Origin of the sequence: Exiguobacterium sp. s56 (assembly GCF_018618255.1) — a bacterium.
Taxonomy (GTDB): Bacteria; Bacillota; Bacilli; order Exiguobacteriales; family Exiguobacteriaceae; genus Exiguobacterium; species Exiguobacterium chiriqhucha.
On the sequence record NZ_JACSLR010000004.1, the window covers coordinates 167868 to 218793 of the forward strand.

Below are 50926 nucleotides of genomic sequence, written 5' to 3' on the forward strand. Positions count from 1 at the left end.
TATACGCGCATCGGTCGGGTCGAGGACTTCTCCACGCTTGCACCGCTACTCGGGAGCGGGACGGTCGAGCTGACGTTTCAAAACTGACACAACAGTGTGACCGCTTTCAAAATTTCATTGACTTCTCTATCGCTTGAGGTGTATGCTAAAAATCCTGCCCAAAAAAGAGAGGCCGGGAACTGGCATCAGTTCATTTCGAGTCAGAGAGGACCATGATCCCATGAACCAACAACAATTAGTCGAGCGTGCCCGCCAAGTGAAAGAGAACGCCTACTCGCCGTATTCGAACTTCCGCGTCGGAGCAGCGCTTCTCATGAAGGACGGTACGGTCATCGACGGTGTCAACGTCGAGAACGTCTCATTCGGTGCGACGAACTGTGCCGAGCGCACGGCCATCTTCACAGCGGTCGCGCAAGGCTATAAAAAAGGTGACTTCGAAGCCGTCGCGGTGTCAGGCGACACGGTCGACTTCTTGCCGCCATGCAGTATCTGCCGCCAAGTGCTCGTCGAGTTCGGCGACCCGGACTTCAAAGTGCTGCTCACGAACGGCAACGCCGACGTGAAAGAAGTGACGCTTGAAGAGCTCGTCCCGCTTGCGTTCACAGAACTCGAGATGTAACAGAAATGTCCCCACATCCATCGATGCGGGGACATTTTTTGTAGCTAACGATTACCGCCAAAAATTAAACAAGAGTCTGGGAACCGCGAGCGCGAGTTCAAATAAAAAATCAGCGGCCAAGACCGTATGATCTGATGAGTTGGATGGTTTCGGTCTGACGATTTGACCACGAACCGGATTCTTTCTCCCTTTTAGCCGAATCCGAAGCGAGGTGGCGGATGCCAGGTCGGGACTGTCCATCACTTGGAAGTGGAGGTGCGGTTCAGACGAATCCCCCGAGTTGCCGCAACGACCGATCAATTGGCGTGTCTTGACACGGTCCCCGACGTTGACGGCGATTGAACCGGCCTCAAGGTTTGCGAGGAGACTGTACTCGCCGTCGGCGTGCTCCAGTATGACGTGATTGCCGAAGGGGTGACTCGAATCTGGAACGTCCGGCAGATCATCGACAACGTTAACAACCGTCCCGTCCAACGGTGTGATAACGCGTTCCCCGAACGCATAAAACGAGTGGTTCCCGGACTTTGTCTTGTTGTATGACCAGTTGTTGTTCACTTTTATGAAGTCGTAGGCGTATCGTTGCGCGCGTTCCGGATAGTGCCGATTCTCACCAGGGTGTGTACCGCCTGATACGACGAGCCAGTCATCCGTGAACGGGAGGTGGTATGTATGTTTCGTGAAGCGACGGTCGCCCCTCGAATCGGGTTGATGTGGCGTCATGAGTAGGTCCTCGATGAGGTCGTCCTGATTGAACGTGACACTGAGTACGCGTTCCTTCCGGTCATCCATCCAGACGAGATGACGGCTTCCGTTCAATTTCATGTCATTCACGACCCGATAGCGGCGAACACCTTCATTGAATGAAGTGGCGAGCCGGTAGAACGTGTCGAGCGAGGTCTGCTGTTTGAATGAGTCGGTCGTCTGGTTATAGATTGAATCGAATTGACCATCGAGAAATGATTTAGGAAATGTTCGGACATCGAGTTGCATGTAGGTTCCACCTTTGCTGGTTGTTCCTATTGTATACGGCGTAAAGAACATAAAGTTTCGAGCAAACAAAAAGCTGAGCCCACGTGGACTCAGCATGTGTCATTCATTCGGTTCCCACGGATTGAAAAAGTTGTATGGGGGATGAACCCCTTCTAATGTCCGGAACTCATAGTCGCGTTCTTTCGCGTAGCGGATGATTGTATCGAGCGCTTGCGGTGTCATCGAGTGATCGTGTGCCAAGATGATCGAGGCGATATTCATCTCGAAATTTGCCTCGAGCCGATTGAACACACGCTGCTCGATTGGCGCGTTGTCTTTCTTATAGATGTGATCGAGACTGCCGACGTTCCAGTCCCAAATCTCGAAACCGGCCTCGTCCATCGCTTGCCAATGCGCAGGCGTCATCCCTGCGTCGCTACCGTAAATCGTGCGGGCCATGTTCGTATGGATGCCTGTCAGTTCATATATGAGACGTTGTACGTCCTTCATTTGACGCACGGCCGTCATCGGCGACGCATAAAACTCCTCGCGCACGTGTGTCATCCCATGCAAGGCGATGAGATGGCCTTCGGCGACGATGCGTCGGATGAGGTGCTCATTGCCCTTGATATTCTTCCCAAGAATGAAGAAGGTCGCCTTCACCCGATGCTTCTTCAAGACATCGAGCAGCGCGCCCGTCTTCCGGTTCGGTCCGTCATCGAGCGTCAAATAGATGAGACTGCGGTCGTTATAAGCTTTCGGTTTCGGAATCGCTGCCTGAGACAGGGAGCTGATCAACAAAAAAATCGACATGAGCAAAATGACACGTTTCATCATCCAAACAAAACTCCCTCGAGGCAAAAAACGGGTGACATGGCATCGGTATGAAGCATAGAATACCACAAACAGGAGTCAAAAATGAAGCTAAAAATGCCCCTGACGTGGAAGGTCAGGGGCATCGTATCGTTAGCGTGAAATCGTCTCGCCGTCTTCAGGAACGATGAGGCGATCGGCGAAGCCGTGTGATGCCGCATAGGCACGTAAGTCAGGACGCGATAGTTTCCAATGGTTGACCGCTTCCATATGGACCGCGATAATCGTCGCCGACGGGGCAGCCTCGTGAACATGGCGGACGTCCTCTTCGTTCATGACGAGCGACCCGCCTTCGACGAAATGGTTGTCCCCGGCGTTGACGACGATGACTGCTGGTTGATGCGCTTGAATCGTCTTGGCGACTTCGTCATACCAGACCGTGTCCCCGGCGACATAGAGCGTCTGTTCCGAAGGATGGGTGAAGACGACACCGCACACGAGACCGGCCATTTCTAAAATCGGACCGCGACCGTGCTCACCTGCTGTCTTCGTGAGGCTGATTCCTTCGAACGCTGTCGTGTTGCTCAACACGGTCACGTTCGTGAAGCCGTCGCCTTCGATGACAGTCAAATCGTCCTCGTTTTGCACGAAGAGCGGGATCGCTTTCGGCAGAACTTGTTTCGCGACCTCGTCGTAGTGGTCGAGATGCAGGTGGGTCAAAATGACGGCATCGACGCCTGTCAGAATGTCGTCGATCGCGATTGGCAGGTCGGCCAATGGATTAGCGTCTTGCCGTTCCGAGTTCGGGAACGGGGGATAGGCGCCCTTCTCCCCGAGGAACGGGTCGATGAGGAACGTCTTTCCGGCGTATTCAACGCGGAGTGTGGCATTACGGATCAGTTGCACGTGCATAGAAAAATCTCTCCTTTTAGCTATAATGTATGTACAGTTTAACAAGCAGCCGTCGTTTCATACATAACACGAATCAAGTGTTTGGACGGATTGGCTTGAATCGTGAAAGGAGTCACCCATGCTCGATCCAACTGACCGCCTCATCATCGAGGCGCTACAGGCGAACAGCCGGATAACGATGAAAGAACTCGGGGCACACGTGCACTTGACCGGGCAGGCGACGGCGACGCGCGTCAAGAAGCTCGAAGACCTCGGCATCATCGAAGGGTATACGATTCGCGTGAACGAGGACAAGCTCGGGCTACCGGTCCACGCGATGATCACCATCTTTACGTCGAGCACGTTCCACGACCCGTACCTCATGTTCCTCGAGGAGCACCGGCCGTATGTCCGCAATAACTACAAGGTGAGCGGGGACGGCTGCTACGTCTTAGAGTGCCGATTCCCGTCGAACCAAGAGTTGAACGCCTTTTTGGACGGGCTCAGCAAGTACGTCAATTATAAGTTGTCGATTGTCATTAACTGACGAAGGACCTGTGAATCGTTTGATTCACAGGTCCTTTTTAATGTCTTCGTCCGGCGCGGATGATGAAGCGGTATTCTTCACTCTTGAAATACGTTTCTGTGAACTCAAACCGACTGCCATCCATAAGAAACGAATAGAGTTCGACTTTGAGTACGGGCGTTCGTTCACTCACTCCGAGCATCTCGGCAATCTCTTTTGTCGGGAGCACCGGGATGAACTCTTGGACGCTGTCCGCAATCTTGAACTGTTTGACTTCTTCGATATAGGCGTACTTCGATTGCGACATCACTTCGTACGTCAAGTCGGGGAACAGCTTTAGCGGCAAGTATGTGTCCTCGACGATGAGCGGTTCGCCGTCTGCGAATCGTTGGCGCCTCACGTAGAAGACGAGCTCGCCATCTTCGAGTTCGAGTGCCTCTCGCACTTTCTCACTCGGTGGCTGCAACGTGAAGGTGAGTACTTTGTTCGTCACTTCTTTCCCTTCTCGTTTCATGTCTTCCGTGAAGCTTTTTAATTCGTACATGTTGTGTTCAATCTTTTCGGACTGGACGTATGTGCCGCTGCCCTGTCGTTTCCATAAGAGACCTTCCTCTTGGAGCAATTTGACCGCCTGCCGGACAGTCACTCGACTGACGCTGAACTCTTCGACGAGTTGAGCCTCGGTCGGAATCGCCTCACCGGGCGCCCACGTGCCGGACTCGATAAACGTGCGCATTTTGTGGGCGACTTGTTGGTAGAGCGGTGATTTTGCTTTCATGACTGACCCTCCGATTTCGACCTGAATTCATACTTCTAGTATACACAAAGTAAAACGTTTTCAAAAATATTGTTGACGTTTAAAATAATATGTATTAAATTTGTATTGTAATCAATAAGATATGTATTCGAAAGGGGAACGCACACATGAAACAAGGACAACGCCTCGTCGTCGTCGGTGGCGGCAGCACGTACACAATCGGTATGATTATGAGCTTGATCGAAGAGAAGGCTCACTTCCCACTACGTTCAATCACGTTTTACGATACGGATGGTGAGCGCCAGGAGCGTGTCGCCAAAGCGACTGAAATCATCTTGCGTGAGCATTACCCAGAGCTCGAGCTGTTCGAGTATACGACGGACAAAGAATACGCCTTCCGCGACAAGGACTTCTTCTTCGTTCAAATTCGAACGGGCGGCCTGGAGATGCGCGAGAAAGATGAACAGATTCCGCTCCGTCACGGCGTGGTTGGACAAGAGACGTGTGGACCGGGTGGGATGTCGTACGGGATGCGGTCGATTGGGGACATGATTGATCTCGTCGCAGACATCCGCCAAGGCTCACCGGACGGTTGGATCTTAAATTATACGAACCCGGCCGCAATCGTCGCCGAGGCGTTGAAGCGTGCCTACCCGAATGACAAAAAGATTTTGAATATCTGTGATATGCCGGCCGCAATCATGGTGAGCTACGCGAAGATTCTCGGCAAAGAGATTTGGGATCTCGTGCCGGAATACTTCGGCCTCAACCACTTCGGTTGGTTCACAGGCATCTATGACAAAGAAGGCAATGAGTTGACGGAAGACATCAAGCGCGCCATCTTAGAGGACGGGTTCATCCCTGAAGACTCAGAGATCGCAAACGACCCATCTTGGATCAAGACGTTCAAGCAAGTCGAGAAGATGCTCACCGATTTCCCGGAATATTTGCCAAACACGTATCTTCAGTATTATTTGTATCCGTCCGACATGGCGGAGAAGGAAGACGTGGAGAACACGCGGGCCCGTCAAGTCATCAACGGCCGCCAGCAACGGGTCTTCTCGATGTGTGATCAAATCATCGCTGACGACTCACTTGAGAACGTGCATCTTGAAGTCGACATCCACGGTTGCTACATGATTCGTGTCGCAGCGTCACTCGCCTACAACAATGGCGACATCTTCATCGTCATGGTGAAGAACGACGGCATCATCGCTAACTTGCCGGATGATGCGATGGTCGAAGTGCCGGCGATGCTCACGAACCGTGGACCGAAGCCGTTCGCTGTCGGACACATTCCTCGCTTCTACAAAGGGATGATTGAAGGACAGCTCGCCTACGAACAGCTCGTCGTCGACGCCTATTTCGAGAACAGCTATGAAAAGGCACTCCAGGCACTCACGCTCAACCGGACCGTCGTCGATGCGCCGGTCGCCCGTCAAATCCTTGACGATTTGATTAACGAGAACGAAAACTATTGGCCGGCCCTCAAACAACGGGAGACGGTCGCACGCTAAAGACGAAGGGGAGTTATTCCCCTTTGTTCGTTTTGTGAATTGATAACGCTTACACATGAGGAGTGAATCAAATGAGTCAATGGTTCGGGGTATTTCAAAAATTCGGGAAGGCGCTCATGGTACCAGTCGCGCTCTTGCCGGCGGCCGGTATTTTACTTGGTCTCGGCGCGGCGCTAACAGGTCCGCTTGCATAAAGTTGGACGTTTTTACAGAACGGGACGGTCGAAGCGATCAGTGCCGGGATGCTTCAAATCGGGTTGAGTATCTTCGCCAACTTGCCAATCATCTTTGCGATTGGCGTCGCGGTTGGTCTGTCCGGCGGGTCGGGAATTGCGGCACTTGCCGCACTCGTCGGCTACGTCATCATGAACACGACGATTTCGATTGCCCTTGGGATCACACCGGAAATGGCGGCTGAGAGCGGGGAGTACGGCATGTTGCTCGGTATCCCGTCACTTGAGACGGGTGTGCTCGGTGGGATCGCGGTCGGCTTGCTTGCGGTCTGGGTGTATAAAAAATTCCACACGTTCAACCCGCCAGAGATGCTCGGCTTTTTCGCCGGAGATCGTTCGGTCGGTATCGTCATGGTATTCTTCTCCATCTTGCTCGGTTTCTTTATGATGCTCATTTGGCCGCCGATTCAGACCGGCCTCACAGCGATGGCGAACGTCATCGCGAGTGATGCGACGAATCCGGCTTACGTCGGGTTATACGGAATGCTCGAACGGTTATTGATTCCGACCGGATTACATCACATCTGGTACGCACCGTTCTTATGGACGTCACTTGGCGGCACGGCGACGGTTGGCGGTTCGATTGTGAGCGGGGACCAATATATTTTCCTCGCTCAAATCGCAGAAGGTGTCGACGTGACGGCCGGGCGCTTTATGGCCGGCAAGTTCCCGATCGTCATGTTCGGTCTTCTTGGAGCGGCGTTCGCCATGTACCGTCAGGCCGACCCGGACAAGCGTCCCGTCGTGCGTGGCCTCTTGCTCGCAGCGGCAGGGACGGCGTTCTTGACCGGGATCACCGAACCGATCGAGTTCACGTTCTTATTCATTGCACCACTTCTTTACGTCGTGCATAGTGTGTTGACAGGGGTGTCGTTTGCGCTCATGTACGCTCTTGACGCCCATATCGGCTGGGCCGGTGGCTCGGGATTGATTGACTATGTCTTGGTGAATGTGTTGCCAGGGACGCCGCGCTGGTGGATGAACCTCGTCGTTGGGGCCGGATTCTTCTTCGTCTATTACGGCATCTTCACGTTCGCGATTAAAAAATGGAACTTGGCGACGCCGGGCCGAGGGGGACAAGAGACGAAACTGTTTACCCGCAAAGACTACAATGAAAAGAAATCAGGAAAGACATCAATCCAAACGACGGCACTTGCCATTCAAGAGGCGCTCGGTGGCCGTGACAACATCATCGATATCGATGCCTGTTTCACACGTCTCCGTGTCGAATTGAAAGATGTGTCCCAAATCGATGAGGACGAGTTGAAGGCACTCGGGACAGCCGGGGTCGTGAAAGTGAAAAATAACATCCAGGCCATCTTTGGAGGACGCTCGGATTTGTACAAGAATGAGTTGCTCAAACTGCATAAAGAGATGGACCAAGCGAATTGAAAAAAGAGCTCAACCGATTTACGGTTGGGCTCTTTGTCCGAGATGAGAAGGTTAGTTCGTAACCGACGAGGCACGATAAAATTGAGCGCCTTTGATGAGTGTCGAAGCGACGAGACCGATAGCGAGCGGCAGCGTGATGATGCCAATCCCTTGCTCGGTGACGATCATGTTGCCTTCCTCATAATAGCCTTTCAAATAGAACAGCCCTGAACCGATCGTCTCGTTCAGTTCGAGCGTCGAGACGTTGAGGTACACCATGATAGCGAACAATGAGATGACACTGATTGAGACAAATAATTTTGAAAACGATAACTTGGTCATGCGAACGCTCCTTTTTATGTAGCAATATGGACTCATATTACCATATAAAGACAATTCTCACATGAGGCCAAACCATCGATTTAATCACCGATACAGGTCCCACAACCGCTCCGATTGCTCCCGCATCATCTCCCGCAGTTCAATCGGCTCGACGACCTCAACTTCCGCCCCGGCCGCTAGCAATTGCCGCGACAAGAACGGGAGCTCGGCTTCCGGCACGTCCCACTCATTCTTTTCGCTGATATCGGGTAATACGTCTTCAAGCAGACGACGGCCAAGCGAGGTGATGTTCAGCCGAACGGTCACGCCGCTTCGTTCGTCACTCGCCTCGAGGAGCGTCGCCAAATCGTCCGCTTCGAACGTCTCATCGAGGAGACGCATCGCTTCAATCCGGTCGATTCGATATTGGCGCAGCCCATACGCCGAGAGGCCATACACATACCATTTCAAATCAAGGAGCGCCATCCCGACCGGTGCGACGGTGAACGTGCGTGCTCCTTTCGTCGTCGCGTACGTCATCTCGATGTTCCGTCGTTGTTCGACTGCTTGAAACACGTCTTTCGTGAACGGAGCCGACGGAACGGTCTTGTTCCCGAGCCAGAGGATGTTCTTTTCGAGCCGAGCGATTTTCGTCTCGAGGTCGTGCGGCAATTCGTTCACGTACCAATCGGACAACGTGTCCCGCATGTCGCCGAACGGCACGTCTGGAATTTGTTCCATCCATTTGAGGGTGAGGTAGAGCGCGACCGCCTCCTGTTCCCGAAGCTGGAGCGGAGGCAACAACCGGTTCGGTAACATCTCATAGCCACCGCCTGTGCCGGGTACGCTCCAAATCGGATAGCCGAGTTCCTCGAGCGTCAGCATGTCGCGTTGAATCGTCCGGACCGAGGCGCCTGTCTCAAGAGCGAGTTCGTCCGCGGTGAACCGTCGACCCCGGTTCAATAGTCGAATCAACTGTATATGTCGTTTTTTCATATTATCCATTCCCGTCAAGTTTTGTCGTGTTTAACAAGTAAGCTGAATGTATCACGAATCAAGGAGGAATTCATCATGGCAAATGTCGTCTTATATATCGCGACAAGTTTGGATGGAAAGATTGCCCGTACGAACAACCAACTCGACTGGTTATTCGCGGTCGAGGGGGAAGGGGACAACGGCTACGCCGACTTCTTCCAAACGGTCGGCGCGGTCATCATGGGACGTAAGACGTACGAGGAAGTGCTCCGGCTCGAGGACAATCATTACCCGTACGCAAACATCCCGAACTATATTCTGACGCGGAACCCGGACCGAGAAGCCGAGCACGTCACATTCACTGACGAGCCGATTGAGCAGCTAATCGAACGGTTGAAACAAGACGTCGACGGGGACATTTGGCTCGTCGGGGGAGGCGAGGTCATCAAAGCCGCGATGGAGCATGACTTGATTGACAGCTATGAAATCGCGATCGCCCCGGTCGTATTAGGTGAAGGGATTCCACTCTTCCCGGAAGGCACGAAAGAGACGAAGTTGAAACTGACGAGTCAACGCACGTCCGGACAGTTCGTCATGGTGACGTACGAGCGATAAACGAAAGGCCGAGTTCACGATGAACTCGGCCTCTTCTTATACATACTTCCTTTGGAACGCGGAGATCGCTTCATACTCTTCCGCGAGATGACGAGAGAGCCGGATATAAATCGGCAGCAACTCCCGGTAAATCGTTGTCGCTTCATGATTTGGCGCATGCTCATGCGTCACTTGCGGCACGGCCGTGAAGTCGTCAATATCCCCGAACGCATACTCGCCGAGCATGACCGCCCCGAGACACGAGCTCTCATGACTCTCCGGCACGACGACCGGCGTATCGAAAATGTCGGCCATCATTTGGCGCCACAAACTCGATTGCGCGAAACCGCCCGTCGCATGAATCCGGTTCGGTGCGCCCGTCAACTCGTCGAGCGCCAACATGACCGTATACAAGTTGAAGATGACGCCTTCGAGCACGGCGCGGATGAAGTGCTCACGCTTATGGTGGATACTTAAGCCGAAGAACGAACCGCGTGCGTTCGAGTCCCAGAGCGGGGCCCGTTCACCCATCAAATACGGGTGGAATAACAGGCCGTCCGAGCCCGGTTTGACCGTCTCGGCGATGCGCGTCAATACGTCATACGCGTCCATGCCGAGCCGTTTCGCCGTCTCGACCTCGCTCGCCGCGAACTCGTCGCGGAGCCAGCGTAAGATGATGCCGCCGTTATTGACCGGCCCGCCGATGACCCAATGCTTGTCGGTCAAGGCGTAACAGAAGATGCGGCCTTTCGGGTCCTCGACCGGTTCCCGGAAGACCGTACGGATGGCACCGCTCGTCCCGATCGTGACGGCGACGACCCCTTGTTCGAACGCCCCGACGCCGAGATTCGACAGCACGCCGTCGCTCGCCCCGATGACGAGCGGGAAGTCCCAACCGAGCGTCTCGACGACATCCGATTTGAGCGTCAAGATCTCCGTCGTCGGCACGAGCTCGGACAGTTGCTCCGGTGTGACGCCGGCGACGGCGAGCGCTTCAACGTCCCAGTCATAGTTCTTCAAGTTGAACAGCCCGGTCGCCGAGGCGATCGAATGGTCGATGACGAAGCGACCGGTCAGGCGATAGAAGACATACTCTTTGATGGAGACGAACTTAACGGCCCGGGCGAACACGTCCGGATGCTCGGCTTTCAGCCAGCGTAGCTTCGACAGCGGCGCCATCGGATGGACCGGTGTGCCGGTGCGCATGTGGAGCGCGCTCGCATCGAACTCGCGTTTAATCTCTTGCGTATACGGGTTCGCCCGGCTGTCGGCCCACGTGATGCTGTGGGTGAGCGGGCGTCCGGACGCGTCAAGCGCGATCAAGCTATGCATCGCGGAGCTAAATGATGCGAAGCGGACCGGACCGTCGGCTTTGGCGCGGACGGCGGAGATCGCCTCGAGCACGGCCCCGTAGATGACGACCGGGTCTTGCTCGGCCGTCTCCGTGTCCGGGGTGAGGAGCGGGTACAGCACGTTATGTACCGCGAGTTGTTGCTGGTTATGGAACAGGACGGCTTTCGTGCTCGTCGTCCCGATATCGACGCCAATCGTGTACACACACATCACTTCCTAACTTAAATAATGAACAAGCTGATCAAGAAGACGACCGCGAAGCCGGTCAATCCGATAATCGTTTCCATGACGGTCCACGACTTGAGCGTGTCTTTCACGTCCAGCCCGAAGTAGCGGTTGACGAGCCAGAAGCCCGAGTCGTTGACGTGCGAGAGCACGGTCGCACCCGAGGCGATCGAGATGACGATCAGGCCGAGCGCAGCGCCGGTGATATTTTGAAGTTCGAGAAGCGGCGTGATGAGTCCTGCCGCCGTGACCATCGAGACGGTCGCCGACCCTTGGGCGACACGGACGACGGCCGCAATCAAGAAGGCGAGCACGATCGCCGGGAGTGCGGATCCGGCCATCATTTCACCGAGCACATCACCGACACCTGAATCGATCAACACTTGTTTGAATACGCCACCGGCACCGGTGACGAGGATGATGATCCCGGCCGGTTCGAGCGCTTTCGTCGCAATCTCTTGGACTTCGTCACGCGTATAGCCGCGGCGTGTGCCGAGGAAGATGAACGTGAGCAGCGTCGCGAGCGTCAAGGCGACGAACGGGTGACCCATGAACGTGAAGAACGTGCGGATGCCGTTGCCTTCTTCTAATAAGACGGCGGACAACGTGTTCGCGAGAATCAACACGAGCGGAATCGAGATGAGCGAGACAATCATCTTGAAGCTCGGCAGCTCTTTCGATGTGTCAATCTCTTCGAACTCCATATAGTCCGGGATGTTGACGTGAATCTTCTTGGCGATATACTTCGCAAAAATCGGTCCGGCGAGAATCGTCGCTGGAATCCCGGCGATGACCCCGAACAAGATGACCCAGCCGAGCTCGGCCCCAATCAAGTTGGCGACGGCGATCGGACCTGGCGTCGGCGGGATAAAGCTGTGCGTGACGGCAAGACCCGCGAGGAGCGGAATCCCGTAGTAGAGAAGCGAACGGCCCGTCCTTTTGGCGAGTCCGTAGACGATCGGCACGAGAATGATGAAACCGACGTCGAAGAAGACCGGGACGGCGACGATGAAGCCGGTGAGGGCGAGCGCCCATTGTGCCTTGTCCTCTCCAAACTTATTGACGAGCGTCTGGGCGAGGCGTTCCGCGCCACCCGACACTTCGAGCATCTTCCCGAACATGGCACCGAGACCGACGACGACGGCGACGAAGCCGAGCGTTCCGCCCATCCCGTTCTGAATCGAGGCGATGACGTCCGCGAGCGGCATACCGGCCGCGACCCCGACGAGCAAACTGACGAGGAGAAGTGAGACGAAGGCGTGGAGCTTCGTCCGCATGACTAAGAATAAGAGCAAGAAAATCCCTGCGACTGCGATTAAAATGAGTGTCGAACCCGACATATGTATTTCCCCCTTTATTGGTTGTGTAACCGTTTACAAATATTTACAAAGGAAAAGGCCACCCCTGACCTTTTCCTTGCGGTTATTTCTTGACGACCGCGTGGCCACCGAACTCGTTGCGGAGCGCTGCGACGACTTTGCCGGAGAACGTGTCGTCCTCGAGCGAGCGGTAGCGCATCATGAGCGACATGGCGATAACCGGAGCCGCTGCCTGTAGCTCGAGCGCCGTCTCGACCGTCCATTTTCCTTCCCCTGAGGAATGCATGACGCCGCGGATGTCGTCGAGCTTCGCGTCTTTCGAGAACGCGTTCTCGGTCAACTCCATCAACCATGAGCGGACGACTGAACCGTGGTTCCAGACGCGGGCGACTTGCTCGTAGTCGTAATCGAACGGGCTCTTCTCCAAGATGTCGAACCCTTCGGCGATCGCCTGCATCATCCCGTATTCGATGCCGTTGTGGATCATCTTCAAGAAGTGACCGCTGCCAGCTGGTCCTGTGTACAAGTAGCCATTCTCGACCGAGAGGTCCTTGAAGATCGGCTCGATCGTCGGCCAGGCGTCGGCGTCACCACCGACCATCGTGCAGGCGCCGTTGCGGGCACCTTCCGTGCCGCCGCTCGTCCCGCAGTCGAAGAAGGCGATGCCTTTGGCACTGAACTGTTCGGCGCGTGCGACCGATAACTTGTAGTTCGAGTTGCCGCCATCGATGACGATGTCACCCGGTTCGAGTTTTTCAAGCAGTTCTGCCAGTACGGCCTCAGTGATGTCACCGGCCGGCACCATCGCCCAGACGACGCGTGGTGTCTCGAGCGAGTTGACGACGTCCTCGAGCGTCGGCACGATCTCAAACTTCGATGTCGCCTCGACGTTCCCGGCGTCCGTCCCGACGACGTTGTGACCGTGGTCGCTCAAGTTGAGCGCCAAGTTGTATCCCATCTTGCCTAATCCAATCAAACCGATTTGCATATCGTCACCTCTAAATCGAATTTTTTTCCATCTCTCCACTATAATATCAAATTAAATTCGATTTACAAGTCGAATGTCGGAATTTTTTTCGAAAATATCACAAAAATGTCCCGACCTAACGAGTAGGCGGGACGAGGGTCAGACACTTTTCTTATACGGATACAGGAACGAGTCGAGCTCTTCGGCCGGCATCGGCTTGTTGTAATAGTAGCCTTGCGCCTGGTTGCAATCCTCGGCCTTGAGGAAGGCGACTTGCGCTTTCGTCTCGACACCTTCGGCGATGACGTTCAGCCCGAGCTCGTGCGCCATCCGGATGATCGTCTTGACGAGGGCAGCGTCCTTCGAATCCGTCTCGATGTTCTTCGTGAAGTGTTGGTCGATTTTCAGCGTGTCGATCGGGAACAGCTTCAAATAACTGAGCGACGAGTAGCCGGTGCCAAAGTCGTCAATCGACAAGTGGACGCCAAGGGCGACGAGTTCCTCCATCGTCTCGATGGCACTTTGCGCGCTCTGGATGACGGTCTCGGTCAACTCGAGCTCGAGGTATTCCGGTGCGAGCCCGCTCGCCTCGAGCGCCTGGCTGACAATGTCCGGCAAATCTTTTTGCGCGAACTGGAGCGCCGAGATGTTGACGGCGACGCGGAACGGTTCGACGCCCGCATCCTGCCACGCCTTGTTCTGCCGGCACGCCTCATTCAAGACGTACTCGCCGAGACGATGGATGCTGCCGGTCTCCTCGGCGATCGGGATGAACTCGGCCGGGGAAATCATGCCGAGCTCGGGATGTGTCCAACGCACGAGCGCCTCGACACCGATGAGCACCTCGGTCTCGAGATGCACTTGCGGCTGATAATGAATCGAGAACTCGCCGCGGCCGATGCCTTTCCGGAGCGCCATCGCGAGCTGTGACTTGCGCGCGACAGACTCGTTCATGTCTTTCGTGAAGAACTGGAAGCCGTTCTTGCCGTCCTCTTTCGCCCGATACATGGCGATGTCGGCATTCTTCAATAAGTCATCGGCCGTCCGCCCGTCGGACGGGTAGAGACTAATCCCAATCGAGAGGCTCGTGAACACGTCCTCACTTTCGAGCAAGAACGGTTGGTTCAACGCGTTCGTAATCTGTTGGGCGCGGTGGGCGGCTAAGTTGCTGCCGGTGTTCGGCGACAGGATGACGAACTCGTCCCCGCCGAGACGGGCGAGCGTGTCGCTCTTATTGATCGTCGTCAACAGCCGGTCCGTCACTTGGCGCAAGAAGACGTCGCCTGATGAGTGGCCGAATCGGTCGTTGATGACCTTGAAGTTGTCGAGATCGATATAAAACAACGAGAACGTCGACTCGCTACCTTGGGAAAGCAAGGCGTCGAGCCGGTCATTGAACAGACGTCGGTTCGGCAGGCCGGTCAACGTGTCCAAATAGACGAGGTCGTTGATTTGTTCTTCGATTTGTTTCCGTTCACTAATATCGCGGATGATGCTGCTAAAGAAGAGACCCGCCTCCGTCTCCCACGTCCCGAGCGACATTTCAAACGGGAACTCGGTCCCGTCTTTGCGCAAGCCGACGAGCTCGACCGTACGGCCGATGACGTTTGCTTCACGCGTCTCGCGATAGCGTTTCATGCCTTGTTCGTGTGCGACTTTGAAGCGCTCGGGCATGATGAGCGTGATCGATTCCCCGAGCACCTCGCTTGCCGTATATCCGAATAGGCGCTCGGCCCCGTGGTTCCATTGCACGATGCGACGTTCGGCATCCGCGACGATGATGGCATCGTTCGCCGACTCGATGACGGACTGGAACTTCGTTTCGAGTTCGATGGACTGACGCTCGAGTTGCTTCTCATTGCGAAGCGAGATCAGCATCAGCACGAACAGCGTCGTGACACTGCCACCAATCCAGAAGGCGAGGAGCGTGCTGTCCATCGAGAAGCCAGTCAGTACTTGTGGCGTCGCGAGCGGGGTGAATTCGGCCGCGCCCATGCCAATATAGTGCATCCCCGATACGGCGAGCCCAATCAACAGTGAACAGACGAGCTTCCGCCAGTGGAACCGTGACACGTCCGGGAGCGAGAACAAGAGATACAGTCCGACGAGCGAGGCAATGAACGCGACGACGGCCGATAACAGCCACATGACCGGGTCGTACGTCAATACAGCGTTCATCTGCATCGCTTCCATACCGACGTAATGCATCGACACAATGCCTATGCTGATGAAGACGGCGCTGACGACGAGGTCGCGCGGTCGTGCCGTCTGCAGGCTGACGATATAGAAGACGAACCCGGACGAGATGATGGCTGGAATGATCGAGGCGATGACGATACCGATATGATAGGATACGTCGGCCTCTAAATGGAATGCCAACATCCCGATGAAATGCATCGCCCAAATGCCGAGCCCGAGACTGAGGGCACCGGCGCTCACCCAACGGAGGCGCGAGACCCGTTCGGCATACTTGAGCCGACTGCTAATATCGAGCGAGACGAAGGCCGAGAAAACGGCGACGGCGATGGATAACAAGACGAGGGGAAGACTGTATGTAGTATGGAGATGGTGTTCGATGGGGACCAAACCTTTCTTTAATAAAGTCGGGACAAATGGACGAAAACGGACAGTTTTTCAAAAATGAGCTTTCCTAGCGTAGCATATTTGTCTTGACGTGAAGGGAATATTTTCCACGGTGGGTCAATAGTTTGGCACATTGTCCGATGGAACGGTCAGTCTTTGATTGCGGAATTTTTTTCGAAACGGTATCGTAAAAAGAAAAAGGGTGAGACATATGGAATCGATGAACGGCCTGGCCCGCATTCGTGGCGCCTATACGACACTCGGCAAGAAAGAGCAACGGATTGCCGATTATATCTTGAAGCAGCCTGAACGCATCATCCACCATACGATCAATCAAGTCGCCGACGACCTCGACGTCGCTGAGTCGACCGTGTTCCGTTTCTGTCAGCGCGTTGGCTTCAAAGGCTATCAGGCGCTGAAAATCGCGCTCGCCACCGATGTCGTCGCACCGCTCCAAGACATTCATGAGGACATCTCGCAAGAAGACACGCCACTTGAGATTGCGGAGAAAATCTTCACGTCGAACGTGAAGACGCTCGAGGCGACACGACAAATCTTGGACGGGGCCTCACTCGATAAGTCGGTGGCGCTACTGTTGTCGGCTCGCCGCATCGAATTCTTCGGGAGCGGGGGCTCGGCCGTCATCGCGCTCGACGCGTATCATAAGTTCGTCCGGAGCGGATTGTTTGTCACGGCGAATTTGGAATCGCATATGCAGCTCATGTCGGCGTCACAGCTGACGACCGACGACGTCGCCGTCCTCATCTCGCACTCGGGCGCCTCGAAAGACACGCTCGACGTCGCGAAAGTGTTGAACGAGCGCGGCGTCCCGACGATCGCCATCACAAACTATGCGAAGTCACCGCTCTCGAAACTGTGTGACGTCGCCCTCTATACCGTGTCGCAAGAGACGGAGTTCCGTTCCGAGGCGCTCGCCTCGCGCATCGCCGAGCTCAGCCTGATTGACGCTTTGTTCACCGTCGTCATGATGCGTCGCGGAGAAGAAGGCAGAGAATCGCTTCAAAAAATGCGCGAGGCTATCTCGCTTCGGCGCATGTGAAAAGGCTGACCCATTTTTGGGCCAGCCTTCTTTCATTTCCGTTTGATTTGGTCGGCGACTTTTTTGACAACTTTCTCGACACCACCCGGGGCATCCAAGTCATGATAGAGCGATTTGTCCGGAATTTCCATGACCGGCTTCTGGCCTTGCGGGGCCGGGTCGCTCAAATAGACGAAATCGCCGGCACCATCCGGCGCGCTGCCGGTCGCCCATTTGCCTTGGCTCGATTCATTGCCTTCCGACAAGTCCCAAAACTCGAGACCGTGTGGCTCAGCCTCTAACTCATCCTTGGCAGTGAAGGTTGCCGGTACGATGACGCCGTTCTTCTGTTCGAGCTCATCGATGGCCGCCATCCATTGATATTGGTGATAGCGATCACGGGCGAGCATCTTGCGGAACACTTTCCGGACCCCTTCGTCTTTCGTCATACGATACAGACGGGCGACTTGGAGTCGTCCTTGCGTCTCAGCATGCAAGTTCGAGCGCATGTCGGCGAGCAAGTTCCCACTCGCGACGATATACGACCCGTTCCACGGCACCCCGTTCGAGTTCGTCGGCAGTCCGCCGAGCCCGCTGACAATCAAATGCTGGGGGTTCATCCCGCCAAGGATGGCTGCCGTCGCCGGGTCTTTGGCCGCCTCGGCCTGGTCGTCCGGTGACGCCCCGTCGAGCAGTTGCGAGATGAGGGCACAGAGCATCTCGACGTGGCCAATTTCCTCGGTCCCGATGTCCATAAGCATGTCCTTATACTTCTCTTCCCCGCGACAGTTGAAGCCTTGGAACAAGTACTGCATCATGACAGTCATTTCCCCGAATTGACCACCGAGCACTTCTTGGATTTGACGGGCGAGCTGCGGATCCGGACGGTCGACGTTCACTTCGAACTGTAATTCCTTCTGATGGCGAAACATAGAACTCCTCCTTTGTTTGAACAACTGGTAAATGCACGACAAAGGTATAGTTCCACTATCAATATGTATAAAAACCTGGAATTTGAAAAAAATTTACATATACAAGTAGGGGTATGGGTATCGTCTAAGGGTTACAATTGATTAAATCGTGGAATTAGTAGTAACAGATTGATTTTCGTCTATACAGAGAGGAACGACAGCTATGAACAACCTTGAATTCTTGACGACCGAACACTACGACGTGTTCAAACAGTTGGCCCAGCGCCTCCATAATCCCGGCGACGTCAAGAAAGAGTATTTCTCCGCCCTATATGTGATTGCCGGGAATGAGCGAGTTCGGAATCTTCTGTTGCCGTACATGGACCTTGAGCAAGGGAAAATCAGCACGGCGACCATCATCGATGACAACACGTTCGAAAAGCAGGATTTCATCCTCGTCAAACTCGTCATCCATTTGTATAACAACAAAGAATGGGTGCTCCCGACCGAGCTGATTACGTTACCTGAACCGGATTACCAGCTCGCGATGCAGGCGATCACGCTCTGTCGCGATCAACAATTCGATGAGGTGGTCATCCCGAGCGACCAAGAGACCTGACCCAGGTCTCTTTTTTGTTTCTCGTTTCCAAATGAAGGGTAATTCATCCATGCATTCGAAATCGTTGGATTTTCCTGAAGGAGGGACACGCATGTTACAAGATTTTCCGAAATCGTATTGGCGCGATGTCGTCGTGAAGACGGTCAACCCGCTCAACGAAGATATTCAGACCGAGGTCGTCGTGGTCGGGGCCGGCATCGTCGGAGTTCTCACAGCCTTACAGTTGGTCGAACGTGGGAAGCAGGTCGTTTTAGTGGAAGCAGCCCGTTTCGCGACCGGTACGACCGGTTATACGACGGCTAAAGTCTCGGCCCAACATGGTGTCGTCTATACCGAACTGGTCAAATCGCTCGGGGAGGACAAGGCGCGGCTCTATTATGAGGCCAATATGGACGCGCTCCGTTTCCTTGAGGAGCAAGTCGACACGCTCGCCATCGACTGTGACCTCGAGCGCCAGCACGCCTACATGTACGCCCACTCGTCCTCGAGCTCGGCGAAACTGCTCGAGAAAGAAGAAGAGGCGTATGAACAACTCGGAATCGACGGCGGTGACGCCACGGACGAAGTGAATAGTCTCTTGCCATACGACGTCAAGAAGGCGACCGTCATGCGCGACCAGCTTCAATTCCATCCGGTCAAATACTTACAAGGGTTGATGGACCGCTTCCTCGAACTTGGCGGGACGCTCTATGAGATGACGCGGGTGACGGGAATCGAGTACGGGACGCCACATCGACTCGAGACGATCACAGGTCATTCGATCGAGGCGCAAGATGTCGTCGTCGCGACCCATTTCCCGTTCAACGACTTCAAAGGTCTCTATTTTGCGAAGATGGAAGTCGAGCGCTCGTACGTCGTCTCGGCCGAGGTCGAGACGTTCCCGGAAGGCATGTTCATCAGCGTCGATAAACCAAGCCGTTCACTGCGGCACGTCAAACTCGACAATGGCAAAAAGATGGCCATGTTCGGGGGCGAGAACCATTTGACGGGTCATAAGGAAGAGACGCTCGCCTGTTACGAGAAGCTCGGTGAGTTCGGGACCCGCCATTTCGGTGCCGAGACGTTCAGCCACCATTGGTCGGCCCAAGATTTGATCACGCTCGACAAAGTGCCGTACATCGGCCGAATGACGAACGATACGCCGCACGTCTTTGTCGCGACCGGATTCTCGAAATGGGGGATGAGCCAAGGGATCGTGGCGGCCCGACTCATTGCCGACTTGGTCACGAATCAACCGAACCGCTATGAGGAGCTGTATGATCCGACACGTTCGAAATGGAAGCTTGCGGACGCGGCCCGATTCATCAAGACGAATGCCGATGTGGCCAAAGAACTCGTCAAAGGAAAATTGAAGCCGACGGACAAACGAGTGGATGAGCTCGGTCTCGATGAAGGTGCCATCGTCAAACATAATGGCGAACACGTCGCTGCCTACCGGGATCCCGACGGACACGTCTCGATGGTCGGGTCGGCCTGTACGCATATGGGCTGTACGGTCAATTGGAACCAAGCCGAGCGCTCGTGGGACTGTCCGTGTCATGGCTCGCGCTTCAAACCGAACGGGGAAGTCATTGAAGGACCGGCCGTCAAATCCCTTCCGGACAAGGCATGAAATCAATTTGTAAATATTTCTAGAAAATCATGAAATCAAGTCATCACCGAAGCCGACTTGAGGTCCAGCATTTAACAGTCCACCTTTCCATTGTGATGGTTTGACTCTCATCATGTTCGTCCGATAATGATCGCTAAATTTTTCGTTTGAACGGGAGGACGAACGGAAACATGGTCCATGTACGAACGCCATCACGGGGAAAGGGGGAAACGTCGATGCAAGTGAATCATGGAAAGGCACTGAGTCTCAAATTGGGGGCGTTGCTTATCGTGTTTATCGCGGTCTTGACGCTCGGGTTTGATGTCCCATGGTACCACGCCGCTTGGATTTCGATTGCGGTCGGACTGATCGCCTATGGGGTGGGCGATATGTTCGTGTTGCGGAAGTTCGGAAATCTGATTGCGACTTTGGCCGACTTTGGTCTCGTTTTCTTCTTGACGTGGTTCTTCCTGTGGATTTTAGATTTCGATATCGGCACGGAGACGAGCTTCGTCTTGCTCGCGCTTTACACGGCTCTTGTGACCGCCGTCGTCGAGTTTATCTTCCACGGATGGCTGCTCAAGCATAAACGAGAAGAGGCGCATGTCCATTCGACACGATGAAAAGGAGGAAGGAAGATGGCTAAAAACAAACTCGCGATTCATGAGGTGCTAGAGATTCATGAGATGTTGACCTTGAAACAAGCAGGGCTTGTCAAAGGGTATGTGAGCGAACCGCTCATCAAGGACGAGAAGCTTCAGAAGATCGCCCGGAAGCATTTGAAGAACAGCGAACAAGCGATCAGTGAACTGAAACAATTGTTGCCGAATAAGGCGTAAGGAGGGGACACATATGGGAATCACCGAAAACTTGAAACGTGCCAGTAAGCAACGAGACGAATTGATTGCGACCGATTTACTCATCACGGCGAAGTCGGCCGTTCGGGCCTATGCGGTGGCTGTGACCGAGACGGCGTCACCGGAAGTCCGGAAAGTGCTCATCCAGCAATTGAATCAAGCGATTGAAGACCATGCCGAGATTGCCGACTATATGATTAAAAACGACATGTATATGGCGTACGATATCGAAAAGCAGTTAAAGCACGACAAAGAAAAAGTCGACAAAGCGAGCAAATTGATCAAGAAGTGATGGCCGACGGAAACGTCGGTCTTTTTTCGTTTCAGGAATGGTGGCCCGTGGTATCGGATAAGGACTATACGTGAGGGAGGAGACACTCATGTCTGTAAATACGACGATGCTCGCCATCGTGCTCGTCCTGATGGTGTCGATGATTGCCGCCCCGTTCCTGTTCGTCTTCTATTTATGGCGCAAGGACCGCCATCAGCGTGAGCACTCCGTCCTCCGCAACTTCCCGATTCTCGGCAAGGTACGCTACATCTTGGAGAAGGTCGGGCAAGAGATGCGCCAATACTTGTTCTTGAACGACAACGAGGCGAAACCGTTCTCGCGAAACGACTATGAGGCGGCCGTTATTTCCGGGAAATATAAGTCGCGCATTATCGGGTTCGGTTCGGAGCGAGACTTCGAGCGGGGCGGGTTCTATCTGCAGAATGTGCTCTATCCGACGAACCGGAACGAGCTCCGCATCGATAACAGCGAGACCGTGACGACGCATCTCTATCAAGTCGAGGAGGACAACCTGTTCACGCGGAAAGAGCGGATTGTCGAACGCGAGGTCGGCCCATACTTGTTGACGGAAGAGGACAGCATCGTCATCGGGAAGGCGACGTGTCGGGAGCCGTTCCATGTCCGCGGTCTCGTCGGTCAGTCGGCGATGAGTTTCGGTTCGCTCGGCGAGAACGCCATCACGGCGCTGTCGATCGGACTCGGTCGGGCCAAAGGGACGTGGATGAACACCGGCGAGGGCGGTCTGTCGGACCATCATTTGAAAGGTGGGGTCGACCTCATCTGTCAAATCGGGCCGGCGCTGTTCGGCGTCCGGACCGAGGACGGGTCGTTCTCGGACGCGGCGTTCAAAACGAAGAGTGAGATTCCGCAAGTGCGTGCCTTTGAGTTGAAGCTCGCCCAAGGTGCGAAGACGAGGGGTGGCCATATCGATGGCGCGAAAGTGACGGAAGAAATCGCCCGTATCCGGAACGTCAAGGTCGGCGTGACGATTGACAGCCCGAACCGGTTCTCGGAATTCAAGACGGACAAGGAACTGCTCAGCTTCATCGAGCGGCTGCGCGACATCGTCGGCAAACCCGTCGGCATCAAGCTCGTCGTCGGGCGCCTCGCAGACGTCGAGGCGCTCGTTCAAGAGATGGCGTCATCCGGGAAACACCCCGACTTCGTCACGATCGACGGCGGGGAAGGTGGGACCGGGGCGACGTACCAAGAGCTTGCCGATTCGGTCGGACTGCCGTTGAAGGCGGCACTCCCGTATGTGCATCAACTACTGATGCAATATGGGATTCGTGACCGTATCACCTTGTTCGCTTCCGGCAAGCTCGTCACGGCAGACAAAATCGCCGTCGCGCTCGCGCTCGGGGCCGACTGCGTCAATATCGCCCGGGGCCTCATGTTCAACGTCGGCTGCATCCAGGCGCAAGTGTGCCATACGAACCGATGCCCGGTCGGCGTGGCGACCACCGACCCGAAACTGCAGCACGCCCTCGTCGTCGACGAGAAAAGTTACCGCGTGACGAACTATATCATCTCGCTCCGCGAAGGGCTCTATAACATGACGGCCGCGGCCGGCCTCGATACGCCGACGAAGCTGTCGCTCGAGCATGTCGCTTACAAGTATCCCGACGGTCGGGTGAAGCGGGGCGAGGAATTATTCGATGGACAGGCGAAAGACGGATGACGCGGTCATCCGTCTTGTTGTGTGAGCTGTTGGAACAGTTTGGCATACAGTCCCATCCCGATGAGCGCCGACAGCAAGATAAGTGTAAAGACGGCAATCGGGGACACGAAGCCCGAGGCGAGCACCGTCACCGGCGCAAGGAACTTGCCGATCGTGTTTTGGAGCGTGTCGGCCGCGAGGTATTGTCCGCGTGATTCGGTCGGGGCGTAGCGGCTGACGAAGCTCTGGCTGACCGGGGAGCGGATCAACTCGCCGAATGTGAACACGGTCGTGACGACGAGCAAATACCAGATGTTCGACGAGAAGGCGACGAGGAACGTCCCGAAGCCGGCGAGGAACGTCGACAACAGGAAGACACGTCGTTCGTCCCACGCTCGGAACACGCGCGTGACAGGAATGATGAAGACGACGAACAAGAGCCCGTTATAGGCGACGAGCCAACCGAACAGGACGGTGTTCGACACGTCGAACGTGGCCGGGGCCTGTTCAATCAAATAGACTGGTACATACACGTCGAGCTGCATAATTGGGATCAAGGCGAACACCCCGGCGATCAAATAGAGGCGGAACAACGGATCGCGCAAAATCGTCGCATACGACCGCCACTGCGTGAGGAATGTTTTGGCGACCGTCTTCTCAGGTGAACCCGGCCGTGTCTCATGGGTGAGCGCCGCGAGCAGCATGCCGTACCCGAACAGGACGAGAGCGCAACCGAACAGGAGCGCCTGGCGATGCTCGAAGAAGAGGACCGCCCCAAGGATCGGACCAAGCACGGCGCCGATATTGTTCGACGCCATGAACGTCGCGAACACGTCCCGTAAATGTTCGGTCGGTACGAGGTCGGCGACCATGGCCGAGCTGGCCGGTTTATAGATCGCGCCCATGAAACCGATGCCGATATAGGTGACATAATCGACGTAGGCGTTCGTCGAGAAGGCGAAGGCGACGAACAAGACCCCTTGCGCGAACGTTCCGACGAGCATGACGGGACGGCGTCCGATCTCGTCCGCGAGCGAACCGCCGATCAAACTGCCGATCAACAGGAACAGCGGAGGCACGGCCATGAGCAGACCGGTCAGCTCGACGCCGAGCGTCTGGGCAAAATAGACGGTGATGAACGGGAAGTACATCCAAAACAACAGGTTGAACAGGCCTTCACCGAACAAGCGGACCTTCAGGTTGAGGTCCCAGCGGTATGATTCCATCGTTGTGCTCCTTTCAAGAGTCTATCTCTACTGTATGGAGTCCAGCTGAGAAAGAATAGACTTATGTTGCGGGATTTGCTAAGCTAAGAATAGAAAAAGCGAATATATAGGTGCTTGTTTGCGCTGTACCATAAAACGAACATATGTTTGTTCAATCTTCTTAAAACGACCCGTCATCACATAGATGACGGGTCGTTTTTGACATACCAGGACGATTATCCCTTCCTTAGACCGGGAACACCTAACTGTTGATTATCTAAGGAGGGATTCGATGAAAGCTTTATTCTTGAACTGTTCGTTGAAAGGCGAGGGGACGACCTCGCACACGGAAGGGCTCATAAAAGATATCATTCCGCACTTCGACAAACTCGGGGTCGACTCGGAGATTGTCCGTGTCGTCGACTACAACGTCGCGTTCGGAGTGACGGAAGATGAAGGGGGTGGGGACGAGTGGCCACAAATCTTCGAGAAAGTGAAGGCCGCCGACATCCTCATCATCGGGACACCACTTTGGCTAGGTGAGAAGAGCAGCGTCGCGACGCAAGTCATCGAGCGGCTATACGGAGGAAGCGCCTTAACGAACGACAAAGGTCAGGCCATCTACTACAACAAAGTCGGCGGTGTCGTCGTGACGGGGAACGAGGACGGGGCGAAACATGCCTGTGCGTCCATCTTGTACGGGCTATCCCATATCGGCTTCACTGTCCCGCCGAACGTCGACACGTATTGGGTCGGTGAGGCCGGTCCAGGCGACTCATACATCGATGCCGGCCGCGACAACGCCTTTACGAAAAAGAACGGTCGTGTCATGGCGTACAACCTTTACCATTTCGCGAACCTATTGAAGCAGACGCCAATCCCGGCGGAAGGCAACGTCATGGAGTGACGGACAGCGCGACAGCCCCTAGACATCTAGGGGCTGTTCACATTAGAACCTTGATCGGAGCTCGATCTTGCGGAACTCTTTCAGCAATAAAATCGAGATTTCGTCGATGAAATGATCCCCGACCCAGCATGGTTCAAAGTGGAGCCAATTCGCATACGAGTCCGGCTGGAGAATCAGAATCCCGTTCGACAGCCAGGCCGTGCGCGCCCGGGTCGCTACACCGTCAATATAAAACATGACGTAAATATCTTTCATTTCATGCAAATAAGTCACGTGCATCTCGACACCGCGGCCATCCTCACACGTTCGTTTCAGCTTGAGCATGTGAATACGGGTGTGAACCAGAGCGTACGCCTCACATAAGAAGTACCCGCCATGCTCGAACGCATGGAACGCTTGGGCGACGAGTTTGTCAAAGCATGCCTCCATGTCCTGCCAGTTATGATTCCGTCTCCGGAACACGGGCCTGTCTCCTGGCTCATACAGCTCTTTCGGGATGTAGACGTTATAGTCGTGAAGTTTACGCATCATGCCGGCTCCTTCTGTGTCACAAGATATGCTGCTCTTTCATCATACGCCTGCTGAAACGAAAAGAGTTTTACAGAAATTAGTACATTCGATCGCCAAATGTATAGAAATCCCATTCATATCAACGTTTGTTCGTAACGAGACAAGCGGATAACTGTCACAGTACAAAAAACGTCGCCCGAGTTCGACTCGACCGACGCTTACCCCGATTACTTTTTCTCCACCGCATGCCCGCCGAATTCGTTCCGCAGGGCAGCGACGACTTTCCCAGAGAACGTGTCCTCTTCGAGCGAACGCTGCCGCATCATGAGCGACATCGCGATGACCGGTGCCGGCACCCCGTACTCGAGCGCCGTCTCGACCGTCCATTTGCCTTCACCCGACGCATGCATGACCCCTTTAATCTCGTCGAGCTTCGCATCCTTATGGAACGCGCTCTCGGTCAGCTCCATCAGCCACGAGCGGACGACCGAGCCGTGGTTCCAGACGCGGGCGACTTGCTCGTGGTCGTACTCGAACGGGCTCTTCTCGAGAATCTCGAACCCTTCGGCGATTGCTTGCATCATCCCGTACTCGATGCCGTTATGAATCATCTTCAAGAAATGGCCACTGCCACTCGGTCCGGCATACAAGTAGCCGTTATCCGTCGACACGTCGCGGAACAGCTCCTCGACTTTGCCGAACGCCTCCAAATCCCCACCGATCATCGTGCAGGCGCCGTGACGCGCCCCTTCCATGCCGCCACTCGTTCCGACGTCAAAGAAGTAGATGAGCTTGTCTTTGAAGTGCTCGGCCCGCCGCATCGATTCCTTATAGTTCGAGTTGCCGCCGTCGATGACGATATCCCCCGGAGACAACAACGCATGCAGGTCGTTCAAGACGTGCTCCGTCACGTCGCCCGCCGGTACCATCACCCAGACGACCCGTGGCGCTTTGAGCCCGTCGACGACTTCTACGAGTGACTGTTTCGTCTCGAATTGGCTCGTCGACACATTGCCCGGGTCATAGCCGAGGACGCGGTGCCCGCCGTCCGTTAAATTGAGCGCCAAGTTCAACCCCATCTTCCCAAGTCCGATCATCCCTAATTCCATATCGGTTCACCCCATTCGTTGATTTGGTTTCCTTATAAGAGTTACCCGATATGAATGGACTTCAAAAGAGGGGCGGGATGTCATCGATTCGATAGGCGAGAATCGAACCGACCTTCACTTGCTTCCCGTCACTCAATTCGACGTAGTCATTGAGCGGGCTCGCCTCTTTCAACGTCTTCTCGAACGTGAACGCGGCCTCATGTTTTGACCCCCCGTACACGATGAACGAACAAGGCTCTTCCTTCTCTAAAAAGCACGTGACGACATAACGCATCTGCCGATCCCTCCAACCAATGAATGGATTTAAATTTACATTTTCATTACGAACAATACAATTATTACAAAAAATCATCCATTTGTCCCATAAAGGTTTTTGAATATAAGGAAACATACCTAAAAAACAGCACATTCGACTAAATATTGACACCATTTCATACAGGTCCTAATCCAAAAGCAGGACCTTATGCGTATGACTGAAATGTGATAACGGTTTCAACTTTACAGAAGCGTGGTACTCTTACAAAGGAATGTCGACGAAACCCTAAACTTTTGATGAGGGAAATCCGATACTTAAAAACGAACGAATATTTCGACATCATTCGGCAATCATTTACCTTTTTTACAAATAATTTAAAAAGCCGCAATGTTTTGCGTGCTAAACTAAAACCTGGTCTATTTCATTCAAGGGTTCGAGGAAAGGTGTTATGTCATGGAAGAGCAAAAGAAAAAGAGAGTCAAGAAACGCCGTAGAAAGAGTTCGCCCGCTAAACGCATCGCGATCATCGCGGGAATTGTAGTAGGGTTGTTCCTGCTCATCGGAGTCGGGGTAGCTACATATCTATACAATCAAGTCGATTCGACCGTCGAACGGTTGAACGAGTCGACGGGCCTTAGCCCGGAGCGTATGACGACGGAAGCCATCAACGATAAGAAGCCGATTTCGGTCCTTCTCCTCGGTGTCGACCGTCGTGCCGACGAACAAGGTCGTAGTGACTCGATTATCGTCATGACGCTCAATCCGAACACGGATCAAAGCGCGATGCTCAGCATCCCGCGTGACACGAAGACGGAGATCGTCGGCAAAGAGACTTCTGATAAGATCAACCACGCTTACGCGTTCGGTGGGGCCGAGATGGCACTCGACACGGTCGAGAACTTGCTCGACATCCCAATCGATTACGTGGCCGAAGTTGATATGAAGGGCTTCCAAGACACGGTCGATCTGCTTGGTGGCGTCAATGTGACGAACAACTTGGCGTTCACGTCAGGTGAGCATACGTTCGAACCGGGCGTACTCACGCTCAATGGCCCAGAAGCACTCGCGTACACGCGTATGCGCTATGACGACCCGAGCGGAGATTTCGGTCGCCAGGAACGCCAACGTGACGTCATCACGGCGCTCGTCAATAAAGGTAAAGACGACTTCTCGATCTCGAAGTTCAACAACATGCTCGACGTGCTCGGCAACAATGCCAAGACGAACATGACGTTCAAAGACATCCGGACGCTCTCGAGCGACTATATGGCTGCTTTCAAAAACCAGGACGTCCTTCGCCTCGAAGGAACGGGCGGGAAAGAAAGCGACGGCATCTATTACTGGAACCCGGACGCCGCTTCACTCGAAGACGTGAAGTCGTATCTCGGACAATTGATGGAACAGTGACGTACCGCCTCATCCAATCGGATGGGGCGGTTTGTTTTATGTCATAATAAATAGAAAAGGGGTGACCCGAGTGCTCGACCGCCTGATCCGCCTCGTCATCGACGTCCGTCATCGGTTCAAGGACCACCATATCAACGACTATAGCGCGACGCTCGCGTTCTTTTGGTTTCTCGCCATCTTCCCGACGTTCGTCCTCTTGTTCGCCGTCATGGCGTGGTTCGGGATCGACGATGCCTTGTTGATCGAACAGATTGAGATTCTCATCCCGGGTTCGAGTGTTCGGGACATGCTGTCGATTGTCTATGACGTCAGCGGCAACATCAACGCCGGCCTCGTCTCAATCGGGGCCATCATCGCCGTCTGGTCGGCATCGAACGGGACGGCCCGTCTCGTCAAACTGACCGTATTCGCCTACGGGGAGACGGAGGCCCGGAGCTACGTCGTTCGTCGCTTGATTGGTTTGCTTACGCTCATCGCCTTCAGCGTCGGTGCCGTCATCTTGATTGTGTTCCATATCTTTGGCCGTGAGTTCGTCGAGCTCATGTATACGTGGTTCCCAATGCTCGAGGACTTCGACCGATTGGCGACTTTAGCGCGCTATACGTTGTCGACGATCATCCTCATCTTCGCATTCTCGCTGTTCTATAAGATCGCCCCGCAACAACATGTCAAAATCACGGAAACGCTCCCGGGTGCCATCTTCGCCGTCATCTCTTGGCAGATGCTATCGACGGGCTATAGCGTCTACGTCGACCAGTTCTCGATGTTTGGCGATACGTACGGGACGATCGGCATCGTCATCTTGCTGCAAATCTGGCTCTACTTGACGGCTGCGACGATGTTGCTCGGTGCTGAAATCAACGCGGCTTGGCCCGACCATATGCGGCGCACCCGTTATAAGACGCATTTTCCATAAAAATTGAAAAGATATGGTTAGCATTTTTTGACAACGTGCTATAATACAACACGTGAAGCGGGAATTATATCCATATCTAACGATTTTGAAAGCAGGTGCACGCATGGCGAGACATAAGAAGAAATCACGCTGGAAAAAGGTGTTGGCAATCACGCTCGGCGTTCTGACGATTTTCCTCGTCGCCGGTGGTTTGTTCGTCTGGTCGATGTACCGGGACGTCAACGAGACGGTGACGAAAGTGAACGACAATCTCGAAATCAGCCCGGAACGGAAACAGGTCGAGACGATCGAACAGAAGAAATCGGTGTCGGTATTACTGCTCGGGATTGACCGCCGTGACGGGGAGCAGGGACGGAGTGATTCAATCATCGTCATGACGCTCAACCCGACGACGGACGAAGGGGCGATGCTCAGTATCCCGCGCGATACGAAGACAGAAATCGTTGGCAAAGGCATGAACGATAAGATCAACCATGCCTATGCGTTCGGTGGTGCCGAGATGGCGATGAACACAGTCGAAGAGTTACTCGATATCCCGATCGATTACGTCGTCGAGGCGGACATGGAGGCGTTCACCGAGGTGGTCGACGCGCTCGGCGGCATCACGGTGACGAACGACTTCGCCTTCTCCGCGGATGGTTATAACTATCCGATTGGACAGGTCGATTTGAATGGTGCCTCGGCGTTGTCATACGCCCGGATGCGCTATGAAGATCCGAACGGAGACTTCGGTCGCCAAGAGCGGCAACGCGCCGTCGTCGCGGCCATCGTCGAGAAGGGGCGTTCTGACTTCTCGGTCGACAAAGTGACGAAGCTGTTAGATGTCGCCGGTAACCGGGCCAAGACGAACATCGAGTTCAATGAGCTCGTGACGTTGTCGACGGACTATATGAAGGCGTTCCGTAACGCCAGCACGCTCCGCATCGAAGGATCGGGCGGTCTGGAGTCAGACGGTATTTATTACTGGAATCCGGATGCGGCCTCGCTCGCTGATGTCCAAACTGAGCTGCAACGCTTGATGAACTAAGCCATTCCTCATGGGATGGCTTTTTTTGCGTTTGAAAATCGTGTATCGGTGGGAGTGATAAAGAGACACTGAGGAGGGATCACATGCTTTGGGAAACTGTTGAACCGATCATCAATCGATTAGAGGACGACCATACATCAGAAGACTGGCAAGAGCTGTTCGCCAAGTGGGACGGTCATCTTTGGCACGACGGGGAAAGTGTGAGCGAAAAGACGAGCGTGCTCATGATTGACGCGAACGCCGTCACGACGGACGGGAGTCCCGACTTGGACGCGCTTCATGAGCTGCTGAAGGAACACGTCCAGGCGTCGATTAGCGACTTGTATCTCGTCTCGCTGTTTCCATATCCGGCCAAGCCGACCGACACGGCTATTAATCCGCGTATCCGTTTATATGAGAACCTCGGACGCTTCAAGCATGAGTTCGAGCTTATGTATGACACCGAGCCCGACGTCTATAACGAGCTACAGTTTAATTTACTCGAAGAGACGGACGCCTTCATCGAGCGGCTTTCCCAAGGCGCGACGAAGCTGCGTGTCCACGTGCAGTCGTTCCGGGGGATGCCGGAAGAGAGCATCAAGCGCGTCGTCGAATTGTGGCATGCGGTGCTCCATCACTATAAACCGCACGGCCAATTGATTCTCGCGTATGAAGGAGACGTGTTGGAGCTCGGCTCATACATCAGCGTCGCCGACGCCATCTGTCACTTCGATCTTGCGTCGCATACGATGCTCGCCTTCGCACAAGGTGACGCTAAGAAGTTGTCCGACTGGGCGAACCGGATTGAGGCGCCGGGAGCAGGGAAGACGTACTTCAACTTCTTGTCGATTCATGAACGCGACCCGTTCGAGAAGAACTTGATTGAACCGAGCGTCGACATGATTCTCGCGGCTCACAGCATCTTGTTCTCGCTCCAAGGCATCCCGACCGTTGATTATCGGACGCTGCTCGGTGTCCAGACACCGGTTGACCGTGACGCGCTCATCCAAGAGCTAAAGACGGATCCGTATCGCCTGCAAGTGTTCTCTGGCATCATCAGTCAGTTGAACGTCAAACGGACACATTCGGCGTTCTCACCGTACGCGGAGCAGCGAATCGATACGTCCGATAAGCGCGTCTTCACAGTCGAAAGAAAGAGTGAAGGAGAGACACTCATGTTGTATACGAACGTTAGCAGTGAGCCACTGACTGTGCGGACAAAAGGGACGAACCTATTCACAGGTGAGCCGGTCGAGACGATTGACCTCGATGCGTATGGGTTTGTTTGGCTGAAATCTGAATAGGACTTTTGATTCAAATTTAGATTGTGTGATTTAGGTGTATTGACTCATGATTCATTTGGTAGGAGAATGGATATAGAAGGAATTTCCATGACAAAATCCTACATACACCTAAGGAGCGAATTCCGATGAATCAGTCACTATTTATGCATGTCTTGAGTCTTACGTTCCATTCATTTTCGTATTGGATGTTCGCGACGTTGTTCATTGCATTAGCGGGCTTCGTATTTTTCTACATGTGGGACCGTGAGTTTGCAATCGAGTACCGGACGATTTGGCGCAAGTTTTACTACTTGATGTTCGCAGCGTTCGTCTTGTTCGGCTTGATTGTCGGCGAGTTCACGTTCGACGCCGCGTGGGCACTCGCGGGCATCGCCATCGTGATTGCCGTCCTTGACTTTGGAGTGCTCGTCACACCAGGCAAAGAACCAGAAATCATTGAAGTCGACATGACAAAACGGCTGACAGAAGAACCTTAAGGGTTCTCGTGTCAGCCGTTTTTCTTATGCCCGGTAACCGTTCGGGTTGTTCGATTGCCAGTTCCAAGCGTCGCGGCACATGGCGCGGACGTCATGTTTCGCTTCCCAACCGAGTACACGTTTTGACTTCGATGGATCAGCAAAGCACATGGCGATATCGCCCGGTCGGCGTGGCGTTACTTTGTATGGAACAGCTTTTCCACTCTCGGCCTCGAACGCATGGACGAGGTCGAGGACGCTATAGCCGGTCCCGGTCCCTAAGTTGAACGCTTCGGCACCGGTATGGTCCATGACGTAGTCGAGTGCTTTCAAGTGACCTTCGGCCAAGTCGACGACGTGAATATAGTCACGAACGCCGGTCCCGTCCGGTGTGTCGTAATCGTCACCGAACACACTCAGTTCGTTCAAGCGGCCGACGGCGACTTGCGTGATGTACGGCATCAAATTGTTCGGGATATCGAACGGGTCTTCGCCGATTTGACCCGATTTGTGGGCGCCGATCGGATTAAAGTAACGCAATAGGGCGATGCTCCATGACGAGTCGGCGACAGCAAGGTCGCGCATGATGTCTTCAATCATCAGTTTCGTCCGTCCGTATGGATTTGTCGCGCTGAGCGGGAACGACTCGTCAATCGGTGTCCGTTCCGGCATACCATACACGGTCGCCGATGAGCTGAAGACAATTCGTTTCACGTCGAACGCGTTCATCACTTCGAGGAGGACGGTCGTGCCGACGACGTTGTTCTCGTAGTAGCGGAGTGGCTCGGATACCGATTCGCCGACAGCCTTTAATCCAGCGAAGTGAATGACGGCATCGATTGTGTGCGTCAAAAAGATTTGTTCAAGCAATTCGCGGTCGAGGATATCGCCGAGATAAAACGTGACCGATTTTCCCGTTAACGCCTCGACGCGTTCGAGCGCCTCGCGGCGGCTATTCGATAAGTTGTCCAGAACGATGACGTCGTGACCTGTTTCAAGCAACTGTAAGACGGTATGGGTGCCGATATAACCGGCACCGCCTGTGACTAAAATAGTGTTCATATGAATGACCCCTTCCAAAAATCCTCTATTGATTATTTCTCTGTCAAGCGCACCCGGGTCTGTCCGTTTGAGCCTTCAAATAAGCGGAGTGAATACGTCTCACTTTCATAAACCATTGCATCGTTTGTCTCGAGCACCGGTTCGCCGAGCGGGCTGAATACCTCGCGCGTCGTTTGTGTGTTCGTCCAATCGATGGCGTGCACCTTGTCCTGTTGAATGACGAAGAAGCCATCGTTATAGAACGCATAGGCGTTCAACGCATCCGTCTCACGTCCGTACGGTGCGCCGATTGTCTCCGTGAGTGCTGGCTCATTCATGGCAAAAAAGTCAGGAATCGATTCACCGAGCCAATCGTTGTTCAAGTTCATGTTTACCCAGTCGAGTAGAGCGCTATCGGTCAAGTCGCGTGTCGGCCAGTCGGACGTGACGGCATCGAGCGGGGCCCACGCTGTCGTCCCATCCAAATTCACTTCGACATGGTCGTCTTGTTCCTTCAAAATCTCATAACGGTCGCCGATATCTCCTATATAGGTGACCGTCGTGCCGTTTGGCTCTGAGACGAGACTGACGTTTTTCGAGGTGAGCCAGACATAATTTGTTTCTGGCTCTTGGACGACCGGTTCAGGATCTGGTTTCGGTGTCTCCTCGACGACTTTGGCTTCTTGTTTTGGCTCCAACAAGTCCATTACATATGGATACCCGATATAGCCACCTCCTATGAGTAAAGCGAGGAGGAAAAGGACACCAATCCATTTACCGGATTTCCGGCGTGGACGGGCTGGTTCGATCGTTCGTTGATATTTGGCTCGTTCCGCGCGTGAGGGCACGGGAATTTCAGGGGTATAACGCGGTTTTGCAGCTGTGACTCGTTCTTCCTGTTTTGGAGTTTCAACTACGGTTGGCTCAGGAGCGGGTACCGATGCCTTGTCCACAATCGGTGTTCCCTTGACGATTATCTTGTCAATTGATGCGGATTGAGGAACCGTCGCATCTTTGTTCAACACGTCCTCATGCATCTCAAGTAAAGACACATAGTATGGAAGAAACGTGGCATCTTTCTTCCCATCCTTGATCCAACCAGCGAAGTCTGATGCTGATTTTTCTTCGGTTGGGAGCGATGGTTCCGTCATGCCGGTCAATTCTTCGAAGGACACGGTCAACGATTTCCCGTCCCCTAAATTTTGTTTAATAACATCTTGTAGTTTTGTACGTGTTGCCGCATTCGTGTCTGCGTACAACTGGAGTAGGCGCTCACTAACGTGCACTATTGTCTCCTCCTTTTGTTAAGTTCTTCCTAACAAAGTTTATCAGATTTACATACCAAAAAACCCAAATTTTAAAAAATGGGTCATCAACTGTGAGGATTTTTGCTATAATGTTTTGGTATTGGCATTGTTAAATATTATCTGCGGAATTTTTCCAGTAGTGACTTTAAAGAACAGAGGAGAGAAAACACGAGCATGAAAGAAGAAACAATTTCCCTTGGAGAACTATTTTCCATCTTAAAACGGAGCAAATGGCTCATCGCAAGTTTAGCAATCATCGCGGCGCTTATCGCCTTTTTAGTAAGTTCGTTCGTGATTAGTCCGACATATGAGGCATCGACGCAGGTGCTTGTCGCTCCGAAAGAGACACAGAACAACATGATTGATAGTAGCCAAATTCTATCATCGGTCACACTTGTGAACACTTATCGTGTCATTATTCAAAGTCCTGCTATTCTAGAGCAGGTCCAAGAAAATGTAATTGGTGCTCCAGATACAATTGCAAATTTAATCACAGTAAACAGCGAACAAAACTCCCAAGTCATTAATATTAAAGTGCAACATACGAACCCGGTGCTAGCAACCGATATCGCCAATGAAATCAGTGATGTCTTCTCAAAAGAAGTGCCAGAATTGATGAGTGTTGATAACGTAAAAGTTCTTTCGAACGCATCGGTTCCGATGTTCCCGGTGAAACCTAATATCTTAATAAATACAGCAATCGCCACAGTTTTTGGGTTAATGATTGGAATAGCAATCGCATTCCTTAGAGTTGTACTGGATCGTCGGATTAAGACAGAACAAGACGTTGAGAATATTTTGGAACTCCCGGTTCTCGGATCAATCCCTGTCATCGATAAAGTTGAAATGCGTCAACAACGCCAAGCTAACATGAAAGGTGAACAAGTCCATGTTTAAGTTCGGAAAAAAGAAGAGTAAACATATCAAATATGACAAGACGGGTCGTGAATTGATCACCGTCCACAAACCAAAGTCACCAATCTCAGAGCAGTATCGGACGATTCGAACGAATCTAGAGTTCACCGCTGTTGATGACGATCTCCAAACAATGGTCATCACTTCTGCTTCATCGGGCGAAGGGAAGTCGACGACCTCTTCTAACCTCGCTGTTGTGTACGCGCAGCAAGGAAAACGTGTTTTACTCGTCGACTGCGACATGCGTCGCCCAACAGCTCACTTTACATTCCGCTTGTCAAACGGTATTGGACTCTCGACAGTCTTAGCTAAAAAGACGACCGTAGAAAAAGCGATACACTCGACTCAAATCGAAAACTTAGATTTGATTGCGGCCGGTCCGATTCCGCCAAACCCGTCAGAGCTATTATCTTCGAAGATGATGGATCGTGTGTTAGAAGAACTACGAGCGAATTATGACATCATTATCTTAGATGCTCCTCCGATGATGCAAGTGGCGGATACACGTCTCTTGGCTCGCAAGGTTGACGGTGTCGTTCTTGTCGTCGGTTGTGACAAGTCAGACCGTCAGATGGTCGTCAAAGCAAAAGAACAATTGACGCTCGCGGAAGCTCATATTCTCGGTGTTGTCTTGAACAAACGTGAGCCACAAGGCAGCGACGATTATTATTACTATTACGCATACGAATAAAAGGAGAGCGTGCCATGATTGATATCCATTGTCACTTATTGCCGGCCGTTGATGACGGTCCGGAAACAGTCGAACAAGCGGTCGAGATGGCGAAACGCGCCGTAAGTGAAGGGGTGACTGCAATCGTGGTCACCCCCCACGCGTTTCACCCGCAGTTTGACACAAGCCAGCTCGATGTAGCGAACGCAGTCACAAGGTTACAAAATGTTTTGCGAAAAGAAGGAATCAGCCTCGATTTGTACGCTGGACAAGAAATTCGAATCTTTGGTGAACTTGTTGAATCATTAGAGCAAGGAAAAGCATTATCTCTTGCTGGATCACGTTACGTCCTTGTGGAGTTCCCGAGTGACTCAGTACCTGCCTATGCTGAACAACTATTCTTCGGGCTTCAAACGGAAGGATACACACCCGTCATCGCGCATCCTGAGCGTAATAAAGAATTCGCTACTAATCCCAAACGATTGATGGATTTTGTCTCGTCTGGTGCGCTTTCGCAGATTACGACGAGTAGTTTGACCGGAGAGTTCGGTCAGAACGTGAAGGAGCTAGCATTTGCTTTTCTTCGTAATGGCTTGAGTCATTTGATTGCATCAGATGCTCATAGTACAGGACGTCGAAGATTTTATTGGACGGAAGTCGAAAAGGCTGTTCGTGAGGAGCTTAGTCAAGACAAGTGGGAAACTTACTTAGTAAATGCGGAAGCAGTTATGAAGGATGAATTTGTATTTATCGATCCGCCGACATTACCGACAAAAAATTGGCGAGGAAAATGGAAAAAATGATTCTCTTATTTTAAATACTACTTATTGACAATTCGTCTAAATATGTGAATTGTTGTCGACAACTGTCGAACGATTTTAGGTTTATTTTCCTCCTGGTTTGTTTTTATATTAGGTCGAAAGTGATACCCTTAACTTATAATTTTTGAAAGGATGTAACTTACATCCTTTTTTCTATGAATCAACCATATAATATATATTTATCCATAGAGGAGGAGGAGCATCATGACAAATAAAGTGGTAAAAAAAGCAGTGATTCCAGCCGCAGGTTTAGGAACACGTTTTTTACCTGCAACGAAAGCAATGCCAAAAGAAATGTTGCCAATCGTTGATAAACCAACAATTCAATACATCATTGAAGAGGCCGTCGAGTCTGGTATTGAAGATATTTTAATAGTTACTGGGAAAGGTAAAAGAGCGATTGAAGATCACTTTGATTCAGTTCCTGAGCTCGAACAAATTTTAATTGAAAAAGGAAAGTCTGAATTTTTAAAGTTAATTGAAGAAACGACTAACATTAACATCCATTTTATTCGTCAGTCAAAGCCAATGGGACTCGGCCACGCAGTTTTGCAGGCAAAAGCATTCGTTGGGAATGAGCCGTTTGTTGTAATGCTTGGAGACGACATTGTTCAGGCAGAAACACCGTGCACAAAACAATTGATTAAACAGTACGAGAAAACTGAGAGTTCGATTATTGGTGTTCAACCGGTTTCACGTGACGTAACTCACCGGTACGGGATTGTTGATCCAGAAGAATCACTTGAAGGGGGTTTACATAAAGTTGAATCCTTTATTGAAAAACCTGCGCCAGGTACAGAACCATCAAATTTAGCTATTTTAGGCCGATATTTATTCACGCCTCAGATTTTTAGTTTTTTAGAGACACAAGTGCCAGGAGCAGGTGGCGAAATCCAATTGACAGATGCAATCACACGCTTGAATGAAGTGCAACGTGTTTTTGCATATGAATTTTCTGGTAAACGTTATGATGTTGGCGAGAAATTAGGGTTTATCCAAACTACGTTAGAATTCGCACTTGCTCGAGAAGACTTGCACGACGACGTGTTAAAAATGATTACACAGCTGGTAGAAGAAAATACTTCTATGAATGCAGTCAACTAAAGGGAGGGAAATTAATTGACGATTCCTGAACTAGGTCGAAAATCATTTCGAACAAGTGTATTAGTAGTTCTTGATATTATTGCGATCTTATCTTCTATGTTTGTAACATATTTCTTTTTATATCCAATTGAATTTATTGAAAATGTGGATCGCAATCATTTTGTAGAGTCTGCTTTACTATATAGTGCTCTATTTATTGTGACGGCTGGTATCAGTCGCCTTTATCGAGTCGCATGGCGATTTGCGAGTATGTCAGAAGCGATTCGTCTTGCTGTAACTCTTATCATGAGCACGTTGACTTTATATGCCCTCCAATTCGCTGTTTACGGAGAAGCGATGGAAAGAATGTTGTTTCTTAGTTTTTGCTTATCTCTCTTACTATTAGGAGGCATTCGTCTAGGTTCACGGATTTACGTCACCTGGAAACAAGATCGCCGCTTAATTCTAGGTGGGAGAAAAATGAAACGGCGTAAATCTGAAAAGCGAACGTTAATTGTCGGTGCCGGTCAAGCTGGTCGGATGTTAGTCCGTCAAATCAATCAATCCGATAATCATCGCATGAATCCAGTCGGATTTATTGATGATAATAGTCATCTTCAAAACCTTACTGTAAATGGTGTCAGAGTACTGGGGACGCTCGAACAATTAGAAAGTGTTGTCGAGAATCACGCGATTGATAAAATCGTATTCGCTATTCCATCAATGAATTATCAGGACCGACTTGCAGTTATTAAACGAGCAAAATCACTCTGTACAAATGTTCATACACTACCAATGATTGAGGAAGTAGCAGCCGGAAAAGTGGCTGTCAACCAAATGCGTCAAGTATCAATTGATGATTTGCTAGGTCGTGAACCGGTTGAACTTGATATTTCAGGAATTCAATCAGAAGTGGAAGGCAAGACAGTACTCGTTACGGGCGCAGGTGGCTCGATTGGATCAGAAATTTGCCGACAAATTTTGAAATTTAGTCCCGAACGCCTTCTCCTATTAGGTCACGGGGAAAACAGTATTTATTTAATTGAACGTGAACTCCGTGAATTGAATCTAGAAGTTGACTTGATTCCAGTTATTGCTGACGTGCAAGACGTAGAACGATTACGTGAAGTGTTTATGGAGCATTCACCGCATCTAGTCTTCCATGCAGCGGCGCATAAACATGTTCCATTAATGGAAGCGAATCCTCATGAAGCAGTAAAAAATAACATATACGGTACAAGAAATGTCGCGGAAATGGCAAATGAATTCGGTGCTAATCGATTTGTCATGATTTCAACGGATAAGGCCGTTAATCCGACGAACGTTATGGGATCGACAAAACGTATCGCTGAAATGGTCGTTCAAAACTTGGCAAAGAGCAGTCAAACAAAGTATGCAATCGTTAGATTTGGAAATGTTTTAGGTAGTCGGGGTTCTGTTATTCCACTATTTAAAACGCAAATTGAAAAAGGTGGACCGGTGACCGTGACACATCCTGACATGACACGTTACTTTATGACAATTCCTGAAGCGAGTCGTTTAGTCATTCAAGCAGGAACACTTGCTGATGGTGGGGAAGTCTTTGTCCTTGATATGGGTGACCCAGTGAAGATTGTTGATCTTGCCCGAAATATGATTAAATTGAGCGGATTTACTGAAAACCAAATTGCAATCGAATTTAGTGGGATTCGACCTGGAGAAAAGATGTTCGAAGAGTTGTTGAAAGAAGGAGAAGTCCATCCTGAGGCAGTCTATCCGAAAATCTTTACGGGTATCGTTACCGAAGAATCGGACTTGGAAGGGAAACTTTCAAGAATGAATGAATTAAAGACGAGTGAAGCGCTCGGTCTATATCTCGTCAACTGGGCAAATGATTGTCTCGATTCGGTTAAGCACGATCAACTAAAAGAAACAGTTTAAATTATGGAGTGTGAATGATGAAGTATATTGAACAAAAACGAAAAATTGATATGATGTTATCGCTGATTGGATTGATTGTACTTGCTCCTTTATTTATTGGAATTATGATTGCAATTAAACTCGAGTCGAAAGGTCCGGTCTTTTTCAAACAAAAACGAGTTGGTCTTTATCGGTCACACTTCAACATTTTGAAGTTTCGAACTATGCGAATCGATGCCCCAAAGGACACGCCAACACACCTATTAGGTGATCCGGAACAGTACATTACAAAAGTCGGTAAGTTCCTACGGAAAACGAGTCTCGACGAATTACCACAAATCATTAATATCTTTAAAGGTGAAATGGCTACGATTGGGCCGCGGCCTGCACTTTGGAACCAATATGATCTGATTGAAGAACGAGAAAAGTATGGGGCAAACGATGTGTTACCTGGACTTACGGGTTGGGCACAAATTAACGGAAGGGATGAACTACCTATTGAACTTAAAGCTAAACTAGATGGAGAGTATGTTGAAAAAATTGGTTTTTTGATGGATGTTAAATGTTTTTTTGGGACAATTGTGAGTGTGGTGAAAGCTGAAGGCGTTGTAGAGGGCATGATAAATATGAAAAAAGAAGTTGCCTCTAGTAAGGAGTCAAAAGATAGATGAAAAAAGTTCTTGTAGTAGGTGAAAAAAGCTATTTGGGAATTAAATTTAAAGAATATATTACAAGAACAACTAATAGTTTTTTGATAAGTACTGTCAGTTTAAGAAACGATTCATGGAAAAAAATGAACTTTTCAGAATATGACGTTGTTTTTCATGTAGTAGGTATAGCCCACATTAAAGAAACTAAAAAGAACAAACCGTTGTATTACAAAATAAACCGAGATTTAGCTTATGAAGTGGCGAAAAAATCTAAAAAGGATGGAGTTGGACATTTTATTTTTTTAAGTTCTATGAGTGTATACGGAATGAAATCGGGAGTTATCAAAGATAATACTATCCCTAATCCAATTAGTAATTATGGAAAATCCAAATTGCAAGCAGAGGAATTAATAAAATCACTGTCTAGCGCAAGTTTTAAAATTTCAATCATACGGCCGCCAATGATTTATGGTCCACGTTGTAAAGGCAATTACTCTAAATTAGCTCTCTTTTCATTAAAAACAATAATATTCCCTTATATTGAAAACAAAAGAAGTATGCTATATGTAGATCATTTTTCTGAATTTATTAAATTAATTATTGAAAATGGTAGTTCGGGAATGTTTTTCCCACAAAACAGTGAATACGTTTGCACGACAAAAATGGTCTCACTAATTGCACAGGCGAATGGTAGAACAATATTCTTAACAAAGATGTTCAATCCTCTTCTAAATCTATTTAAAAGTTCTGCTTTAACTAAAATCTTCGGGAATCTTGTATATGAAAGGGAGATGTCTGAATACACGAGTAGTTATTCTATATATGATTTTGAAGAAACAATTAATCTAACTGAAAAGGTGAATGTTAATGAATAGTTTTTTGAATGAAAAGCCATTATTAAGTATTGTTATGCCTTCATATAATTCAGAAGAATATATAGTTGAGGCTATAAAATCTGTAATATCACAAACAATACATTCATGGGAATTAATAATTATAGATGATGGATCTAAAGATAATACTGCTTCTTTAGTTCATGAATTTACTAATAAAGATAATAGAATTAAATTCTATACGAATAAAGAGAATCAAGGTGTATCTGCTACAAGAAACAGAGGAATTTCATTAGCAAATGGAGAGTGGATTGCATTTCTAGATAGTGATGATTTGTGGGAAAAAGAAAAACTAGAGAAACAGATAGAAAGTGCCAAAAAAAATAAAGCAATGTTTATATTTACAGGTTCTTCGTATATAAATGAATCTGGCATCAAGTACAAAGGTATATTCGAAGTTCCTGAAAAAGTAACTTATAAACAGTTGAGGAAGCAAAATGTTATCTCATGTTCGTCTGTACTAATTAAAAAATGTCTTTTAAAAGACATTAAAATGGAAAGGGATGACATGCATGAGGATTATGCTTTCTGGTTACGTATTTTAATGACGGGGCACATTGCCTATGGAATTAATGAACCGCTATTGATATATAGAATCTCGCGTAATTCTAAATCAGGGAATAAACTAAAAACCTTTACAATGACCTATCAAGTTTTTAGATTTATCGGTTTAAATCCTATTAGTTCATTTTATTTTATGATGAACCATGTTTTAGGTTCAATAAAGAAATATAAGAAAATTGGGCAAACAATTTCAGGTTAAATTCTTTTAATATATTAAATGAAGGGGAGAATTATATGAATTTACAAATTTTACTATCCACGATGAATCAGACCGATTATGAATTGTTAAGTAACATGAATTTGCAGTCTGATGCTGTAGTGGTAAACCAGGGAGTGTCTGATGAGGAAAAAGAATTTAAAATACAGTCTAATAATGTTCGATGGATTAATTCGTCAGAAAGAGGCTTAAGTCGAAGTAGAAATTTAGCAATAAACAACGCTTCAGAAGAAATCTGTTTGATATCAGATGACGATGTAGAATATGTGAATAATTACAAAAAGACTATCTTAGCGCAATTTGAAAAATATCCAGAGGCAGATATTATTACCTTTCAAGTGGAAGGAATTGAAAGTAAATTTAAAAATTATCATCCAAGTATGCGCAAATTAAATTATTTAACCTCCATGAAAGTGGCATCTGTAGAAGTTGCTTTCCGTTTATCTAGTGTTAGAAAAGCAAAAATTAACTTTAATGAGCTATTTGGATCTGGATCGAAGTTTTATATGGGTGAAGAGAATATTTTTTTGTTTAATTGCTTAAAGAAAAAAATGAAAATCTATTATGTTCCTATTAAAATTGCTGATGTACATGTAATAAATTCATCTTGGTTCGAAGGCTACACTGAAAAATATTTTATAAGTAAAGGGGCAGCATTTACTGGCATGTCGAAAACTCTTTCTTACTTGTTTATTCTTCAGTTTGCAATACGAAAGTACAATTTATATAAAAATCAATTGACTTGTATAAAGGCCATTAAATATATGATTGATGGTAGAAAACAATATATTAATCATTAACTAAAATTTAAAAGACTTATTAAAGGACGTAATGTAATTGAGAATATTTTATGTAGGTGATTTTTATAGTAATACTGGACCCGCAAATGTAAATAAAGTAATACAAAAATACAATCAAGATAATGATTTGTTCTCAGTTAAAAAGAATATTTTCATGAGATTTTTTGAATTAATTCTAAAAATATTTATTAGTGACGCGGTCATCTTTTCAGGTATCTCGAGACTTAATTTAATAGGAATTGCTCTTTCGAAGTTATTCGGAAAAAAAACCGGCTACTTAATGCATGGAAGTTGTAAATTTGAAAGTGAAATTAATAGAAGCAACAACAAAAAAATTGAGAAAATCGAAGTAGAAATACTTGAAAAAATAGATGTGATTATTTGTGTTTCAAAGTTATTCAAAAATTGGACGAAAAACGAATATCCAAAATACTCTAACAAAATCGAGTATGTTAATAATGCAATAGACGTTGAAAAGATCTCTTTAAAACAGATTCAAAATGTTACTGGTCGAAATGACAAAATGTTGATGTCAACAGGAGGGGGTGCACCTATAAAAAATATTAAATCACTGTGTAAAGCAATTGATAGCTTAAACAAAGAAGATTTTTTGAACCTGAGATTACTTGTACTTGGAAATGATGGTGACGATAGTAATGAAATTAAATCTTATGATTTTGTTGAATTTATTCCTACAGTGCCCTCGGAAAAAATGAATTTTTACTATCAAAAAGCAAATTTGTATATTCAAAATAGTGATTTTGAAACTTTTGGTCTTGCACCCTTAGAAGCTCTATTGAATGGATGCAATTTATTGGTTTCTCAAAATATAGGTATGTTAGAAGTTTTTGATGCATATGAGAATAGCGATATAATTTTCAATTCATACAATCATAGAGAAATCGCGGAGAAAATTAAATCTATTTTAATAGACAGTAACAATGAAAGACTTTTAAATAATGTTGACTGGCAGTGTATCGATCCAGAAAAATTGAGTCAACGGTTTAAAAAAATAATGAGTAATAGTAAAGGGTGAATTTTGTGAAACATCGACTAACAATATTTACGCCGACTTTTAATCGAAAACATACGTTGCATAAACTGTACGAAAGTCTTTTGAATCAAACCAACTTAGATTTTGAATGGTTTATCGTAGATGATGGTTCTTCTGATAATACACAAGAGCTAATAAAGAGTTGGATTAAAAAGAATAAAATAAACATTAAATTTCACCGTCAAGATAATAGTGGAAAGCATGTAGCTCATAATTATGGTGTTATAAATTGCGAGACAGAAATATTCGTATGTGTGGATTCGGACGATCAAGTCACAAAAGACTTTGTTTCGACTATATACACTATTTGGCCGCGGGTTAATCAACAAGCAAGTCTTGCTGGAATTATAGCATTAAAAGGAAATGTTAATAATATGAGAATAGGAACATCTATGCCGACTAGTCTAAAAAGTTGTTCAATTTCCGAACTGTATAGTAAGCAAAAATTTAAAGGAGATGCTACGCTGATTTTTAAAACTCTCTGCTTGAAAAAATATTTATTTCCAGTTATAGATGGTGAAAAATTTATGACTGAGGGTGTTGTTTACGATCAATTAAGTAAAGATTATGAAATGTTATTACTTAATAAAATAATTTATATTTGTGAATATCTTGAAGATGGACTTTCTGCGAATATTGACTTAGTTCACAAAAAAAATCCAAAGGGTTATATTTTTTATTTGTCCCAGAGAATTGATCTTTCGGTAAACTTATGGAATAAAATCTTATTTAGTGCATGGTATCTTGTTGGAATCTGGAGAATTGGATATAAACCTTCACCTGAGGAAAGAAAGCATGGAGCACATATTACTCTGGCATATCCATTAGCTATATTATTATTAATACGGCAAAACTACAAAAGGAAATCACATATATTTAAGGTTCGAATTTAAATAGATAATAAACAGAGGTAAAAATTAATGAATGATTTAATTAGTGTAATTGTCCCCGTATATAATGTGGAAAAATATTTACGCAAGTGCGTTGAAAGTATTGTTAATCAAACTTATACCAATTTAGAAATTATATTGGTGAACGATGGGTCATCTGACAGTAGCGCTTTAATTTGCGATATGGTAGCTGAAGAAGATTCGAGAATTAAAGTAATTCACCAAAAGAATGGTGGATTATCTGCAGCAAGAAATGCAGGACTAAATATTTCAAATGGAAAATACGTTAGCTTTATTGACTCTGACGATTATTTAGAAGCTGTTTTTTATGAAATGCTTTTTCGACTTATGAGAAAATATAACTCAGATATTGTGCAATGTAATTTTAAAAGAGTATATGAGAGTGATACAAAAGATATTAATGCATTGCAACGTTCCCATGATGCTCCAGTCTTTGTTCTTAATAGTAGAGAAGCTTTGTATAACCTTTTCAATGAAAACTACGTGCAAACAGTAATTTCATGTAATAAATTATATAAAAAGGAATTATTCAATAATATTAGATTTCCTATAGGGAAACTCCACGAAGATGAATTCACCACTTACAAGTTGCTTTACGCCTCCAAAAAAACGGTAGTGACGACAGAAGAATTATATTGTTATTTACAAAGGTCAGGAAGTATCACCCAATCAGATTTTAGTCATAAGCGATTAGATGCCATAGAGGCATACTCAGAACAAATATCATTCTATGAAGAAAAAGAACTACAAGAAATGAAAAAAAAAGCTAGCATTTGGTTAGAAAATATTTTGCGAAGGTATATGAATAGTCTGTTAAAATCAAATTTAATTAACAAGGAAGAACTATTTGATTATTTGCAAAAAAAATACAAAGATAATTTTCATTTATTTAAAAATGCTGTTAGGAAAAATAATGCTAAATATATAATTATACATATTATTAAATATAGCCCTAAAAGTGTTCTTAAATCATTTTTAAAATTGAAAAATTATTAAATACAAAAATACTAAAAGGGTCTGGAATACAACGGAAAAGGTGAGATAAAATTGCTAATAGCTTCCTATATCACATTTTTAATAAATCCTTTAATATCATCAATTTTTATAATTGTAGGATTTATTAAAGATAGAAAAAATTATGTTCATTATTCATTTTTATTTGCGAGTATTCTAGCAAGTTTAGCCTATTGGGTCATACCTAAGGGAGAAATGGATCTTACACGATATTTTGATATCGTAACAAGTTATGAAAATATGAGTTGGGATTTTTTCTTTAACCATGTGTTATTTGGAGATTTAATGTTTATACAACACTTACTATTTTATGTTGTGGGAAAAACCGGGAACCCTCATTTATTGCCAGCAATAGTGATTTTCATTTCCTATTTTATAATGTTATATATGATCACTGATTACGCAAACTACAAGAAAGCAAAATCATCTGAAGTGTTATTGGCCTTGTTATTTTTACTTTGTGTCATGCCTTTTATCTCATTAGTTAGCAATGTAAGGAATATACTAGCCTTTTCTCTTATCACATTTGGTATCTATAGAGAATTTGTACAAGGTAAGAAGAATATTTTCACTTTATTACTATATGTAGTTCCATGTTTTATTCATATATCTTCGTTATCACTTATTTTGTTGAGGTTGATTTCAGGAAGTGCTTCAAACAGAAAATCATTAAATGTAGCTTTTCTTATCTTAGGTATTGTGATGACTTTATTTCTTTTCAGTAATCCAACAATGAGTAGTTCTTTGCCTTTCATTGGGGACTATTTAGGTGCGGTAATTTCGAAAACAAATGTTTATTTGTTTGATTCTTCATCTTATTATGCGCAAATATTGCAGAATGATATATTTTCAAAAGTGAATAAAATGTATTTCGTACTAGCTACTCTATATTTATTGGTGCTTCTTCTTATTATTTCAAGTAAAAGTAACAATCTCAAGTTTGAGACTTATTTTAAATATGTTGGAATACTAGTTATTGCTAGTTACCCGATTATATTAACTGTTTACTTTAGATATACGATGGCTGTTATGATGTTAGCTTTTCTTGTTATTTTCCGTGTTCAACTAATTAAACACAAAGATTGGCGTTTGTTAACTTATATTGGTCTGCTTTCTATTATGTTCGGTGGGTTAGTACAGCAATTAATATTCTTTAATTCTTTAGCCTATATTAATCAAATGATAGTTAATATGGGAACTAGAACTATTTTCAACATGTTTGTACAATAAATAAAAAAATCGGGTTTTGAAATTAATTATTGAATCATTGCGGTATATTGATAAAAAATTAGGTGGAATTTTTTTAAAATAGGTAGCATTTTGAAATTGGTATTTAATTTAAAAAATTGTATCTTTTCTAACAGAAAGGAAAAAGATATAAGTATGACTACTAAACGCCTTTCTATAAACATGGCAGCTAATTTGTTAGCCTTCACAGTTAACATAGGAATTAATTTCTTTCTCACACCCTATATCATTAAAACTGTAGGTACAGAATCTTTTGGTTTTGTAGGGTTAGCAACTAACTTTGTAAATTATGCATCTTTATTGACAATAGCTCTAAACTCTATGGCCGGTAGATTTATCACAATAAATATTTATCAAAATAATCTTAAAGAAGCTAATAAATATTATAATTCTGTTTTATTAGCGAACACCTTTATTGCGATAATATTGTTAGTACTATCTATAATTTGTGTTTTTAATTTAAATCAACTATTAAATATATCGAGTGGGATTTATAAAGACGTTCAAATATTATTCGCGCTTTTGTTTATGAACTTTATCGTAAGCACTATTGGATCGATTTTCGCGATTGCAACTTTTGCAAAAAATAGATTAGATTTATCCTCATTGAGAGGGATTGAATCTAACTTATTACGTGCTTCTCTCTTAATAGGATTATTTTATTTCTTTGAACCTTCAATTGCTTATTTAGGTATAGCGGCTCTATCTGCAAGTTTTTATGTGTTATTGACCAACATATACTATACAAAAAAATTATTGCCTGAACTTAAGGTCAAGAAATTTTATTTTGATATTAAGTCAATCAAAGAATTGTTATCATCTGGTATATGGAATACTATTATCAGATTGGGTCAATTACTACTTGATGGCATTGATTTGTTAGTAGCGAATTTATTTTTAGGTGCAACTGCAATGGGAACTCTTGCTTTAGCGAAAACCGTACCAATGTTTATTACCTATTTAGTTGGTGTCCTTGCTGGAGTGTTTATGCCAAATTTTACGATTCAATATGCAAGGAATAATATTAAAGAATTAATTAAAGATATAAAACAATCAATGAAAATAATGGGAATCATTGTTGGGATTCCTATTTCTATGTTAATAGCTTTCGGAGATATTTTTTATTCACTTTGGACACCCTCAGAAAATAGTTGGGAGTTACAATTATTATCAATAATTTCTGTCGCGACTATAATTATCAGTGGAAGTATAAACCCGATATATAATGTTTTTACAGTTACCAATAAATTAAAACACAATGCACTATGGCTAATCGGTACCGGAGCACTAAATACAATCATTGTGCTTGTGTTGTTGAAGACAACTTCATTAGGTTTATATGCAATAGCTGGAGTAAGTACCACTATTAGTATTATGAGGAATCTAATTTTTACTGCTCCATATGGAGCAAAATATCTAGGTGCAAAGTGGAACACTTTTTTCTCGGAGATAATAAAATCGATAGTATCAATATCGATTATTACGATGCTCGCCTTGTTCTTGAGAATATTTATTAATATTAACACTTGGACAGAATTATTTTTGTTTGGTAGTATCAGTTCTTTATTGGGACTAATAATTAATTGCTTCTTAATTTTAACTAAAGAAGAGCGAGGGAATTTATTGAAAATAATTAAAAGAACAAATAACAAGGGAGAATAAGTGTGATGAAAAATAAAATAAAGCACCTATTAAAAAAGAATAATTTTATATACGAGTACAGTTCAAAGATGTACAAAAAAGCAAAAACTACAAATGAGAAATGTTTCTTCTTCTTTTTCTATAATCTTTTCAGGATATTTCCAATAAAAAGGAATAAAATTGTGTTATGTAGTTATTTCGGTAAAGATTATGGGGATAATTCGAAATATATCGCTGAAGAAATAATTAATAAGGGTCTTGATTATGACATGGTATGGTTATTGGATAAGAATTTAGTAGATGATAATAGTCTTCCTCTTCAAATCAGACCTGTAAAATATGGTTCAATTAAATCTATTTATGAAATGGCTACAGCTAGTGTCTGGATTGATAATGCACGTCAACCTTATTATGTTAGAAAGAGAAAGCGTCAGTATTATATTCAAGCTTGGCATGGATCGCCAGCTCTTAAAAAGATAGAGAAGGATGCTGAAACTTCTCTATCTGTTAATTATGTAAACCAAGCGAAATTAGATTCGAAAAAGGCCGATCTTTTTCTATCAAATTGTAAGTGGTATTCTGAATTGGTGAAAAGTAGTTTTTGGTATGAAGGTGAAATTTTAGAGTGCGGTAGCCCTAGAAATGATATTCTTTTTTTTGAAAATAAAAAAACACAAGATAAAATTCGCAACTCTTTTAACTTTTCAAATGACATCAAAATTGCTTTATATGCCCCAACCTTTCGTACAGATTATAGCTTAGATGCCTATAAATTAGATTATGAAAAATTTGTGGATAAACTGAATGAAAAATTTGGTGGTGAATGGAAAGTTATCGTTCGTTTGCATCCTAATATCCAACACAAAGCTGAACAATTGTTGCTTAAAGATAATATTGTTAACGGTAGTAATTATGGAGATTTACAAGAATTATTAAGTATTGCTGATGTCATAGTTACAGATTATTCCTCATTGATGTTTGATTTCGTACTGAAACGCAAGCCATGTTTCTTATATGCTGTTGACGTTGAAGAATATAAGAAGGATCGTGATTTTTATTTTTCTTTTAACGAATTACCCTTTACTTTGAGTAAAAATAATGAAGAACTTATTAACGCTATTGAAAAGTTCGATAATCAGAAATACCTTGAAAATATAGAAAAATTTTTAATGGAAATTGGAAGTGTAGAAAAAGGAACAGCGTCTAAAATGGTTGTCCAGAGAATAGAAAAAGTCACGAATTATTAATCTTAGTCAAAAAAAGGGGGAAGATTAAACATGAAAAGAGTAATTACTTATGGAACATTCGATTTATTGCATTATGGGCACATAAATTTATTAAAACGAGCAAAAGGATTGGGTGATTATTTGATTGTGGTTTTATCAACAGATGAATTTAATGAGCTTAAAGGAAAGAAAAGTTATTTTAAATATGAAGAACGCAAGAAATTATTAGAAGCAATCCGATATGTTGATTTGGTAATTCCAGAAAAAAACTGGGAACAAAAGAAGAGTGACGTTAACACTTATATGATTGATGCTTTCGTGATGGGTGATGATTGGGAAGGGGAATTCGATTATTTAGAGGAGTTTTGTGACGTGATATATCTCCCAAGAACAGCAGAGATATCTACCACAAAGATCAAATTAAATCTTAGTGGAACTAATTCCGTTTAATGAGTTTCTTACAAAACTAGAAGTGATTACGGTAAGTCGATATAATGAAGTTTATCAGTTCATCTGTCATGGGAAAAAGTCGTATATATCTCGTCCACAGTGTACAAGAATTTCGTACCGTATCCATAACCGATAACATTATATGAAAGTATGAGCGCACGCGATCCAGCCCTTTGAATGATATGCTCCCCAATAGGTAGACAGATGAAATAACAAATCTGTTTATCTGATTGTGGAGTGTTTTTTTATGGCGAAAAGTCAGCATTCGATTGAACAAAAACTGAGTGCACTACGTATGATTGTCAACAGCGGTTTAAAATTCCCTCTTAATAACGGATTAAAAATCCCTTTTTTAAACGTTACTCTTGGAAACTATCGACACGGGTCGGCTGGATGCCGGCCCGTTTCTTTTCCCTCATCCGATATGAATCTCCCCGAATGTTAA

At 47.5% G+C, this 50926-nt stretch carries 53 protein-coding genes (1 of these 53 running past the window's edge); 36 read left to right on the plus strand and 17 right to left on the minus strand.

What is annotated here, in order from left to right; all coding sequences use genetic code 11:
• On the plus strand, positions 1-87 hold the end of the coding sequence (locus KNP71_RS06245) for a cyclophilin-like fold protein (RefSeq protein WP_214830308.1). It extends 345 nt beyond the left edge of the window; the window shows 87 of its 432 coding nt (coding positions 346-432); its start codon lies off the left edge, out of view; it ends in the stop codon at positions 85-87.
• Between the two features lie 133 nt (positions 88-220).
• A complete protein-coding gene (locus KNP71_RS06250) occupies positions 221-619 on the plus strand; it encodes a cytidine deaminase (RefSeq protein ID WP_021066236.1) in 399 nt (132 codons plus the stop codon).
• A gap of 51 nt (positions 620-670) precedes the next feature.
• Here KNP71_RS06250 and KNP71_RS06255 read toward each other — a convergent pair whose 3' ends face one another.
• The 3 genes from KNP71_RS06255 to KNP71_RS06265 form a co-directional block, all read right to left on the minus strand.
• Positions 671-1609 carry a M23 family metallopeptidase gene (locus KNP71_RS06255; protein WP_214802145.1) on the minus strand — a complete coding sequence of 313 codons (939 nt, stop codon included), beginning with the start codon at positions 1607-1609 and terminating at the stop codon, positions 671-673.
• 99 nt (positions 1610-1708) lie between these two features.
• Positions 1709-2425, minus strand: a complete 717-nt coding sequence (locus tag KNP71_RS06260) for a polysaccharide deacetylase family protein (RefSeq protein ID WP_214802142.1) — start codon at positions 2423-2425, stop codon at positions 1709-1711.
• A gap of 129 nt (positions 2426-2554) precedes the next feature.
• Positions 2555-3313 (minus strand): MBL fold metallo-hydrolase, encoded by a 759-nt coding sequence (locus KNP71_RS06265; protein WP_214830309.1) that lies wholly within the window; start codon positions 3311-3313, stop codon positions 2555-2557.
• Positions 3314-3431: 118 nt separating this feature from the next.
• On the opposite strand from KNP71_RS06265, the gene KNP71_RS06270 reads away from it, so the two are divergent.
• Positions 3432-3839, plus strand: coding sequence for an Lrp/AsnC family transcriptional regulator (locus KNP71_RS06270; protein WP_029594764.1), 408 nt, complete (start codon positions 3432-3434; stop codon positions 3837-3839).
• A gap of 37 nt (positions 3840-3876) precedes the next feature.
• On the opposite strand, the gene KNP71_RS06275 is transcribed toward KNP71_RS06270, so the two are convergent.
• Entirely contained in the window at positions 3877-4596 is a 720-nt protein-coding gene (locus KNP71_RS06275) for a GntR family transcriptional regulator (protein WP_029594765.1), read from the minus strand.
• Positions 4597-4742: 146 nt separating this feature from the next.
• Between KNP71_RS06275 and KNP71_RS06280 the strand changes: the two genes are divergently transcribed.
• From KNP71_RS06280 to KNP71_RS06285, 3 genes are all read left to right on the plus strand, one after another.
• Entirely contained in the window at positions 4743-6092 is a 1350-nt protein-coding gene (locus KNP71_RS06280; RefSeq protein WP_034779088.1) for a 6-phospho-alpha-glucosidase, read from the plus strand.
• Between the two features lie 71 nt (positions 6093-6163).
• Positions 6164-6286, plus strand: a complete 123-nt coding sequence (locus KNP71_RS15935; protein ID WP_285801278.1) for a hypothetical protein — start codon at positions 6164-6166, stop codon at positions 6284-6286.
• A 48-nt stretch (positions 6287-6334) separates the two neighbouring features.
• Positions 6335-7717, plus strand: coding sequence for a PTS transporter subunit EIIC (locus tag KNP71_RS06285; protein ID WP_251132761.1), 1383 nt, complete (start codon positions 6335-6337; stop codon positions 7715-7717).
• A 51-nt stretch (positions 7718-7768) separates the two neighbouring features.
• On the opposite strand, the gene KNP71_RS06290 is transcribed toward KNP71_RS06285, so the two are convergent.
• Together KNP71_RS06290 and KNP71_RS06295 are read right to left on the minus strand one after the other, a co-directional pair.
• A complete protein-coding gene (locus tag KNP71_RS06290; protein WP_214830310.1) occupies positions 7769-8038 on the minus strand; it encodes a hypothetical protein in 270 nt (89 codons plus the stop codon).
• Between the two features lie 84 nt (positions 8039-8122).
• On the minus strand, positions 8123-9013 hold the full coding sequence (locus KNP71_RS06295) for a helix-turn-helix transcriptional regulator (RefSeq protein ID WP_251132762.1): 891 nt from the start codon (positions 9011-9013) through the stop codon (positions 8123-8125).
• A gap of 75 nt (positions 9014-9088) precedes the next feature.
• Between KNP71_RS06295 and KNP71_RS06300 the strand changes: the two genes are divergently transcribed.
• A complete protein-coding gene (locus KNP71_RS06300) occupies positions 9089-9607 on the plus strand; it encodes a dihydrofolate reductase family protein (RefSeq protein ID WP_214830312.1) in 519 nt (172 codons plus the stop codon).
• Positions 9608-9643: 36 nt separating this feature from the next.
• Here KNP71_RS06300 and gntK read toward each other — a convergent pair whose 3' ends face one another.
• The 4 genes from gntK to KNP71_RS06320 form a co-directional block, all read right to left on the minus strand.
• The gene (gene gntK / locus KNP71_RS06305; RefSeq protein WP_483299383.1) at positions 9644-11143 is read right to left on the minus strand and encodes a gluconokinase; all 1500 of its coding nucleotides are present in this window, start codon (positions 11141-11143) and stop codon (positions 9644-9646) included.
• Between the two features lie 17 nt (positions 11144-11160).
• Entirely contained in the window at positions 11161-12504 is a 1344-nt protein-coding gene (locus tag KNP71_RS06310; RefSeq protein ID WP_214830315.1) for a GntT/GntP/DsdX family permease, read from the minus strand.
• A gap of 82 nt (positions 12505-12586) precedes the next feature.
• Entirely contained in the window at positions 12587-13471 is an 885-nt protein-coding gene (gene gnd, locus KNP71_RS06315; protein WP_021066251.1) for a phosphogluconate dehydrogenase (NAD(+)-dependent, decarboxylating), read from the minus strand.
• A gap of 138 nt (positions 13472-13609) precedes the next feature.
• Positions 13610-16036 carry an EAL domain-containing protein gene (locus KNP71_RS06320; protein ID WP_214830317.1) on the minus strand — a complete coding sequence of 809 codons (2427 nt, stop codon included), beginning with the start codon at positions 16034-16036 and terminating at the stop codon, positions 13610-13612.
• 208 nt (positions 16037-16244) lie between these two features.
• Here KNP71_RS06320 and KNP71_RS06325 point away from each other — a divergent pair, with 208 nt between their 5' ends.
• On the plus strand, positions 16245-17093 hold the full coding sequence (locus KNP71_RS06325; protein WP_029594780.1) for a MurR/RpiR family transcriptional regulator: 849 nt from the start codon (positions 16245-16247) through the stop codon (positions 17091-17093).
• A gap of 32 nt (positions 17094-17125) precedes the next feature.
• Here KNP71_RS06325 and KNP71_RS06330 read toward each other — a convergent pair whose 3' ends face one another.
• Positions 17126-18004: a manganese catalase gene (locus tag KNP71_RS06330; protein WP_058764654.1), complete on the minus strand. Its 879-nt coding sequence runs from the start codon at positions 18002-18004 to the stop codon at positions 17126-17128.
• A 202-nt stretch (positions 18005-18206) separates the two neighbouring features.
• Here KNP71_RS06330 and KNP71_RS06335 point away from each other — a divergent pair, with 202 nt between their 5' ends.
• The 6 genes from KNP71_RS06335 (at position 18207) to KNP71_RS06360 (ending at position 23023) form a co-directional block, all read left to right on the plus strand.
• Positions 18207-18602, plus strand: a complete 396-nt coding sequence (locus tag KNP71_RS06335) for a hypothetical protein (protein ID WP_058764652.1) — start codon at positions 18207-18209, stop codon at positions 18600-18602.
• 91 nt (positions 18603-18693) lie between these two features.
• Positions 18694-20214: an FAD-dependent oxidoreductase gene (locus KNP71_RS06340; protein ID WP_214830319.1), complete on the plus strand. Its 1521-nt coding sequence runs from the start codon at positions 18694-18696 to the stop codon at positions 20212-20214.
• Positions 20215-20429: 215 nt separating this feature from the next.
• Positions 20430-20816, plus strand: coding sequence for a DUF2512 family protein (locus KNP71_RS06345; RefSeq protein WP_058764648.1), 387 nt, complete (start codon positions 20430-20432; stop codon positions 20814-20816).
• 15 nt (positions 20817-20831) lie between these two features.
• Entirely contained in the window at positions 20832-21032 is a 201-nt protein-coding gene (locus tag KNP71_RS06350; RefSeq protein WP_214830321.1) for a spore coat protein, read from the plus strand.
• Positions 21033-21045: 13 nt separating this feature from the next.
• Positions 21046-21342: a spore coat protein gene (locus KNP71_RS06355; protein ID WP_058764647.1), complete on the plus strand. Its 297-nt coding sequence runs from the start codon at positions 21046-21048 to the stop codon at positions 21340-21342.
• Between the two features lie 88 nt (positions 21343-21430).
• Complete coding sequence (locus KNP71_RS06360; protein ID WP_214830323.1) at positions 21431-23023, plus strand: FMN-binding glutamate synthase family protein; 1593 nt, start codon at positions 21431-21433, stop codon at positions 23021-23023.
• Between the two features lie 5 nt (positions 23024-23028).
• Here the strand turns inward: KNP71_RS06360 and KNP71_RS06365 are convergent, their stop codons facing one another.
• Complete coding sequence (locus tag KNP71_RS06365; protein WP_214830324.1) at positions 23029-24228, minus strand: MDR family MFS transporter; 1200 nt, start codon at positions 24226-24228, stop codon at positions 23029-23031.
• A 271-nt stretch (positions 24229-24499) separates the two neighbouring features.
• Between KNP71_RS06365 and KNP71_RS06370 the strand changes: the two genes are divergently transcribed.
• Positions 24500-25114: a flavodoxin family protein gene (locus tag KNP71_RS06370; RefSeq protein ID WP_214830325.1), complete on the plus strand. Its 615-nt coding sequence runs from the start codon at positions 24500-24502 to the stop codon at positions 25112-25114.
• A 42-nt stretch (positions 25115-25156) separates the two neighbouring features.
• Here KNP71_RS06370 and KNP71_RS06375 read toward each other — a convergent pair whose 3' ends face one another.
• The 3 genes from KNP71_RS06375 to KNP71_RS06385 all read right to left on the minus strand — a co-directional run bounded on the left by KNP71_RS06375 (position 25157) and on the right by KNP71_RS06385 (position 27007).
• Positions 25157-25642 (minus strand): hypothetical protein, encoded by a 486-nt coding sequence (locus tag KNP71_RS06375; RefSeq protein ID WP_214714354.1) that lies wholly within the window; start codon positions 25640-25642, stop codon positions 25157-25159.
• 209 nt (positions 25643-25851) lie between these two features.
• The gene (gene gnd, locus KNP71_RS06380) at positions 25852-26733 is read right to left on the minus strand and encodes a phosphogluconate dehydrogenase (NAD(+)-dependent, decarboxylating) (protein WP_214830326.1); all 882 of its coding nucleotides are present in this window, start codon (positions 26731-26733) and stop codon (positions 25852-25854) included.
• A 61-nt stretch (positions 26734-26794) separates the two neighbouring features.
• A complete protein-coding gene (locus KNP71_RS06385; RefSeq protein ID WP_029594793.1) occupies positions 26795-27007 on the minus strand; it encodes a hypothetical protein in 213 nt (70 codons plus the stop codon).
• Positions 27008-27442: 435 nt separating this feature from the next.
• Here KNP71_RS06385 and KNP71_RS06390 point away from each other — a divergent pair, with 435 nt between their 5' ends.
• From KNP71_RS06390 to KNP71_RS06410, 5 genes are all read left to right on the plus strand, one after another.
• Positions 27443-28396, plus strand: a complete 954-nt coding sequence (locus KNP71_RS06390) for an LCP family glycopolymer transferase (RefSeq protein WP_214830327.1) — start codon at positions 27443-27445, stop codon at positions 28394-28396.
• Between the two features lie 70 nt (positions 28397-28466).
• Positions 28467-29312 (plus strand): YihY/virulence factor BrkB family protein, encoded by an 846-nt coding sequence (locus tag KNP71_RS06395; protein ID WP_214830328.1) that lies wholly within the window; start codon positions 28467-28469, stop codon positions 29310-29312.
• Between the two features lie 103 nt (positions 29313-29415).
• Positions 29416-30339, plus strand: coding sequence for an LCP family glycopolymer transferase (locus KNP71_RS06400; protein WP_214830330.1), 924 nt, complete (start codon positions 29416-29418; stop codon positions 30337-30339).
• Positions 30340-30422: 83 nt separating this feature from the next.
• Entirely contained in the window at positions 30423-31622 is a 1200-nt protein-coding gene (locus KNP71_RS06405) for an alpha-amylase family glycosyl hydrolase (protein ID WP_214830332.1), read from the plus strand.
• A gap of 125 nt (positions 31623-31747) precedes the next feature.
• Complete coding sequence (locus tag KNP71_RS06410) at positions 31748-32098, plus strand: hypothetical protein (protein ID WP_214830334.1); 351 nt, start codon at positions 31748-31750, stop codon at positions 32096-32098.
• Positions 32099-32122: 24 nt separating this feature from the next.
• Here KNP71_RS06410 and galE read toward each other — a convergent pair whose 3' ends face one another.
• Positions 32123-33139 carry a UDP-glucose 4-epimerase GalE gene (gene galE, locus KNP71_RS06415; protein WP_214830336.1) on the minus strand — a complete coding sequence of 339 codons (1017 nt, stop codon included), beginning with the start codon at positions 33137-33139 and terminating at the stop codon, positions 32123-32125.
• A 32-nt stretch (positions 33140-33171) separates the two neighbouring features.
• Positions 33172-34404: a hypothetical protein gene (locus tag KNP71_RS06420; protein WP_214830338.1), complete on the minus strand. Its 1233-nt coding sequence runs from the start codon at positions 34402-34404 to the stop codon at positions 33172-33174.
• Between the two features lie 195 nt (positions 34405-34599).
• Between KNP71_RS06420 and KNP71_RS06425 the strand changes: the two genes are divergently transcribed.
• The 16 genes from KNP71_RS06425 (at position 34600) to tagD (ending at position 50481) form a co-directional block, all read left to right on the plus strand.
• Positions 34600-35322 (plus strand): YveK family protein, encoded by a 723-nt coding sequence (locus KNP71_RS06425; RefSeq protein ID WP_214830340.1) that lies wholly within the window; start codon positions 34600-34602, stop codon positions 35320-35322.
• Positions 35315-36031, plus strand: a complete 717-nt coding sequence (locus KNP71_RS06430; RefSeq protein WP_214830341.1) for a CpsD/CapB family tyrosine-protein kinase — start codon at positions 35315-35317, stop codon at positions 36029-36031. The genes KNP71_RS06425 and KNP71_RS06430 overlap by 8 nt, the downstream gene beginning before the upstream one ends.
• A 14-nt stretch (positions 36032-36045) precedes the next feature.
• Positions 36046-36813: a tyrosine-protein phosphatase gene (locus KNP71_RS06435; protein WP_214830343.1), complete on the plus strand. Its 768-nt coding sequence runs from the start codon at positions 36046-36048 to the stop codon at positions 36811-36813.
• 222 nt (positions 36814-37035) lie between these two features.
• Positions 37036-37935, plus strand: a complete 900-nt coding sequence (gene galU / locus KNP71_RS06440) for a UTP--glucose-1-phosphate uridylyltransferase GalU (protein ID WP_214830345.1) — start codon at positions 37036-37038, stop codon at positions 37933-37935.
• 15 nt (positions 37936-37950) lie between these two features.
• On the plus strand, positions 37951-39834 hold the full coding sequence (locus KNP71_RS06445) for a polysaccharide biosynthesis protein (RefSeq protein WP_251132764.1): 1884 nt from the start codon (positions 37951-37953) through the stop codon (positions 39832-39834).
• A gap of 17 nt (positions 39835-39851) precedes the next feature.
• Positions 39852-40484 (plus strand): sugar transferase, encoded by a 633-nt coding sequence (locus tag KNP71_RS06450; RefSeq protein WP_214830347.1) that lies wholly within the window; start codon positions 39852-39854, stop codon positions 40482-40484.
• Positions 40481-41338: an NAD-dependent epimerase/dehydratase family protein gene (locus KNP71_RS06455; RefSeq protein ID WP_214830349.1), complete on the plus strand. Its 858-nt coding sequence runs from the start codon at positions 40481-40483 to the stop codon at positions 41336-41338. Before KNP71_RS06450 ends, KNP71_RS06455 begins: the two co-directional genes overlap by 4 nt.
• On the plus strand, positions 41331-42119 hold the full coding sequence (locus tag KNP71_RS06460; protein WP_214830350.1) for a glycosyltransferase family 2 protein: 789 nt from the start codon (positions 41331-41333) through the stop codon (positions 42117-42119). The genes KNP71_RS06455 and KNP71_RS06460 overlap by 8 nt, the downstream gene beginning before the upstream one ends.
• A gap of 35 nt (positions 42120-42154) precedes the next feature.
• A complete protein-coding gene (locus KNP71_RS06465) occupies positions 42155-42937 on the plus strand; it encodes a glycosyltransferase family A protein (protein WP_214830351.1) in 783 nt (260 codons plus the stop codon).
• Positions 42938-42974: 37 nt separating this feature from the next.
• Positions 42975-43973, plus strand: coding sequence for a glycosyltransferase family 4 protein (locus KNP71_RS06470; protein WP_214830352.1), 999 nt, complete (start codon positions 42975-42977; stop codon positions 43971-43973).
• 5 nt (positions 43974-43978) lie between these two features.
• Positions 43979-44884 (plus strand): glycosyltransferase family A protein, encoded by a 906-nt coding sequence (locus KNP71_RS06475; protein WP_214830353.1) that lies wholly within the window; start codon positions 43979-43981, stop codon positions 44882-44884.
• Positions 44885-44911: 27 nt separating this feature from the next.
• A complete protein-coding gene (locus KNP71_RS06480; RefSeq protein WP_214830354.1) occupies positions 44912-45898 on the plus strand; it encodes a glycosyltransferase in 987 nt (328 codons plus the stop codon).
• 51 nt (positions 45899-45949) lie between these two features.
• Positions 45950-47146, plus strand: a complete 1197-nt coding sequence (locus tag KNP71_RS06485; RefSeq protein WP_214830356.1) for an EpsG family protein — start codon at positions 45950-45952, stop codon at positions 47144-47146.
• 153 nt (positions 47147-47299) lie between these two features.
• The gene (locus KNP71_RS06490; protein WP_214830358.1) at positions 47300-48826 is read left to right on the plus strand and encodes a lipopolysaccharide biosynthesis protein; all 1527 of its coding nucleotides are present in this window, start codon (positions 47300-47302) and stop codon (positions 48824-48826) included.
• A gap of 5 nt (positions 48827-48831) precedes the next feature.
• Complete coding sequence (locus KNP71_RS06495) at positions 48832-50052, plus strand: CDP-glycerol glycerophosphotransferase family protein (protein ID WP_251132773.1); 1221 nt, start codon at positions 48832-48834, stop codon at positions 50050-50052.
• Positions 50053-50082: 30 nt separating this feature from the next.
• A complete protein-coding gene (tagD, locus tag KNP71_RS06500; protein WP_214830362.1) occupies positions 50083-50481 on the plus strand; it encodes a glycerol-3-phosphate cytidylyltransferase in 399 nt (132 codons plus the stop codon).
• Positions 50482-50926 lie beyond the last annotated feature (445 nt).

Coding starts and splice junctions, on each gene's coding strand:
- KNP71_RS06250 (WP_021066236.1), top strand. CDS start 221: ATGAACCAACAACAATTAGTCGAGCGTGCCCGCCAAGTGAAAGAGAAC.
- KNP71_RS06255 (WP_214802145.1), bottom strand. CDS start 1,609: ATGCAACTCGATGTCCGAACATTTCCTAAATCATTTCTCGATGGTCAA.
- KNP71_RS06260 (WP_214802142.1), bottom strand. CDS start 2,425: ATGATGAAACGTGTCATTTTGCTCATGTCGATTTTTTTGTTGATCAGC.
- KNP71_RS06265 (WP_214830309.1), bottom strand. CDS start 3,313: ATGCACGTGCAACTGATCCGTAATGCCACACTCCGCGTTGAATACGCC.
- KNP71_RS06270 (WP_029594764.1), top strand. CDS start 3,432: ATGCTCGATCCAACTGACCGCCTCATCATCGAGGCGCTACAGGCGAAC.
- KNP71_RS06275 (WP_029594765.1), bottom strand. CDS start 4,596: ATGAAAGCAAAATCACCGCTCTACCAACAAGTCGCCCACAAAATGCGC.
- KNP71_RS06280 (WP_034779088.1), top strand. CDS start 4,743: ATGAAACAAGGACAACGCCTCGTCGTCGTCGGTGGCGGCAGCACGTAC.
- KNP71_RS15935 (WP_285801278.1), top strand. CDS start 6,164: ATGAGTCAATGGTTCGGGGTATTTCAAAAATTCGGGAAGGCGCTCATG.
- KNP71_RS06285 (WP_251132761.1), top strand. CDS start 6,335: ATGCTTCAAATCGGGTTGAGTATCTTCGCCAACTTGCCAATCATCTTT.
- KNP71_RS06290 (WP_214830310.1), bottom strand. CDS start 8,038: ATGACCAAGTTATCGTTTTCAAAATTATTTGTCTCAATCAGTGTCATC.
- KNP71_RS06295 (WP_251132762.1), bottom strand. CDS start 9,013: ATGAAAAAACGACATATACAGTTGATTCGACTATTGAACCGGGGTCGA.
- KNP71_RS06300 (WP_214830312.1), top strand. CDS start 9,089: ATGGCAAATGTCGTCTTATATATCGCGACAAGTTTGGATGGAAAGATT.
- KNP71_RS06310 (WP_214830315.1), bottom strand. CDS start 12,504: ATGTCGGGTTCGACACTCATTTTAATCGCAGTCGCAGGGATTTTCTTG.
- gnd (WP_021066251.1), bottom strand. CDS start 13,471: ATGCAAATCGGTTTGATTGGATTAGGCAAGATGGGATACAACTTGGCG.
- KNP71_RS06325 (WP_029594780.1), top strand. CDS start 16,245: ATGGAATCGATGAACGGCCTGGCCCGCATTCGTGGCGCCTATACGACA.
- KNP71_RS06330 (WP_058764654.1), bottom strand. CDS start 18,004: ATGTTTCGCCATCAGAAGGAATTACAGTTCGAAGTGAACGTCGACCGT.
- KNP71_RS06335 (WP_058764652.1), top strand. CDS start 18,207: ATGAACAACCTTGAATTCTTGACGACCGAACACTACGACGTGTTCAAA.
- KNP71_RS06340 (WP_214830319.1), top strand. CDS start 18,694: ATGTTACAAGATTTTCCGAAATCGTATTGGCGCGATGTCGTCGTGAAG.
- KNP71_RS06345 (WP_058764648.1), top strand. CDS start 20,430: ATGCAAGTGAATCATGGAAAGGCACTGAGTCTCAAATTGGGGGCGTTG.
- KNP71_RS06350 (WP_214830321.1), top strand. CDS start 20,832: ATGGCTAAAAACAAACTCGCGATTCATGAGGTGCTAGAGATTCATGAG.
- KNP71_RS06355 (WP_058764647.1), top strand. CDS start 21,046: ATGGGAATCACCGAAAACTTGAAACGTGCCAGTAAGCAACGAGACGAA.
- KNP71_RS06360 (WP_214830323.1), top strand. CDS start 21,431: ATGTCTGTAAATACGACGATGCTCGCCATCGTGCTCGTCCTGATGGTG.
- KNP71_RS06365 (WP_214830324.1), bottom strand. CDS start 24,228: ATGGAATCATACCGCTGGGACCTCAACCTGAAGGTCCGCTTGTTCGGT.
- KNP71_RS06370 (WP_214830325.1), top strand. CDS start 24,500: ATGAAAGCTTTATTCTTGAACTGTTCGTTGAAAGGCGAGGGGACGACC.
- KNP71_RS06375 (WP_214714354.1), bottom strand. CDS start 25,642: ATGCGTAAACTTCACGACTATAACGTCTACATCCCGAAAGAGCTGTAT.
- gnd (WP_214830326.1), bottom strand. CDS start 26,733: ATGGAATTAGGGATGATCGGACTTGGGAAGATGGGGTTGAACTTGGCG.
- KNP71_RS06385 (WP_029594793.1), bottom strand. CDS start 27,007: ATGCGTTATGTCGTCACGTGCTTTTTAGAGAAGGAAGAGCCTTGTTCG.
- KNP71_RS06390 (WP_214830327.1), top strand. CDS start 27,443: ATGGAAGAGCAAAAGAAAAAGAGAGTCAAGAAACGCCGTAGAAAGAGT.
- KNP71_RS06400 (WP_214830330.1), top strand. CDS start 29,416: ATGGCGAGACATAAGAAGAAATCACGCTGGAAAAAGGTGTTGGCAATC.
- KNP71_RS06405 (WP_214830332.1), top strand. CDS start 30,423: ATGCTTTGGGAAACTGTTGAACCGATCATCAATCGATTAGAGGACGAC.
- KNP71_RS06410 (WP_214830334.1), top strand. CDS start 31,748: ATGAATCAGTCACTATTTATGCATGTCTTGAGTCTTACGTTCCATTCA.
- galE (WP_214830336.1), bottom strand. CDS start 33,139: ATGAACACTATTTTAGTCACAGGCGGTGCCGGTTATATCGGCACCCAT.
- KNP71_RS06425 (WP_214830340.1), top strand. CDS start 34,600: ATGAAAGAAGAAACAATTTCCCTTGGAGAACTATTTTCCATCTTAAAA.
- KNP71_RS06430 (WP_214830341.1), top strand. CDS start 35,315: ATGTTTAAGTTCGGAAAAAAGAAGAGTAAACATATCAAATATGACAAG.
- KNP71_RS06435 (WP_214830343.1), top strand. CDS start 36,046: ATGATTGATATCCATTGTCACTTATTGCCGGCCGTTGATGACGGTCCG.
- galU (WP_214830345.1), top strand. CDS start 37,036: ATGACAAATAAAGTGGTAAAAAAAGCAGTGATTCCAGCCGCAGGTTTA.
- KNP71_RS06450 (WP_214830347.1), top strand. CDS start 39,852: ATGAAGTATATTGAACAAAAACGAAAAATTGATATGATGTTATCGCTG.
- KNP71_RS06455 (WP_214830349.1), top strand. CDS start 40,481: ATGAAAAAAGTTCTTGTAGTAGGTGAAAAAAGCTATTTGGGAATTAAA.
- KNP71_RS06460 (WP_214830350.1), top strand. CDS start 41,331: ATGAATAGTTTTTTGAATGAAAAGCCATTATTAAGTATTGTTATGCCT.
- KNP71_RS06465 (WP_214830351.1), top strand. CDS start 42,155: ATGAATTTACAAATTTTACTATCCACGATGAATCAGACCGATTATGAA.
- KNP71_RS06480 (WP_214830354.1), top strand. CDS start 44,912: ATGAATGATTTAATTAGTGTAATTGTCCCCGTATATAATGTGGAAAAA.
- KNP71_RS06490 (WP_214830358.1), top strand. CDS start 47,300: ATGACTACTAAACGCCTTTCTATAAACATGGCAGCTAATTTGTTAGCC.
- KNP71_RS06495 (WP_251132773.1), top strand. CDS start 48,832: ATGAAAAATAAAATAAAGCACCTATTAAAAAAGAATAATTTTATATAC.
- tagD (WP_214830362.1), top strand. CDS start 50,083: ATGAAAAGAGTAATTACTTATGGAACATTCGATTTATTGCATTATGGG.